The sequence below is a fragment of the Pseudomonas sp. Irchel 3H3 genome (genome assembly GCF_900187635.1).
Taxonomy (GTDB): Bacteria; Pseudomonadota; Gammaproteobacteria; order Pseudomonadales; family Pseudomonadaceae; genus Aquipseudomonas.
On the sequence record NZ_FYEC01000034.1, the window covers coordinates 1 to 52,593 of the forward strand.

Here is a 52,593-nt window from a genome sequence, read left to right on the forward strand (position 1 = left end):
CGTGAACGGCCAACCGGCCTGACGACAACCCTGGGCTCCCACACGGCTGAAAGGCCGTTTCACTAATCAGGATCGTTGGGCATCGATTCTCATCGAGGCGCGGGGTAGCAGCCCCACTCAGACGCCGGATAGATGAAAGCAAGCCAAACACGACATCAAAAACAGTATTGCAGAAAAGGGGGTAACCATAGATGTGGGAGCGGGCTTGCCCGCGATGGGGCCGGCCCATTCAACATCGATAGTGCCTGACATACCGCCATCGCGGGCAAGCCCGCTCCCACTGGTCTGGTGGGCGTATGCAAAATTTTCGAACACCCAGAGCCAATGTAGGAGCTAGCCTGCTAGCGATGGGGCCGGCTCATTCAACATCAGTGCCTGACCCACCGCCATCGCGGGCAAGCCCGCTCCCACAGGTCTGGTGGGTGTATGCAAAATTTGCGAACACCCAGAACCAATGTAGGAGCTAGCCTGCTAGCGATGGGGCCGGCCCATTCAACATCGATGGTGCCTGACTCACCGCCATCGCGGGCAAGCCCGCTCCCACAGGTTGAGTAGGTGTACCCAAAATCTGCGAACACCCAGAACCACTGTGGGAGCGGGCTTGCCCGCGATGGGGCCGGTCCATTCAACATTGATGGTGCCTGACATACCGCCATCGCGAGCAAGCCCGCACCTACAAGCTGGCAGTCGCAAACTCTTCCTGCAGCATCGCGACGAACGCTTCCCGGGCCGGGTGATGCCGGGAGTGTTCGTGCCAATAGAACAGGTTGTCGATGGCCGTCAGCTCCGGGAATTCGTAGCTGGCCCAGCCGGCGCCCGGTCCGTACTGTTCGAAAATCCCCCTGGGCACCAGCGCCACGCCGGCCCCCGCACTGACGCAACCGACAATGCTGCCGTAACTGGCAATGCTGATGATCGGCAAGGCCTCCCCCTGCCCTAGCAGCCAGCGCTCCAGCGTTGCCCGGTACGGGCACCCCGAGGGCCACATGAAGATCGACTTGCCGCGCAGGTCGGCGGCCTCGCGCAACGGTCCCAGAGACGGCGACGCGATCAGCACCAGGTCTTCGCGGTACATGAGCTTGCGCTTGAGCAGTGGTCGCTCGACGTCGACCGCCACAATCACCCCGTCGAGCTTGTGCAGGAGCGTGTCCTCGAGCAACTGCGCCCAAGGCCCGGTCGTCAGCTCCAGGGCGACCGCCGGATAACGCCTATGGAATCGGGCCAACAACCTGGGCAGGCGGCCGCTGGCCGATGATTCGATCGCGCCGATGCGCAGCGGCCCGGACGGCGGCGCTCCGGGATCCACGGCACGCTTGGCTTCCTCGGACAGGGCCAGGATCTGCGCAGCGTAGGTCAGGAAGATTTCACCGGCCGGGCTGATCTGCAACCCCCGCCCCGCCCGGTAAAACAGCTCGACGCCCAGTTCGCTTTCCAGCGACTTGAGGCGCGCGGTGATGTTCGAGGGCACGCAATGCAGCACCTGCGCAGCACGGGCAATGCTGCCGGTCTCGAAAACCGTCTTGAACATGCGAATCTGCGCCAGCTCCATACATCACCAGAGGTGAACATTCACCTCATGTTAAGTCAGTTGTAGTGAATAGGTAAGGCTCCAATACTCAAGGGGCAGAAGCCGTCACCTCGTCGCGGTCTTCGTTGCGCACCTGACCTGGCAGGCCGACCTGATGCCCACTCGTTCAACCCTGAAGATTCTCCTGGCCGTGCTGTTTGTGATCGTCTGCTGGGGTTACTCGCCGACCGGCATCCGCATCGGCCTGACCGCCTATGAACCCGGACACCTGGCGTTGTTGCGGTTCCTCGTGGCCTCGTTGTTGATGGCGTTGATCGCAGCCTGCAAGGGCATCGAGCTACCGCGCCTGCGCGACCTGCCACTGTTGCTCATGCTGGGATTGTTTGCCGTGAGCCTGCACCACATTGCGCTGAATTTCGGTCAACGCGGGGTCAGTGCCGGCGCCGCCAGCGTGCTGGCGCAGTCAACTCCGCTGTTCAGCGCGCTGCTGGCACATTTCATCTTCAACGACCGCGTCAGCGCCTGGCGTTGGGGATGTGTGGTGCTGGGGATGTGTGGCGCCGGCATCGTGGTCGCCGGTGATCGCGGCCTGGGCAGCATCGACCCCCACGGCCTGTTGATCCTGCTGGCCGCGCTGTCCTGGAGCCTGTACTTCGCCCTGCACAAACGCCATTGCCAGCGTTACAGCGGCCTGACCATGGTCTGCTACACGGTATGGTCCGGCACCCTGTTGTTGCTGGTGTTCCTTCCGGGCCTGGGCGCTGCGGTGGCCAGGGCACCGGTGCAGGTTCACCTGGCGGTGACGATTCTCGGGGTGTTCCCCAGTGCCCTGGCCTATCTGGCCTGGGCCTTTGTCTTGCGCCAGGTCGAGGCCAGCCGCGCCGCCATGGCGCTGTACCTGACACCTCCCACCGCCATGTTGATTGCCGCCGCCCTGCTGGGAGAACGGCCGGGATTGATGGTGATGGTGGGAGCGCTGGTGGTGTTGATCAGCGTGCTGGCGATGAACCTGGAGCAGCGGTGGGGGGTGGCCTGGTCAAGTCGATGACCTATGCAGGAGCACCCCCGCTCGAGTTTCAATCATCCAGCGGCTGTGGTGGTTTCGCCGGCTTGGCAGGCTTGGCGGCCTTGGTGCCTTTGGCTGGCGTTTCGGCGACCGCAGGTGCCGGTGGTGCCGCTTCTTTCTCGGCGGCAGGCAACTGGTCGACGGTCTCGAACAGCGCCTTGGCGTCTATCGGGCCCAGGTGTTCGAGTTTCTTCTCGCCGTCCTTGCCCACCAGGATGACCTTGGTCTCACCGCTGACCCCCAGTTTCAGTTCGCGAATCAACGCCATGGTGGTTTGCGCATCCAGGTCCTTGCCATCGCGCTGGCCCATCAACTGAACCACGGTGTAGAGCACCATGCTGCGGTCCTGGAAGGCTTTTTTGGTGGCCGGGTCGTCGAGGGATTTTTTCAGGTTGACCAGCGTCGGGTCGATGCTGCTGGGGGCGATGACAATCAGCGGCCGGCTCTTGCCGCGTTCCTGGGCCAGAGGCGTGTCGTTGTCGGCAGCGAACAAGGGGCCCGCGACAGCCAGCAAAGTAGCGAGGGTCAATGACCGAATGAGCATGCGCATCTCCTTTTGATTTTCACGCTTATGATTGCGCATCAAGGCGAAAGATCCAGTTTTGATGTGGGAAATTTCTATCGCCATGTTGCCAAGCTTAGGTCAGCGGGGTTAATCCGCCACTGCCCGCCAGCCTCAAAGGAACGGGCATAGCGTGCAAAGCGCCAGGCAAGACCAACGGCCAGGCGCATCTATACAACGCGTACTACACTGTTAGTGTTCCCAATAGGGGGACGTAGCCAAATCCGCGTCCGTCAGCAGCGTGCCTGCCCATTACCACGTTCATGACGCTGGAACCAATGGCCACTTCGTAAGCGTCCTGTGGGGCCCTGCCCCACAGCGACAACTCTGCAGGACGACGACTTCGCGTCCAACACGCCCGGACATGGTCTATGCCCGGGCATTCGCGTGGCAGGCAGTTCGCCCACGGTCGTCCCGATCATCCATCCGACCATCGCCTGACAGGCTGCTGTCGCTGCATGGTGTGCCTGGTTCAGCGGTGGCCTTTTTCAGGAGGCGCGGTTATGGACGAAGGCAAACTGCAGGACTTCATGGGCAAGCTGGTGACCGACATGGGCGGTGCCGCGATGCTCGCCAATGTGATCGTCGGCGAAGAGCTGGGCCTGTATCGCGCCATGGCGGACAGCCTGCCGGTGACCCCCGAGGCACTGGCCACCAAGACCGGCTGCAATGCCCGGCTGTTGCGTGAATGGCTCAGCGCCCATGCGGCCTCAGGCTACATGGAGCATGCCGACGGGCAATTCCGCCTGCCGGAAGAACAGGCCATGGCGCTCGCCCACGAGGACTCCCCGGTGTATGTCGCAGGTGGTGCCGGGGTAATAGCCGCCCTGTACCACGACAAGGACAAACTGCTGGCGGCCATGCGCGGCGACGGTGCATTGGCCTGGGGCGATCACCACCCATGCATGTTCAGTGGCACCGAACGCTTCTTCCGACCCGGCTACCGCGCCCACCTGGTGGATGAATGGCTGCCCGCCCTGGAAGGCGTGGTCGACAAGCTCAAAGCCGGCGCCAAGGTGGCGGATATCGGTTGCGGCCACGGGGCTTCCACCGTGGTCATGGCCAAGGCCTTCCCGGCCTCGACCTTTGTTGGCTTCGACTACCACGCACCCTCCATCGCCACCGCCAACCAACGCGCCGAAGAAGGCGGCGTGGCCGACCGCGCGCAGTTCATCCAGGGCACCGCCAAAAACTACCCGGGCCACGACTACGACCTGGTCTGCTATTTCGACTGCCTGCACGACATGGGCGACCCGGTGGGCGCGGCCAAGCACGCCTATCGATCGCTCAAGGCCGATGGCAGCGTGCTGTTGGTGGAACCTTACGCCAGCGATCAACTGGACCAGAACAGCACCCCGGTAGGTCGCTTGTTCTACGCCGCCTCGACCTTCATCTGCACGCCCAATTCGCTGTCCCAGGAAGTGGGTCTGGGGCTGGGGGCGCAAGCGGGTGAGGCACGGTTGCGGGACGTGTTCAGCGAAGCCGGGTTCAAACACTTCCGCCGGGCGGCGGAAACTCCGTTCAACCTGATACTTGAGGCGCGCAAGTAACTGAGCAATGGCCAGGCACTGCGGCAACAGTGCCCGGCCAGCGCCCTGAATCAGAACGCCAGCTTGTAGCCGATGAACACCAGCATGGCCGCCAGGCACGGACGCAACACGCCGTCGGAGACTTTGCCGGTCAGGTGACTGCCGATGTAGATCCCCGGCAGCGACCCCATCAGCAGGAACCCCAGCAGGTGCCAGTCCATGTTGCCCATGCTCGCGTGGCCAAGGCCGGCGACCAGGGTCAAGGGCACGGCGTGGGCGATTTCGGTACCCACCAAACGTTTGGTGGCCAGGAACGGGTACAGCAGGAACAGCGCCACCGTGCCCAGGGCACCGGCGCCAATGGACGTCAGCGCCACCATCACCCCGAGCAACGCCCCGGTGCCGATGGTCAGCAGATTGAGTTTGCGCTCGCTCAGGTGATAGTGATCGCCCGCGTGTTTATGGGCGAAGGCCAGTAACTGCTTCTTGAAGAAAATCGCCAGCGCGGTCAGCAACAGCACAAAACCCAGGGCCTGCTTGATGATCGCGTTGGTCGCCTGGGCGTCGTTGTTGAAGAAGGTGAGAAACAGCAGGGTCAGGGCCACGGCCGGCACACTGCCTGCGGTCAGCCAGCCGGTGATTTTCCAGTCGATGTTCTTGTTCTTCTGATGAACCAGCACCCCACCGGACTTGGTGATCGCCGCGTACAGCAGGTCGGTGCCGACGGCGGTGGCCGGGTTGATACCGAACCACAGCAGAATCGGGGTCATCAACGAGCCGCCACCGATACCGGTCATACCGACAATAAATCCGACAACCAAGCCTGCAACTACAAAACCCAAATTACCGAAATCCATTGCCATACCTTACAGAACCAGCGTGACGAGCAAAAACTGGCAGGCAGCATAGCGATTTTTCTTATAACCACTTATATCAATGTGATCTGACTTTATAACCACGCGTGCAGCCCCCCTGCCTCAATCCCGGCTGCTCCTACAGGGGGCTTGTGTTCACACGCCAGCCTGTTTCTCCAGTTGCACCTGCAATTGCGGATCGAGCTTCAACGCTGCGGCCAACTCGTCGAGGTAGGCGCGCTCGGCATCCTGCTGGTGATCGACCAGCATCACGCTGGCCAGGTACATTTCCGCGGCGATGGCCGGGTCGGTGGCCGATTGCGCGACGTCATTGGCGTCCAGCGGCTTGGCGACTTCGTCATCGAGCCACTGCTGCAGGTCGGGGTCGTCGGTGTGCCGGCCGATCTCGGTGCTGATCATCTGCTTCTCTTGGTCGTCAATACGCCCGTCAGCCTTGGCGGCGGCGATCAATGCCCGCAACACGGCATGGCTATGGGCTTCGATCTGCGGCCCGGCGAGCAACTGGTCAACGGTCTGCGGCGCCTGTTGCGGGGCTGAAGCCTGGCTGCGTTGCCAGGCTTGATAGGCCTGGAACGCCATCATCCCCAGGGACGCCAGCGCGGCATAATTGGTGCCACTGGAGCGACCCTGAGTCGTACCGCCGCCGCTCCCCGCGCCACCCAGCAATCCTCCGAGCCCGCCCAGCAGGCCACCCAAGCCACCGAGGCCGCCGGCACCAGCAGCGGCGCCACCACCACCGGCGCCCAACAGACCACCCAGCAGCCCGCCCAAGTCACCCAGGCCGCCTTGCCCACCCGCGGCACCACCGCCCTGTTGGCCCTGCGCGCCCTGGCCGGCGCGCAGTAATTGTTCAAGCAGATCGCTGGTATTCATGGCAGTGCCCTCTTCGATGGCAGGAGTTCAGTCAGGCAACTCTAGCCCCGCACAGCCATTGCGCCATGACCGTCTGGCTGACATAAAGCGCCAAACTGATATTTTTATTTTCATTGTATTGATTAATGAATTATTTCATGTCAATCATAGACCCATAAGAAGGGCATCCGCCCCCTACTCACGGAGTCAACACGATGAACACGACCGGACTTCTGGCTGCTCTGGCCTTCTGTGCCGCCAGCACCCTCGCCCACGCCGACGACAGCACCTTGCGCATTGGCATCGAAGCCGCCTACCCGCCGTTTTCCTTCAAGACCCCGGAAGGTGAGATCAGCGGATTCGACTATGACGTCGGCAATGCGCTGTGTGATGAGATGAAGATCAAGTGCCAGTGGGTGGTCCTGGCCTTCGACGGGATGATCCCGTCGCTCAAGGTGCGCAAGGTCGATGCGATTCTGTCATCGATGTCGATCACCCCCGATCGCCTGAAGTCCGTCGACTTCACCAAGAAGTACTACCACACCCCCGGCAAGCTCGCGATGAAGGACGACGTGGTAATCAACGACCCGTTGCTGGATCTCAAGGGCAAGAAGGTCGGCGTGCAGCGTGCCTCGACCTACGACCGTTACGCCACCGAGCAACTGGCCCCGGCCGGGGTCGAGGTGGTGCGCTACTCTTCGCAAAGCGAAGCCTCGCTGGACCTGGCCTCAGGTCGCCTGGACGCGACCCTGGCGGACATCGTCAACACCGACGAAGCCTTTATCAAGACCCCGGCCGGCAAGGGTTTTGCCCTGGTGGGCCCGGACATCAACGACCCCAAGTACTTCGGCCGGGGTGCCGGGATTGCCTTGCGCAAAGGTGACACGGCCAACGCCGAGCGCCTGAACGCCGCGATCGACACCCTGCGCACCAACGGCAAATACCAGCAGATCATGGGCAAGTACTTCGCCTATGACATCTACGGTTCGACTGCCGAGTAAAGGTGGGTAAAGCGACTGCAGAGTTGCTTGCATGGGCGCCATCGCGGGCATGGGTGGAATACAGATGTGAGTTCGCCCCCGATCCAATGTGGGAGCGGGCTCGCCCGCGATGGCGGTGGGCCTGCCGACATCGATGTTGAAGGTGCCAGCCTCATCGCGGGCAAGCCCGCTCCCACAGGTTTCACCCCTTGTCTGATCGTCATCAACCCCTGTCGTCCCGCACGCCCAACGCGTGTCGGGTGAGGATTTCATCATGTTGCACGGCTACGGATCGAGCATTCTCGATGGCGCCTGGCTGTCGATCAACCTGGCCCTGAGTGCCATGGCGCTGGCCATTACCCTGGGCCTGCTCGGCGCGGCGTTTCGCCTGTCGCCGGTCAAGTGGCTGGCGAATCTGGGCGAGGCCTATACCACGGTGATTCGTGGCATCCCCGACCTGGTACTGATCCTGCTGATTTTCTACGGCGGCCAGGACCTGGTGAACCGTATTGCCCAAGGCGTTGGCTACGAGCAATACATCGACATCAACCCTTTTGTCGCGGGGGTCTGCACCATGGGGTTCATCTTCGGTGCCTACCTGTCGGAAACCTTTCGCGGCGCCTTCATGGCTATTCCCGCAGGCCAGGGCGAAGCCGGCCGGGCCTATGGCCTGAGCGGCTGGCAGGTGTTCTGGCGGATCCTGGTGCCACAGATGATCCGCTTCGCCATTCCCGGTTTCACCAACAACTGGTTGGTGCTGACCAAGTCCACCGCGCTGATTTCGGTGATCGGCCTGCAGGACATGATGTTCAAGGCCAAGAACGCCGCCGATGCGACCCATGAACCCTTCACGTTTTACCTCGCGGTTGCGGCGCTGTACCTGGTGATCACCAGTGTCTCGCTGGTGCTGCTGCGCACCCTGGAAAAACGTTATTCGGTCGGCATCAAAGCCGCCGACCTGTGACCGGGAGACCCTGACCATGCTCGACTACACCTTGATCTGGGACAGCCTGCCGCTGTACTTCGGCGGCGCCCTGCTGACCCTCAAGCTGCTGCTGATTTCCCTGGCCCTGGGCCTGGTGCTAGCGGTGCCCCTGGCCCTGATGCGCGTGTCCCGGGCGCCCAGGCTCAACGCACCGGCCTGGCTCTACACCTACGTCATCCGGGGCACCCCGATGCTGGTGCAGTTGTTCCTGATCTACTACGGCCTGGCGCAATTCGAGGCGGTGCGTCACAGCGTGCTCTGGCCGTACCTGTCCAGCGCGACCTTCTGTGCCTGCCTGGCCTTCGCCCTCAACACCAGTGCCTACAGCGCCGAACTGCTGGCGGGGAGCCTGAGGTCGACCCCCGGCGGCGAGATCGAAGCCGCCAAGGCCATGGGCATGTCGCGCCTGACCCTGTACCGACGCATCCTGCTGCCCTCGGCGCTGCGCCGGGTGCTACCGCAGTACAGCAACGAAGTGTTGATGATGCTGCAAACCACCAGCCTGGCCTCCATCGTCACCCTGGTGGACATCACCGGCGCGGCGCGCACGGTCAGTTCGCGCTACTACATGCCGTTCGAAGCCTTCATCACCGCCGCCCTGATGTACCTGGCCCTGACGTTCATCCTCGTGCGCCTGTTCAAGCTCGCCGAGCGCCACTGGCTGGCGCACCTGGCCCCACGTAAACACTAAGGAATTGCCATGCAGCACATTCAACACGTCCTGCCCTGGAGCGCCAGCGGCACGCAACGCACCCTCTCGGTGTTCCGCTTCGGCAGCGGCCCGCGCAAGGCTTATATCCAGGCGTCCCTACACGCCGACGAACTGCCCGGCATGCGTGTGGCGGTCGAACTCAAGCGCCGGCTGCGCGAACTCGAAGCACAAGGCCGCCTGAATGGGGTCATCGAACTGGTGCCGATGGCCAATCCGATTGGCATCGGACAGATGTTCCAGGCCACCCACCAGGGGCGCTTCGAATTCAACAGCGGCAAGAATTTCAACCGCGACTTCCCGGCACTCGCCGATGCGGTGGCCGAACGGGTCGCCGGCCAACTGGGCAGCGATGCCGAGAGCAACGTGGGATTGATTCGCGAGGCCATGGTCCAAGCACTCAATCAACTGCCGGGCGCCGCGTCGGAACTCGACGGCCTGCGCGTGCTGCTGATGCAGCACGCTTGCACCGCCGATGTGGTGCTGGACCTGCACTGCGACTTCGAGTCGATCATGCTGCTCTACGCCCTGCCCCAGAACTGGCCACGGGTACGCTCGCTGGCCGCGCGCCTGGCGGCCGGCGCGGTGCTGCTGGCCGAGGACGCTGGCGGCAATGCCTTCGATGAAGCTTGCGCGGTGCCATGGCTGCACCTGGCCGAACGTTTCCCGCAGGCCAACATTCCCCTGGCCTGTGTGGCGACCACTGTGGAACTGCGAGGCATGCTCGACACCGAGGGCGATACCTGCGCGCTGGATGCCGAACAGATCCTCGGCTACCTGGCCGAAGTCGGCCTGATCAGCGGTGACTGGCCAACCGCGCCGGTCGAATGCTGTGAAGCGACGCCCTTTGCCGGAGCCCAGTACGCCTATGCGCCGCACCCGGGCGTGGTGAGTTTCCTGCAACCGGTGGGCGCCTGCGTCAAGATCGGCGACCCGTTGTTCGAGGTGCTCGACCCCCTGACCGACCGCCACAGCGTGGTCACCGCCAGCACCGATGGCATCCTCTACGCCCGAGAACGCCTGCGTTTTGCCCAGCCCGGGTTGTGGCTGGCCAAGGTCGCAGGCAGCACCCCCATTCGCCAGGGTCGCTTGCTCAGCGACTGACTCCCGAGACCAAGACCATGAACACACTGGAAATTCGCGGCCTGCACAAATCCTATGGCAGCGTCGAAGTACTCAAGGGCGTTTCACTCCAGGCCAGGGCCGGCGATGTGATCAGCATCATCGGCTCCAGCGGTTCGGGCAAAAGCACCTTCCTGCGCTGCATCAACCTGCTGGAGCAACCCAACGCCGGCGAGATCGTGCTCAACGGCGAACCGCTCAAGCTGCTGGCCAACAAGACCGGCGGGCTCAAGGCTGCCGACCCCAGGCAGTTGCAGCGCATGCGCTCGCGCCTGGCCATGGTGTTCCAGCACTTCAACCTGTGGTCGCACATGAGCGCCCTGGAAAACGTCATGGAGGCCCCGGTGCATGTGCTGGGGATGGACAAGAAGGCGGCGCGGGAAAAGGCCGAGCACTACCTGGATAAAGTCGGCGTCTCCCATCGCAGGGGCGCCTACCCGGCCCATATGTCCGGGGGCGAGCAGCAGCGTGTGGCGATCGCCCGGGCGCTGGCCATGGAGCCTGAGGTGATGCTGTTCGATGAGCCGACTTCGGCCCTCGACCCGGAACTGGTGGGCGAAGTGCTCAAGGTCATGCAGGACCTGGCCCTGGAGGGCCGGACCATGGTGGTGGTGACCCACGAAATGGGCTTTGCCCGGGAAGTGTCGAACCAGTTGGTGTTCCTGCACAAAGGCGTGGTCGAGGAACGGGGCGTGCCTCGTGACGTGCTCGCCAACCCCCAGTCCGAACGCCTGCAACAGTTCCTGGCCGGCAGTTTGAAGTAATGCGCTGATCGGTGCCGGCCGTCGCGAACGCAGTGCCGATGCGCTTCGGCTACACTGGCACCCACTTATGTCGAGGGGGCGCTGTCGACCCCTTGAACCCTTTGGTAGATGGCGAGCCGGTTATGTCTGATTCCCCGAAAAACACCACGGTCTATGCCTCCCCGGTGATGCGCAAGCTGGCGCAGATCCTCGCGGACCTGCCGCCTTCACTGCGCAAGGTCGCCGACTTCATCCTGCGCCACCCGCTCAAGGCCGCGACCCTGACCATCGAGGAAATGGCCGCCGAGACCGCCACCTCCCCCGCGGCGGTCAATCGCCTGGCCAAGGCCCTGGACGTCGGTGGCTACAGCGGCATGAAGGCCGAGCTGGTGACCACCTTGCAGCAGATGGTCTCGCCCGTGGACAAGCTGCGCAACGAACTGGCACAACGTCCCGGTGGCGCGTTCGGCCTGCACGAGCAGATCCAGAGCGCCACCAGCAACCTCGATACCGCCGGTAGCAACAATCACCCCGACACTTTCGAGGCCGTGGTCACGTGCCTGATCCAGGCGCGCAAGATCTACATCCTCGGTTTTGGCAACAGCGTCTACCTGGCTGGCCTGGCCGCCTCGACACTGATGCCGTTCTGCGCCGACGCCACGGCCATCAGCATGGAAGGCGGCAACGAAAACGCCGCCTACCGCCTGGCCGCCATCACCCGGGACGACGTGCTGCTGGCGATCTCCCTGCCCCGCTACTCCCTGGACACCCTGCAACTGTCGCGCTTTGCCCACGAGCGAGGCGCTACGGTGCTGGCGATCACCGACTCCCCGGCCTCACCCCTGACCCACGTCGCCCGGCACGTGCTGTTCGCCCCGGCCGATCATCCGGTGTTGACCAGCTCCTACATCGCCGTGCTGGCGCTGATCGAAGGGCTGGTCGCCGGGGTCATGGCACGCAACAAGGAAGCGGTGAAATTGGCCACTGAACTCACCGAAAGCGTGATGAGCTACCTGCACATCCCCGGCAGCAGCAAACCTGGCAAGCCTTAGAGCCACCAGCGCAGCAGGAAAAAGAACGCCATGCTCAACAGCATGCTGATCAGCGTGCTGCGGGTGTAGAGCACCAGGCCGATGGCGACGAGCGAGCTGAGCAGGTAGGGGTTGTCCCACTGCAGGTTCAGTTGCTGCTCGGGCATGAACACGATCGGCCCGCAGATCGCGGTCAGCATGCCGGGCACGGCAAAGCCGAGGAACTGGCGCGCGTTGCTGCTCAGGCGCACCGGCAGACGGGGTTCGAGGAACAGGTAGCGGTTGAGAAACACCAGCAGGCCCATGCCGAATATGACTGCCCAGACCATCATGTGCGTGCTCCCTGGAATTTGTTGCAGATAAAACCGGCGGTCATCCCCAGCAACCCGGCCAGCACCAGCGCCGAGCCCACTTGCCAGTAGGCGAACAGCACCGAGCAGAACAGCGAGACCGCCACGCAGACCACGGTGGGAATATTGCGCACCACCGGGGTGATCAAGGCGATGAAGGTGGCGGCGATGGAGAAGTCCAGCCCCAGGTGTTCAAGCCCCGGGATGCTGCTGCCCAGCACGATGCCGGCCAGGGTGAACAGGTTCCAGGCGATATAAAACGTCAGCCCCACCCCCAGCGCGTACCAGCGATTGAACTGCTGGCGGTCGAACTGACTGGTGAGGGCGAACAACTCATCGGTCAGCAGAAAACCCAGGCCAACCCGCCAGCGCGCCGGTAAAGGTGACACCACCGGGCGCAGGCTCATGCCGTACAGCAGGTGTTGCGAGGTCAGCAGCAAGGTGGTCAGCAGAATCGAGAAAATCCCCGCACCGCCCTTGAGCATGCCGATCGCCACCAGTTGCGCGGCGCCGGCAAAGACAATGCTCGACAGGCCCTGGCCCTGCAGGGGCGTGAGGTTGGCCTCGATGGCCATGGAGCCGGCCAGCAGCCCCCACGGCGCCGTCGCCAGGGACAACGGCATCACGGCCGCGGCACCGCGCAGGAAGGCACTGCGCGGCAGGAGAGTGTCAGACATAGTGCTCTACAACAAAAAGAGGGGATCTGAATGTGCCAGCCAAACGCCGGGCTGTCTTGAACAATCTTGCGCAATTCGCGGCAAGCCCCGCTGACGCCATCGCGGGCAAGCCTTGCTCCTACGGTCCTCGGGGCGCTGCAACCATGGGGACAGCCAGGACTTTGTGGGGTTAATGTCCCTGGGTTGTCTACAGGGTCACGCCCAGCGCGTTCAACAGCACCGGGTCGCGGCTGTAGATGTCCGGGGCGTACAACAGACGGCCGTGGCTGTCGGCCTGCACCGTCCAGTACGTCAGCAGGATCGGCACCGGTGTCGTCAGCCTGAACTCATGCGTCAGCCCAGTGGCCAGCAATTCGTTGGTGCGCAAGCGCTCCGCCGGGCTGAGTAGCATGTCGCGTAACTGCAAGGCATGCTCGACTCGCACGCAACCTGAACTGAACGCCCGCGGGCCCTTCTGGAACAACGCCTGGCTCGGGGTGTCATGCAGGTACACCGAGAACGGATTGGGGAAACGCACCGCCATCTGCCCCAGGGGGTTTCGCGGGCCGGCGCTCTGGCGCAGGAGGATATTGCCCGGGTTGTCCCAGTCGATCTCGTCCACCGCCAGGGGATTGCCGTTGCGGTCCAGCACCTGCAGGTTCTGACGGCTGAGGAACGACTGGTCGCGGCGGATCTGCGGCAACTTGTCCTCGCGCATGATGGTCGGCGGTACGGTCCAGGTCGGGTTCAGGGTCAGCCGCGTGACCCGGGATTTCAACAACGGGGTTTGCCGTTCGGCGCGGCCGACCTGGGTGCGTGTCTGCCATACCGGCACTCCGCCCTGGAACAGGGTCAACTGGGCCGCGGCAATGTTCACCAGCAGGCTGTCGGGTTCCATGTCCTGCGCCAGCCAGCGAAAACGTTCGAGGTTGATCCGCAGTTGCTCACGGCGCAGTGCCGGGCTGATGTTGAGCTCCGCCAGGGTGCCGGCGCCGATGACCCCATCGGCTTGCAGCGAGTGGTCGAGCTGGAAGTTTTTCACCGCGCTGGCCAACTGCGCGCTGTAGTCGCTGCCGACATGGGCCGGCACGCTGGGCAGGTAGCCCTCGCTGACCAGGCGCTGGGCCAACCCGGGGACTCTGGGATCCTGCATGCCCGGGCGCAACAAGGCGCCCGCGGGCAATTGCGGCCAGTGCGGTAACGGCTGTTGACGCTGCGCCGCGTACACCTGGCGCAAGCTGCGGTACTGCTCAAGTGACGGGCGTGCGGCCTCGAAGGCGGCACCCAGGTCATGCACACCGGGGCCAGCAATCGCCAGCAACTGGGCCGTGCGATCATCCGCGGGCGGCTGCGCATGCCACAGTGGCTCGAAGCGGCTTTGCTGCAGGCGCCCGTAATGCAACTCACGCAGGGCCTGCAGGTAACGCAGGCTGATGCCGATGTCGGTGCACAACAGGCCACCGACCGCATCCGCCGGCGGCAGGCTGTAGCGATTGGGGTCCAGGCCATCATCGACCAGCAACTGGAACTGCGCCAGCAAGGCCGCGACCCTGGCCTCGTCGGTCCACACCGGCAGATAGTCGTGCTGCTGGTAGAAGGCCTGCAGCAATGCCTGCGCCGAGGCGTCCGGGCGCAGCTTCAGGCCCGGGCAATCCACCGGCACCTGGGTCACGGCCAATTGCATCGGCCCGGAGTGGTCTGCCAACTCGTTCTGGGCAGTCGCGACCAATGGCACAGCGAGCAGGCAAAGGCTCAAGTAAGATGCGTGCTTTTTGAACAACTGCTTTACTCCAATCCATGGCCGTCACGATTTGACGGTCGACCTCTGCAGCAGGTGCGGCAAGCAATCAGGCGAGCCCAACATGGGCCGCCAGGGGCACGACAGGAAGTCGGGAGCCAACAATAGCATTGAGGACTCTCTTCGCATGTTTACCCTTTTGCGCCGGCTTGGCCTGGCACTGATCACCCTGGGCGCCATCTGTACTCCGGCGTTCGCCGCCAATACCTCACAACAGGCGTTATACAACAGCCTCGCCCACGCTGCCCCGGAACTCAATCCCCAAGCACTAAAAAGCGCCCTGAGCGCCATGCAATGTGCGGTCAGCAGCGGTGCCCAGCGCGCCGAGCACCTGGCAGTGATCGACTATTCCCAGCCTTCGACCGCGCGCCGCCTGTGGATATTCGACCTGCGCAAAAAATCCCTGGTGCTGCGCGACCTGGTGGCCCATGGGCAAATGTCCGGGGAAAACTTCGCCACCCAATTCTCCAATCGCATGGGCAGCTACCAGTCGAGCCTGGGCCTGTTCCGCACCCAGGAAAGCTATCAGGGCGCCCACGGTTATTCGTTGCGCATGGACGGCCTGGAGCCGGGCTTCAACGATCTGGCCCGCGATCGCGCGATCGTGATCCATGCCGCCGATTACGTGAACCCATTGTGGAGTGAGCGTCAGGGCCGGATCGGCCGCAGCCAGGGTTGCCCGGCGGTACGCCCGCAGGTGGCGCGCCAGGTGATCGATAAACTCAAGGATGGCCAGTTCATGTTTTCCTGGTACCCGGACCAGCGCTGGCTGAAGTCCTCGCCCTACCTCAACTGCCAGCCGCGCCAGGTGGCCAGTATCCTGAGTGCCAACAAGGGGTAACGGGTCACCGCCAGGACAAGCAAAAGCACGCGCATCTGGCTATGCTGCAAGCCATGACAGCCTCATTGCCGATTCGCCAACCCTGCCCACCCGGCGCCTGCGATTGCGGGCGTGAGGCCTTGCTCGACCTGCCCGGCGCCGACCCGCGCATCCTCCACCTGACCCGCCAGGAAGAAAAACGCTTGCTCGAGCGCCTGGAGAACCTCAAGAGCCTTGCCGACCTGGAGCATCTGCAGCAACGGATGTTCGAGCAGTTGGGCATCGGCGTGGAAATCAGCCCCAGCTTCCACGAGGTGCGCAGCATGCGCGGCATCGGCATTCGCCTGCGCGACCAACCGGGGCTGTGCCGCAAGACCCGACAAGCGATCCCGGCGGCGATTCGCCGGGGCCTGGAAAACCATCCGCAAATCGCCTACGAACTGCTCAACGCCAACGACCTGCTGCGTGATGCCTGAGGCTCAACTGCCCGTCTTGACCTTGCTCCAGACCCGGGTACGCACCCGTTCCATCTTCAGCGGCAAGGGTTCCAGCGGGTACAAGGTGGTCATGGTCTGCGGGCTCGGGTAGACACCCGGATTGTCGCGCACCTTCTGCTCCACCAGCGCCGTGGCGTCCTTGTTGGCATTCGGGTAGCCGAGGTAGTTGGAGGTCGCCGCGATCACGTCGGGGCGCAGCATGTAGTTGATGAAGCTCAGGCCCTGTTGCGGGTGCGGCGCGTCTTTGAGCAGCACCAGGTTCTCGACCCAGACCGGCGCGCCCTCGCGGGGGATGCGGTACACCAGGTTGCGCCCATTGCCGGCCTTGGCCGACGCCAGTTGCGCGTCATACACCCCACCCGACCAACCGAGCACCACGCAGACATTGCCATTGGCCAGGTCCGAGATAAACCGCGAAGAGTCGAAGTAACGAATGTACGGCCGGATCTTCAGCAACAGCGCCTCGGCCTTGCGGTAGTCCTCGGGGTTCTGGCTGTTGTAGGGCAGCCCGAGGTAATGCAGGGCGATCGGAATGATCTCGCCGGGCGAATCGAGCATGGCCACCCCGCACTGGCTGAGTTTGGCGATGTTCTCCTGCTTGAAGATCAGGTCCCAGGAATCCACCGGGGCGTCGGTGCCCAGCAGCGCCTTGACCTGGTCCGCATCGTAGCCGACCCCGGTGGTGCCCCACAGGTAGGGTGCCGCGTAGCGGTTGCCCGGATCATTGTGCTGGACCTTGGCGAGGATCTCCGGGTCCAGGTGGGGCAGGTTCGGCAACTGGCTGCGGTCCAGTTCCTGGAGCACCCCGGCCTTGATCAGGTTGGGCAGCAGTTCGCTGCTGGCCACCACCACGTCATAGCCGCTGCGCCCGGCCATGAGCTTGCTTTGCATCACATCGCCGTTGTCGAACACGTCGTAGATCGTGGCGACCCCGGTTTCCTGCTGAAAGTTTTTGGTCGCATCCGGAGCGATGTAGTCGTACCAGTTGTAGATCGAGACGCTGGGCTCGGCGGCGTTGACGCCGCTTATTGCCAGGCTGAGCACGGCGGCCGCGGCCAGTTGCAGACTGCACAGTAGTTTCATCGCAAGACTCCAGGACAACGGCATGCGCACGCTGCCGGCTACCGGTAAAGGTTAAGGAACGCGCCGTCTGCGGCGCTGATGCAAAAGACTCAGTCAATCAGCAGTTCGCGGCGCCCATCGCCGTGCTCGATCTGCCGGCAGGCCAGTGGCAGGCGCCGGTCCTTGAGGTAGTCGTAGTCCTTGCGTGAACGTTGCAGCTCGCTGAAATCCAGCTCCACCACCTGCCGACATTCCTCGCGCCCGGCCTCGAACAACAACCGTCCCGAGGGATCGACCACCGAGCTGGCACCCGCAAAGACCAGGCCGCCATCGCCTGCCCCACAACGATTGACCAGCACCGCAAACGCCTGGTTTTCCTGGGCGCGGGCGAGGATCGCGGTGCGGTGCACCGGGCCGAAGGGGTCCATGTTGGCGTTGCAGACCAGCATCAGGTCGACCCCCAGTTGCGCCAGCGCACGGGCCGGCTCCGGGAACTCGATGTCGTAGCAGATCAGCAGCCCGACCCGCACGCCCTTGTACAGGGTCGTGCCGAAACGATCGCCGGGTTGCACCGCACCACGCTCCGACGGCCACAGGTGGGTCTTGCGGTAGCGCAAGGCAATGCCCTGGGGGGTCAGCAGCAACGAGGTATTGTAGAAATCTTCGCCATCACGCTCGGCGATGCCCACGACCGCCGCCATATCCCGCTCGCGCAAGGCCTGAAGCACCGCCTGAACGCTGGGCCCATCGGCCGCCTCGGCCACTTCGCCGAGTTGCGCGGCGCTGGCAAAGCCCATCAATTGGGTCTCGGGGAACACCAGCAAGTCGGTGTCCGGGGCGCAGGTGGCAATGGCGTGCAGCGTGCGTTGCAGGTTGTACGCCGTGTCACCATCGCGACCGGCCAGTTGTACCAGTTCAATCTTCATGGGTTGTCCTTCGAGCTATCCGACCAGGCAGCCCGTTTTCAGGCTGTGGCCGAGTATGGGGCGCCAGCCAGGGCTCACGGAATCCCGTCGAAGGGGTACCCCTGAAGGGGTAGAGGCGGTTTCAGTGCGGCGCAGGCATGGCGGCAAACAGCACGTTGACCTCGGGAAACCGCGAGATGAAGTCCGCCGGCATCGGTGCCACCTTGCCGGCGCCGTAGTCGAAGAACACAAACCCCGACTTGGCCAGCGCCACCAGCGTGCCATCGACTGGCCGGGTGATGCGAAAGATGATGTCGCCCCCGTACTTGTTGAGGTCCATCAACCCCACTTCGAACAGCAAGCGATCACGGGCGTGGGCTTCGGCGCGATAGACCGTCGCCAGGTCCGTGACAATGATGCCCTCCTCACTCACGCCATACTCGAACAACATCCGCGCCCGGGCTTCGGAGATCATCGAGATCATCGAGTCGTTGGCCAGGTGGTTGGCGGCGTTGACGTCGGTCACCCGCACGGTCAGGGCGGTGGCGTAGAAAAACGGATTGTGGGGAAACTCCAGGTGCAGGCGGGCCATGGCGGGTCTCGTGGCAGGAAAAGAGGCAGCCACTGTTAGTCAGGCGCGGGAAATTTGGGACAGCGCTATCAGACAAATTGCGATCACATGCACCACTGCTCATGGATATTTGCATTCAACGGCGCTCGCCTAGAAGATGACGGCAGCACGATCGCTTCGGCGCTGACTATCCTGATGTAATTGAGCCCGTCGGGCTCGCGACCATCGTTCTCAGGGAATCCAGAATGACAGCAAGACAAGTAATCAATGCGTCGGTGAGCCCAAAAGGCAGCCTGGAAACACTGTCCCAACGCGAAGTACAACAACTGAGCGCCGCGGGTACAGGCAGCATCTACTCGCTCTTTCGCCAGTGCGCCCTGGCCATCCTCAATACCGGCGCCCATGTCGACAACGCCAAGACCATCCTCGAAGCCTACCGCGACTTCGAGATCCGCATTCACCAGCAGGACCGTGGCGTACGCCTCGAACTGCTGAACGCCCCGGCCGATGCCTTCGTCGACGGCGAGATGATCGCCAGCACCCGCGAGATGCTGTTCAGCGCCCTGCGCGACATCGTCTACACCGAGAATGAGCTGGACAGCCAGCGCATCGACCTCAGTACTTCGCAAGGCATCAGCGACTACGTCTTCCACCTGCTGCGCAACGCCCGCACCCTGCGCCCCGGCGTGGAGCCGAAGATCGTCGTGTGCTGGGGCGGTCACTCCATCAGCACCGAGGAATACCAGTACACCAAGAAAGTCGGCCACGAGCTGGGCCTGCGCAGCCTGGACGTCTGCACCGGTTGCGGACCGGGCGTGATGAAAGGCCCGATGAAGGGCGCAACCATTTCCCACGCCAAACAGCGAATCACCAACGGCCGCTACCTGGGCCTGACGGAGCCTGGGATCATCGCCGCCGAGGCACCGAACCCGATCGTCAACGAGCTGGTGATCCTGCCGGACATCGAGAAACGCCTGGAAGCCTTCGTCCGCGTCGGCCACGGCATCATCATTTTCCCCGGCGGCGCCGGCACGGCCGAGGAGTTCCTGTACCTGCTCGGGATCCTGATGCACCCGGACAACCGCGACCTGCCCTTCCCGGTGATCCTCACTGGCCCGCGCAGTGCCGCGCCGTACTTCCAGCAACTGCATGCCTTCGTCGGCGCCACCCTGGGCGAAGAAGCGCAAAGCCACTACGAGATCATCATCGATGACCCGGCCCAGGTGGCCCGGCAGATGGTCCAGGGGCTCAAGGCGGTCAAGCAGTTCCGCCGCGAGCGCAACGACGCCTTCCACTTCAACTGGCTGCTGAAGATCGACGAGGGTTTCCAGCGTCCGTTCGACCCGACCCACGAAAACATGGCCAGCCTGCAACTGCGCCTCGACCTGCCCGCCCATGAACGGGCGGCCAACCTGCGCCGGGCGTTCTCCGGGATTGTTGCCGGCAACGTCAAGGACATGGGTATTCGCTTGATCGAGGAACATGGCCCTTACGAGATCCATGGCGATGCGGCAATCATGCAACCGCTGGACAAACTGCTGCAGGCCTTTGTTGCCCAGCACCGGATGAAACTGCCCGGCGGCGCGGCGTACGTGCCGTGCTACCGGGTCATCAGCTAACAACCGCTGTAGCCGCTGGCGCAGGCAGCGCCAGCGGGTTACCCAGTCCCGGGCTGATTATTTCGCGCCGTAGACGTCGAAATCGAAGTACTTGTCGTTGATCCGCCCATAGGTACCGTTGGCCAGGATGGTCGCCAGTGCCTTGTTCAGGTCTTCGCGCAGCTCGACGTCGGCCTTGCGCACGCCGATACCGTCGCCCACACCGAAGAACTTTGGGTTGTCGAGGGTGGCACCGGAAAACTCATAGCCCTGGCCCTGCGGTTTATTGAGAAAGCCGTAACTGGCCTGGATCGAGCCTTGCAACGAGGCGTCGAGCCGGCCCACCACCAGATCGTTGTAGACCTGATCCTGATTCTGGTAGGACAACACATCGACGCCCTTCGAGCCCCAGACCGCCTTGGCGAACGCTTCCTGGGTCGAGCCCTGCTCGACGCCGACACGCTTGCCCTGGAGCGACTCGACGGTTGGCTGCAGATTCGCCCCGCGCTTGATCACCAGGCGTGCCGGGGCGTTGGAGACCTTGTCGGTAAAGGCGATCATTTCCTGGCGTTTGGCGGTGACCGTCATCGAGGAAGCAATGGCGTCGAATTTGCGCGCCAGCAAACCAGGAATCATCCCGTCCCAACTGCTTTCCACCCACACACACCGGGCCTTGAGCTCGTCACACAGTGCTTGGGCGATGTCGACGCCAAAGCCGGTCAGGCTGCCATCCTGGTTTTTGTATTCCAGTGGCGGATAGCTCGGATCAACTCCCAGGCGCAACACTTTGCCCGACCAGTCCGCCGCGCCTGCCAGGCCGGAGGCGCTGATCAGGGTCAGGGAAATCGCTGCGATCATCTTGTTCATTATTGTTGTGCTCCAGAGTTGGCTCAGCTGTGGCGTGAAATCGCCGCCTCGACAGGTAAAAAGGCCTCGACCAGCTTCACCCAGTAACTCGCCCCGATGGGCAGGCAGTCATCATTGAAGTCATAGCCGGGGTTGTGCAACACACAGCCGCCCTCACCCGGGCCGTTGCCGATCACCAGGTAACTGCCGGGGCATTGTTCGAGGATGAAGGCAAAGTCTTCACTGGCGGTAAAGGGCCGCAGGTCCTCGATCAAATGCTCCGCCCCCAGCCAGTCCTGCGCGACCTGACGGGCGAACGCGGTTTGCCCGGCATCGTTGATCAGCACCGGGTGACAGTGCTGATAGTCGATCTCCGCCCGTGCGCCAAAACTCGCGGCCTGGCCGTGCACCAGCTCGGTGATGCGCTGCTCCAGCAACTGCCGTACCTGGGGGGTCAGCGCGCGCACGCTCAGGCTCATTTCAGCAGATTCGGCGATCACATTCGACGCCGTGCCGGCATGGATCGAGCCCACCGAGACAATCGCCACGTCCTGCGGATTGACGTTGCGCGAGACAATGCTTTGCAAGGCCATCACGATTGATGCACAGACCAGCACCGGGTCCACCGCCTTGTGCGGTACCGCGCCATGACCGCCCACCCCGATCACCTTGATCGTCACCGTATCGGCCGAGGCCATGAACGCACCGCTGTAAAAACCCAGGTGCCCGGCAGGATGACCAGGCACGTTGTGCATGGCGAAGATCGCATCACAGGCAAAACGCTGGAGCAACCCGTCGTCGAGCATCGCCCGCGCCCCGCCCAGGCCTTCTTCGGCTGGCTGGAACACCAGGTGCACAGTGCCGCTGAAAGCGCGGGTTTGCGCCAGGTGCTTGGCCGCCGCAAGCAGCGTGGCGGTATGCCCGTCGTGGCCGCAGGCGTGCATCACGCCGTGGTTGCGACTGGCGTACGGCAACCCGGTGGTTTCCACAATGGGCAGCGCGTCCATGTCGGCACGCAGCCCGATGGCCCGACCCGGTCCCGTGCGCAGGGTACCGACCACGCCGGTCCTGCCGACGCCGGTGCTGACCTCATAGCCCCATTGGCGCAGGCACTGCGCAACCAGTGCGCTGGTGGTGAACTCCTCGAAGCCCAGCTCCGGGTGGGCGTGGATGCGCTGGCGCAGGGTGATCATTTCCTCCTGCAGTGCGGCGATTCCCGGCAGGACATGGCCCGTCAGCATGCTGCTACTCCTCAATGGCTAGGGTGGGTGGCTGGCATCGATCTTATGCAGCCTGGCGTAGGCTGGGGAGGCGCAGTTTGGTTATGATGACAACCCTTGGTTGTCACATCGGTGAGCGGATGAAACTGCATCAATTGCAAGCCCTGGTCAGCAGCGCCGAGACCGGCAGCATTCGCGCCGCCGCCCGTGCGCTGAACCTGTCCCAGGCAGCCGTGACCAAGGCCCTGCGCGAACTGGAAAGCGCGCAACAGTTACCGCTGTTCGTCAGGACGGCCAGCGGCCTGAACTTCACCGAATACGGCAAGGTGCTGGTGACCCACGCCCGGCTGGTACTCAAGCAACTGGAGCGTGCGCAAACCGAACTCGATGAGCTGCGCGGCCAGCACCGCGGACGACTGTGCGTCGGCGTCACGCCGTGGGTCGCCCTGACCTTCCTGCCGGAAGTGGTGCTGGCCTTTCGTGAGCGGATGCCGGACATCCAGCTGGAACTGTTCGAGAGCCTGATGGCGGTGGCGCAACCGCTGCTGCGCGATGGCAGCATGGACTTTGCCATCGGCCAGTTGCACCCGACCCAGGCAAGCCCCGAATTTGCCTGTCAGCCCCTGCTCGACTACCAGACCGCAGTGCTGGTCCGCCAAGGTCACCCGTGCCAGGACGCCCGTTCGATCCACGACCTGCTGGAGCAGAACTGGACCCTCAACTACGCCCCCGATGGCCATGATGCCCTGATGCACGAGCTGTTCTGGCGCCACCACGCGCAGGTTGCCGAACAACGCATCGTGCGGGCCCAGTCACTGGCGATCCTGCAGATGCTGGTGGAGCGCGCCGACATGTGCACCTGGGGCCCGGCGTTGCTGAGCAGCGCCCCGTCCTTCCTCGGCCGCCTGGTGGCGCTCGACCTCAAGGAGCCATTCGAGCCACGTCAACTGAGCATTGTCACCCGCCGCAATGGCTCGCTGAGCCAGGCTGCGCAGTGTTTTGCCGACTGCCTGCTGCAGGTGATCCGCCGTCACGCCCGCTCGGCGAAAAAACCCGACCGGGCACTGTTCGAGACCTTGCGCGTACTGGTGTGAGGCGCTGCTCAGCCGACCGAGAGCATCCACCTCGACACTTATTGCTCGGGCGCCACCACCCGAAAACGGATGCTGATTTCGTTAGAGACCACTCCGTAGTCCGCCCACTCGCCATCACCAATATTGAAGTCGCCACGCTTGAGAATGAAGGTGCCGTCAAAAACACCGATACCGCCATCCGGCTTCAGGGCGATCTGTGCGCCGACCTCACGGGTCAGGCCCTTGAGCGTCAGTTGGCCGTCAACCTGGTACAGGTTATCGCCCAGGGCGGTGACGCTTTGCGATTCGAACCGGGCCTGGGGATAGACCGCCGTGTCGAACCAACCGGGCTTTTGCAATTCGCTATTGGCGTCGGGGTTGCCGGCGTCAATGCTGGTCAGCTCGATGATGATCCCGGCATGCGCCGCCGAGGGGTTGGTCGAGTCGAAATCGATGGTCGCCTCGAACCGGCTGAAAGTGCCGTAGACCCGGGCGCCCATCTGGTTGTAGGTGAAGCTGACCTGGCTGGCGCTCGGGTTGACTTGCCGGTACTGCGCCGCACTCGACGAGCCGCACGCGAGCATGGCGAGCACCAGGGTGACGGTCGCTGTTCGATGGTTCATGACAGGCTCCAGCCGGCAGTCAGGGATCAGCTTTTTGGCGGAACGCCAGCATGCGGCGCAGCACGTCATCGCGGTCGATGAAGTGATGCTTGAGCGCCGCACCGGTATGCAGCAGGACCAGCGCCAGCAGGCCGTAATTCAGGCTTTGATGCAGCGTCAGCAAGCGCTCGCCCAGGGCTTCGTCCTTGGCCAGCAGGTCCGGCAGGGGCAAGATGCCGAACCAGGCAGTCTGGAAACCCTTGGCTGAACTCATCAGCCAGCCGCTCAAGGGGATGATCAGCATCAGCCCATACATCAGGCCGTGGGTCAGCCGCGAGACTCGACGCAACAACACCGGCACGCTGGCGGGTAGCGGTGGCGCAGCATGGCTCAGGCGCCAGCCGAGGCGGATCAGCACCAGCAGGAACAGGCTGACCCCGGCCCACTTGTGCCACGAATAAAGCTTGAGCTTGGTCGGCGACAGGGCCAGGTCCGGCATGTAGAGACCCAGGGCAAAGGTGCCGATCAGTCCCAGCGCTACCAACCAGTGCAGGTACACCGCCGTGCGGGTGTAGCTATCGTTCATGAGTGCTCCGTGCCGATCGCTACAGTGTTGATCCACCCTGGCACTTGTGCAAATGCGCGCATGACCCTTGGTCCTTTAGTGCTGGCATTCCTGGCGCTGGCGACCATAGTTAGACGTCCCGGGCTTGCTGGCCTGGGGGCTTATCAATGGCAATCAGAGGTCACGATGAACATCCTGATGGTACTGACTTCCCACGACCGGCTCGGCGACACCGGCGAGAAGACCGGGTTCTGGCTGGAAGAGTTCGCCGCACCCTACTACGTGTTCAAGGACGCCGGGGTCAACGTGACCCTGGCCTCGCCCAAGGGCGGGCAACCGCCGCTCGACCCGAAGAGCGACGCCCCCGACGCACAGACCGAGGCTACCCAGCGCTTTCGCGAGGACCCGGTGGCCTTCCAGGCGCTGGCCCATACCGAGCCGCTGGCCCAGATCAAGGCCAGCGACTTTGACGCGGTGTTCTACCCAGGCGGTCATGGTCCGCTGTGGGACCTGGCCGAAGACCGCGACTCCATCGCCCTGATCGAAGCGCTGTATGGCGCCGGCAAACCGGTGGCCGCGGTGTGCCATGCGCCAGGGGTGTTGCGCCACACCCAGGCCCAGGGGCAGCCGCTGGTCAAAGGCAAGTCGGTGACCGGCTTCACCAATTCCGAGGAAGCGGCCGTCGGCCTGACCGAGGTGGTGCCGTTCCTGGTGGAGGACATGCTCAAGGCCCACGGCGCGCACTACTCCAAGGGCGAGGACTGGCAGTCGTATGTGGTGGCCGACGGCAACCTGATCACCGGGCAGAACCCGGGGTCATCGGCAGCGACGGCCGAGGCGACCTTGCAACACCTGGGACTCTGAGCCCTGCCGCTGGCGGGATTTGTGGCCAATGCTGCAAGTCCCGGCGGCCCATTTATGTATAAAATGCCGCACCTTTGACTTGCCGGCCCCTGCTCGATGACCCCTGAAGCCCTCGCCACCCTGCACGACCATCTGTTGACGGCCCTGGCAGCCCCACCCGCAGAAACCCGCCGCCTGTTTCACGGACGCGGGCGTTGCTGGCCGGGCCTGGAGCAACTGACCGTGGACTGGCTACAGGGCATTGTGCTGGTCGCGCTGTTCAAGGAACCCGAACCGCAGCAGTTGCAGGCCTTGCAACAGATGCTGCGGCAGATCAGCCAGACGCCGCAGTGGCAGGCGAGCGCGGCCCACACGCTGCTGTTGCAACACCGCTATCTGCCACAAAGCACCACCGAGTGGCTGCTGGGGCCGGAAATCGACGAGTGGACGCTGACCGAAGGCGGCCTGCGCTATCGCATCGACCTGGGTAAAAAGCAGAACGCCGGCTTGTTCCTCGACATGCGCTACGGGCGCAACTGGGTCAAGGCCCAAGCCCAAGGCAAGCGGGTGTTGAACCTGTTCGCCTACACCTGCGGCTTCTCGGTGGCGGCCATCGAGGGCGGCGCCGAGCATGTGGTCAACCTCGACATGTCCCGTGCCGCCCTGAGTCGCGGGCGCGACAACCACCGCCTGAACGGCCACGACCTGAGCCAGGTGAGCTTCCTCGGCCACGACCTGTTCAAATCCTGGGGCAAGGTGATCAATAACGGACCTTACGACCTGGTGATCATCGATCCGCCGTCGTTCCAGAAAGGCAGCTTCCTACTGACCAAGGACTATCAACGGGTGTTGCGTCGCCTGCCGGAACTGCTCGCGCCGCAGGGCACGGTGCTGGCCTGTATGAACGACCCGGCCTTCGGCGCCGACTTCCTGATCGACGGCGTCACCCGCGAAGCCCCGAGCCTGCGTTTCGTCGAACGCCTGGACAACCCGCCGGAGTTTCCGGATATCGATGTGCAGAGCGGCTTGAAGGCGTTGGTCTTCACCCTGGCGGACTGAAAGGCGCAGCCCTGGGCTTACTCCAGCGCCGCCAACGGGCTCTCGTGGCTCATGGGCGGCACCATGCCCTGGCACGCCAGCAACCATTGCCTGAACGCCCCGGCCGGAAGCGGTACCGAGAAGAAGTAGCCCTGCCCGACCTCGTAGCCTTGCGCCTTGAGGATGTCGCGCTGGGCCGCGTGCTCGATGCCTTCGGCCACCACCAGCAAGGACAAGCCCCTGCCGATGCCAATCACCGATTCGCTGAGGGCGCGGCAGGAGGCATCGCACTCCAGGTCATCGACAAAACTCTTGTCCAGCTTCAGCTCACTGATCGGCAGGTGGCGCAAGTAACCCAGGCTGGAATAACCGGTGCCAAAGTCATCGATGGCCAGGCGCACCCCCAGGGCATGCAGCTCTTTCAAGGTTTGCTCGGTGCCGGGGCTGTTTGACAGCAACACCCCCTCCGTGACCTCCACGCACAAATCCGCCGCCTGCAATTCGTAGCGTTGCAACTGCTGGGTAATCTGCGCCGCCAGATTGAGATTGTGAAAGTTGATCGGCGACAGGTTGATCGACAGCGACGGCACCGTCAGGCCCTGCTCGCGCCACTGCGCCAGCTGACCGCAGGCGGTTTGCAGCACCCACTGGCTCAGCTCATTGATCAGCCCGCACTCCTCGGCCAGGGGGATGAAGCGCTCCGGCGAGATAATGCCCAGGGTTGGATGATCCCAACGCGCCAACGCCTCCACCCCCACCAAGGTCCCGCTGTGCAGATTGATCTGCGGTTGATACACCAGCTCCAGGCCCTCACCAGCAAGGGCCATGCGCAGCGCGGTCTCGAGAATCAGGCGACTCTGGGCGATCCGGTTCATCTCTTCGAGGAAAAAACTGAAGCTGCCGCGTTCGGCGCGCTTGGCCTGGTACATCGCAATGTCGGCGCACTGCAGCAAGCTTTCCATGTCCTGGCCGTCACCGGGAAACAGGCTGATGCCGATGCTGGCCGACAACACCACCGAGGTCCCGGCAATGGGCGCCGGAAAACTCAGTACGCGCTTGAGCCGTTCAAGAAACCGCGTGACCTGGGTCGCGTTGCGTCGCGGCAAAACCAGCACGAACTCATCCCCGGACAAGCGCCCGACGATGTCCGACTCACGCAGCACACTGCTCAGGCGCTGGGCCATGACTTGCAACAGTTCGTCGCCGGCCGCATGGCCAAGGGCATCATTGACCTGCTTGAAGCGATCCAGGTCGACAAACAGCACTGCCAGTTCGGCCTGCTCCCTGGCCACTTCGGCAATGGTTCGTTGCGCCTTGGCCAGCAGCAGGTTGCGGTTGGGCAAGCCGGTCAAGCCATCGTAATACGCCATCCGGCGAATGGCCTGGCGCGCTTCCTCACGCTCCAGCGCCAACATGCACAGGTGCGTACCGGCGGTCACCAGGTGCGCATGCAAGGTATCGGGCCCGCGGCACTCGCGAAAATACAGGGCGAAGGTGGCGGCCACGCGGCCGCAGCTGTTGCGCACCGGAATCGACCAGCACGCGCGCAACCCCGCCTTCTCGGCCAGCGCCTTGTAGTCCGCCCACAGCGGGTCGTGATTGATGTCGGTGACCAGCACCGGCTTGCCCCGGTAGGCCGCCGTGCCGCAGGAACCGGCAATCGGCCCGATCGACAGGCCTTCGATTGCCCGCGAGTACTCTACTGGCAAGCCGGGGCTGGCCAGCGGGTGCAGGATGCCGTTGGAGTCGACGCTGAGGATCGAGACGATGACTTCCGGGGCGATGCGTTCGATTTCCTGGCACATCAGGGCCAGTACGTTTTCCAGCGACTCTTCCTTGAGCAGCGCGCCGACCACCTTGTCCTGCAGCACCTCATGCAATTTGAAGCGGGTGATGTCGGTGAGCACGATCACCGTGTTGTCGACCTGCCCCCGGGCATCGAACACCGGGGCCGAGGACACATGCACCCACAGCCGTTGGCCGTTGCGCTTGCTGATCAAGGCGCTGACTTCATGGGGCGCGCCACCGAACATCCGCTCCAGTTCAGGTAGCACCGGCACATCGACCTCGGTGTCGAGCACAAAAAACATCAGCGGCGACAGCCCAAGAACTTCTTCGCGGCTGTAGCCGAGCAGTTGCACCAGGCCGTCATTGACGTAGAGCAGGCGCGCAGCGGCGTCGACAATGCAGGTGGCCGAGCGGGTGGCATTGACCGACAGCGACAGCAGGCGGTGTTCGATGTCCTGGAGGCGGGTCTGGGTGATGTCCTTGAGAAAGGCCGCATAGAGGGTGCGGCCCTGCAGGGTGATCCTGGAGACGGACAGCGCGCCCCAGCGTGCCTGCCCATCCTTGCCCAGGATACTCAAGTCGTGGCTGCAACCGGGATCATCGGCCGTGCGCAGGGTTTCGGGAAACAGGCTGTCGACGTGACTGCCCACTACGTCCTGTCGCAGACAACCCCAGAACCGTTCGGCAGCGGCATTAAAAAACATCACTCGGCTCTGGTCGTCGATGACCACTACCGCATCGCCCCATTGCTCCAGGGTCTGCACGAAGAAGTCTTGCGCATCAATGCGCCGGGCCCGCCTGACTCTCGTGTCCATTGCAGTCACTTGTCCACTGCCACCACCGCCCAGCATCCTGGCCGCGTGTGGGGCGCCATAAGAACCCTCGGAACCGGAAGGAACCCATCTTCGCAGAGACGCTACATATTCTTGATTGATAGTGAATGACGGCAGTTATTCACTTTAGTTCGCCAAGCACAGCGCGACGCTTGTCAGTTGAAATCACAGGATAGACGCGAAGTGACGAGCCCATGAAAAATACCTCGGTCGCGTCGCTCCAGCGGTCTGCCACAGGCGACTAATGGTACTTGAGTGCACCCTGCCACCTTCCTACGATGAAACTACGCCACTGCTTGTTTTCTGCGGCAGCGGCGTGAGTGGCGAGTGCTCTGAACCCCAATCAAGCTTGCCACTGGCTCTACGTACAACTTGAGCCTCGGGGCTCTACTTTCTCCCCATCAAAGAGCTTTGAGGCTCTTTTTTGAGCAAGCCAAACGGGGACCGGTGTAGGCGCTGGCTTGCTGGCACCTGCACAGGCGGTTTGCTAGCCAACGTCGTGACCCAACCGCCCCTGCACAAACACCCGCGCCTTGGCCGTCAGTTGATCCAGATGGCGGTCGCGCTGTTTTTCCGCGTCGAGCATCGCCCGCTTGCCATTCTTCTGCAGCAGGTAGGTGTGGATCTGCCGCACTTCGGTGGAGCGGTAGATAGGCGCGATATCCAGTACCGCAATCAGGCCGTCTGTCACGCGGTCGTGGGTGTTCATCAGCACCTGCGGTCCGCGCACGCCCAGGACCTGCAAGCCCATTGCCTCGAAGTACGGCACCTTGGCCACGGCACAGGTCAGTTCGGCATGCGGGTAGCGGCCGAGCATGTCCTGGACCATGGCGCGGGCGATGCCATGGCGACGATGGCTGGCGTGTACGGCCATATAGGCCACGCCGCAGGCATGCGGATCATCCTTGACCGGCAGGTACAGCAAAAAGCCGACGACCTTCGAGGGGTCCTCGGCGTCCAGCGCGACGATCAATTCGACGCTTAGGCCCTGGGTGCCATCGAGGGCCTGCAGGTAGAGGTGGACCTCGTAGCCCACTGCGTATTGATAGATCGCGAACAACGGGTTGCTCGGTGGCAAGGCGACGCTGCTGATGTCGGTCAGGTTGTCGACCACCAGTTGCAGGATCTGGTCGGTCACGTGCTCGGAGCACGGGGTATCGAAGTGGCTAAGGGTAAACATCAATCGGGGCTCCGAGGGGAAAGTCCTGGAAAAAGGCAGGCAATGATCAGGCCTGGGTTTTCAGCGCCGTCAGCCACTCGGGGTTTAGGCGGGTCTGTTCGGTCTCCAGCCCCAGCGCCTCCATGGCTGCTTTGTGCTGGTCCATTTCACGCACCAGTTGCGCATGGCTGCTGGAGTTGGCGTCCAGCTCGTGCATCTGCGCCAGCCCCAGGTGGTAAAAGCGCAGCAGCTTCATCGCGCTCGGGTTGCCGGCGGCGACCGCATCGGTGACCTGGTGCATGACGTTGGTGATGCGCATCAGGCTGCGCTTGAGCTGCCAGCCGTAGACGGCGGCGGCCATCCAGGGTTGCGACCAGAACTTGAGTTTCATCAGCGCCGCGCTGACCAGCACCGCCGCGATTACCCCGCCGAGGTTGTAGCGAAAGTTATCGCCACCCGGCTCGCCCAGCACCATCACCGCCAGCGTCGACAAAGCCATCGCCAGCACAATGAACAGCACGGCAATGATCAGGGTGCTGCGGCGCGTCTGCTGGCGAAAGGTTTCGGGGTTCCACGGCTTGATCTCAAACATCAGGGGGCAGCGCTCTTTGGCAAGGTGAACAGAGAATTGCCCGGCATTATCGCCCGTAGCGCCGGTAACAGACACGTTTAATCCACATCGCCATCTGGTCCTCGCTTGATCTGCGGAACTCCTGAGCCGCACCGCGCATCATATGGGTATGTGACACACCCTTTGGCTTCACGCTTTTGGAGGACTCACCATGCGCCGTCTACTGCTCGTGCCAACGCTTGCGCTCTGCCTGCCCTTCGGATCGGCCATGGCCGATGTCGATGCCAAGGATGTCGCCACTTCAGCGGGGGTCTCTGCGTCGCTGTACTCGACCTTCAAGGACGACAAGATCGTCGTCCCCGCCCGCGATGACCTCTCCAGTTTCGTCGCCAGCGGCGGCACCATCCGCGGCGCCTACCTGGAATCCGTGCTCAAGCAGATGCGCCAGGACCACCCTGGCCTCAATGCCACGGACGAAGAACTGGCCCAGGCGCTGCTGACGCAGACACCGCCTTCGCCCGGTCAGTAAGCTCGCCCTCTCGCTATTACCCACTTAACTTAAGTGGGAGCGAGCCTGCTCGCGATGGCGGTGTGTCAGGCACCATCGATGTTGGTTGTACTGGCCCCATCGCGAGCAGGCCGCAAGCGGGCGCTCGCTCCCACAGCGGTTTTGCCGGCTTGCAGATTTTGCGTACACCCACCAAACCCGTAGCAGCTGTCGAGCGTTCAGGCCAGCAGTTGGTTGATCCAACGCACCTGGCGGGTGATGTCCTGTACTTTTTCCGCGGGTACCGACGAGCCGGCCTGGGTGAAGTGGGCCAGGGTCTGCTGCTTGTGGCGCAGCAGGCGCTGCCACTTGAACAGGAATGCCGGGGTGCGTGCCTGCATCTGCAGGGGGCCGAAGTACAGTTGCTCGGGGCTGTAGCTCACCGGGCCGGTGCGCTCGGCAACGATGATTTCGTAGTCGAAGCGGTTTTCCCGCAGCACTTCCTCGCAGAGGATGGAATAACCATTGTCCATCAGCCATTGCCGCAGTGGCTGCTCGCCGCCGTTGGGTTGCAGGATCAGTCGCTCCTGGCCACTGAGGCGAGTCTTGCCACGCTCGAGAATGTCGCGGATGGTCTCACCGCCCATGCCGCAGATCGTCAGCGCGCTAATCTCGTCAGCTGCCTCGAGCGCCGCCAGGCCATTGGCCAAGCGCACGCTGATGCATGCCTGCAGGCCGTTGTCGCGCACCGTACGCTGGGCCGAGTGGAACGGTGTCGCGGCCAGTTCACCGGCCACCGCCGCCGTGATGGCGCCACGGCGCATCAATGCCACCGGCAAGTAGCCGTGGTCGGAGCCGATATCGGCCAGGCGCGCACCGGCTGGCACATGGGCCGCCACGCGCTCCAGGCGCATGGACAAGGTGTGTTGGTTCAATGTTCAGCGCCTTGCGATCAAAAGTTGGCGGGCGTGTTCGCACTGATGATTTCCGCCTCGTCCGCGCCGATGTTGCGAAACCGGTGCGGCAGCGTGGTCGGAAAGTAATAACCATCCCCGGCGTTCAACACGCTGACCTGGCCATCCACGGTGAGTTCCACGGTACCCCGCGTCACCAACCCGCACTCCTCGCCTTCGGCATGCACGATCGGTTCTTCGCCCGAGCTGGCGCCCGGTGCGTATTGCTCGCGCAGCAGGCGCATCTGGCGGCTGGGCACCGAGGCGCCGATCAGCAGCAGGCGCAGGCCGTGGCGACCGAGGTCGGGCTGTTCGTTGGCGCGGAAGATGTATTGGTGTTCGCGCGGTGGCTGGTCGAAGGTGAAGAAGTCCGCCAGGGACATGGGGATGCCCTCCAGCAGTTTTTTCAGTGAGCTGACGGAAGGACTGACCCGATTCTGTTCGATCAGGGAGATGGTGGCATTGGTGACGCCGCTACGCCGGGCCAGCTCGCGCTGGGACAGCTTGTAGCTTTCGCGTACTAATTTGAGTCGAGAGCCCGTGTCCATGACAGCCTTATGTGAGAAAAACTTAAGGGTAGTGTGGGGGGATGGCGGGCGACTTGTGTCGCGAAAATCGCCGTTCCTCTGTCCCGAAGACGTGAAAGGCGGCTATTAAATCACGTTTTCCGCCCACGGCTCAGCAGCTTGGAGAAAGGCCGGATAAAAAACCGACGACCTTCCTCAAGACGGCCGTCGGCGAGCGTCAGACTAGATACCGAAACGGTCACGCATCGCGTAGTACACCGCGCCCATGGCGGTCAGTGGGGCCTGGAAGGTGCGGCCACCGAACATCGGCATGTGTGGCAGGGAGGCGAAGGCGTCGAAACGCTCGGCGTCGCCACGGATCATTTCCGCGATCAGCTTGCCGGCCAGGTGCGAACAGGTCACCCCGTGGCCGCTGTAGCCCTGCATGTAATAGGCGTTTTTCTCGATGCGACCAAATTGTGGCATGCGTGACATGGTCAGCAGGAAGTTGCCGGTCCAGCGGTAGTCGATCTTCACGTCCTTGAGCTGGGGGAAGGTCTTGAGGATTTTCGGCCGGATCAGTTGCTCGATGTCGTCCGGTTCGCGCGCGCCGTAGACCACACCGCCACCATAGAGCAGGCGGTTGTCGGCAGTCAGGCGGTAGTAGTCGAGCAGGTAGTTACAGTCTTCGACGCAGTAGTTGTTGCTGATCAGGCTCCTGGCGACTTTTTCCGACAGGGGCTCGGTGACCACGATCTGCGAACCGCAGGGCATGCTCTTGCGGGTGACGCGGTTGTCGAGGTCTTGCGGCAGGTAGGCGTTGCCGGCGATCAACAGGTACTTGGCGCGCACCACGCCCTTGGCCGTGCGCACGACTATGGGTTCGCCGTAGGTGATTTCCACCGCTGCCGACTGCTCGAAGATTTTTCCGCCAAGACTGAGGATGGCAGCCGCTTCGCCCAGGGCCAGGTTCAGCGGATGGACGTGGCCACCCTGCATGTCCAGCAGGCCACCGACATAGTTGCGGGTCCCGACTTCCTTGGCGATCTCTTGCGCGTCGAGCATCCGCAGGTGGTGGTTGCCGTAGCGCTCCCAACCGTTCTTCTGTTCGGCCAGGCCCTTGAGTTGTTTCTTGTTCAGCGCGGCGAAAATGCCACCGGGCTTGTAGTCGCACTGGATGTCGTATTGCTTGATCCGCGAGCGGATGATGTCCGCGCCTTCGAAAATCATGCTGCCCAGCACTTCGGCGGTCTTTTCGCCGTAGCGCTGCTCGATCACATCGACGTCGCGGCTGTAGGAATTGACCAGTTGCCCGCCGTTGCGCCCGCTGGCGCCGTAGCCGACCTTGGCGGCTTCGAGCACCGTGACGCTGTAGCCCGCTTCGCTGAGGAACAACGCCGAGGACAGGCCGGTGTAGCCGGCGCCGATCACACAGACGTCGCATTCCACCAACTCTTCGAGCACCGGGAAGTCGATGATCTCGTTGCGGGTGGCGGCGTAGTAGCTGTTTACATGTTTTTGCATGATTGAGTTCCCGCGCGGTGACACGCCAAAGGCCTGTCACCGCGACTGTCTAATAGGTCAGAGCTTGATCCAGGTGGCTTTGAGCTCGGTGTACTTGTCGAAGGCGTGCAGGGACTTGTCGCGACCGTTGCCCGACTGCTTGAACCCACCGAAGGGCGCGGTCATGTCACCGCCGTCGTACTGGTTGACCCACACGCTGCCGGCGCGCAGGCCCCGGGCGAAGGTGTGGGCCTTGCTCAGGTCGCGGGTCCAGACCCCGGCGGCCAAACCGAAGATGCTGTCGTTGGCGATCTGCAACGCTTCTTCTGCGGTGTCGAAGGTGATCAGCGACAACACTGGGCCGAAGATTTCTTCGCGGGCGATGGTCATGGCGTTGCTCACACCGTCGAAAATCGTCGGCTCCACGTACTGGCCACCGCTGTCCTCGAGGGTGCGGTTGCCGCCGGCGATCAGCTCGGCACCTTGCTCGCGGCCGATGGCGATGTAGCGCAGGATGTTGTCCAACTGACGTTGATCGACCACCGCGCCGACCCGGCTTGTCGGGTCCAGCGCGTGCCCGGGTTGCCAGGCTTGCAGGGCCTCTACCAGCAGCGGGATGAACTGCTGGCGAATCGAGCGCTCCACCAGCAGGCGTGAGCCGGCGGTGCAGACTTCGCCCTGGTTGAAGGCGATGGCACTGGCCGCCGCCTGCGCCGCCGCGCGCAGATCCGGCGCATCGGCAAACACCACGTTCGGACTCTTGCCGCCAGCTTCTAGCCAGACGCGCTTGAGGTTGCTTTGCCCGGCGTAGATCAGCAACTGCTTGGCAACCGCGGTCGAGCCGGTGAAGGCCAGGACGTCGACGTCCATGTGCAGCGCCAGTGCCTTGCCGACGGTGTGGCCGTAACCCGGCAGGACGTTGAACACGCCCTTGGGGATGCCAGCCTCTAGCGCTAGTTGGGCGATGCGGATGGCCGTCAGCGGGGACTTTTCCGACGGCTTGAGGATGAACGAGTTGCCTGCCGCCAGGGCCGGGGCGAACTTCCAGCTGGCCATGATCAACGGGAAGTTCCACGGCACGATGGCCGCCACCACGCCGGACGCTTCGCGGGTCACCAGGCCCAGTTGATCGTGGGGCGTGGCGGCGACTTCGTCGTAGAGTTTGTCGATGGCTTCGGCACTCCAGCGGATCGCGTTGGCGGTCGCTGGAATGTCGATGGCCATGGAGTCGCTGATGGGCTTGCCCATGTCCAGGGTTTCCAGCAGCGCCAATTCTTCCTGGTGCGCCAGGATCAGGTCGGCGAAGCGGATCAGGACGCGCTTGCGCTCAGCGGGGGCCAGCTTGCGCCATATACCGGATTCGAACGCCTGGCGGGCGACGAGCACGGCGGCATTGGCATCGGCTTCATCGGTGCTGGCGACGTTGGCCAGGAAGCGCCCGTCAACCGGGCTGATGCATTCGAAGGTGGCGCCGCTGAGTGCCGGAAGGTATTGACCATCGATGAAGGCGCGGCCTTCGATGCTTAAGGACTGGAAGCGTTGCTCCCAGTCGCTGCGAGTGTTTGTCATGGTTGTGACTCGACGCAGGGGAATAGGCTGTGGTCGGACTGAATGCCAGTCCCTTGAGGATTTGCAATGCAATCGCTGTGGGAGCGGGCTTGCCCGCGATTGCGATATCGCGGGCGAGCCCGTTCCCACAGGCACACCAACCATCAGACCGTATGCAGGTACCAGTTGTACTCAAGGTCGGAGATGGAGTTCTCGAACTCGGCCAGCTCGCTTTCCTTGCACGCCACGAACACGTCGATGTACAGCGGGTCGATGTACTTGGCCATGACTTCGCTGTCGTCCAGCTCACGCAGGGCATCGCGCAGGTTGTTCGGCAGGCTCTGCTCGTTCTGCTCGTAGCTGTTGCCTTCGACCGGCGCACCCGGCTCGATCTGGTTGGTCAAGCCGTGGTGAATACCGGCCAGCACCGAAGCCATCAGCAGGTACGGGTTGGCGTCGGCACCGGCCACGCGGTGTTCGATGCGCACGGCGTCCGGCGAACCGGTCGGCACGCGCACGGCCACGGTGCGGTTGTCGATACCCCAGCTCGGCGAGTTCGGCACGTAGAACTGTGCGCCGAACCGGCGGTAGGAGTTGACGTTCGGGCAGAGGAAGGCCATCTGCGCGGGCAGGGTCTCCAGCACACCGCCGATGGCGTGACGCAATGCGGCGTTCTGCTCGGGATCCTCGCTGGCGAAGATGTTGTTGCCGGCCTTGTCGAGGATCGAGATGTGCACGTGCAGACCGTTGCCCGCCTGGCCCGGATACGGCTTGGCCATGAAGGTGGTGTCCATCTCATGGTCGTAGGCGATGTTCTTCACCAGGCGCTTGAGCAGGACCGCATAGTCGCAGGCCTTGATCGGGTCGCTGACGTGATGCAGGTTGACTTCGAATTGCGCCGGGGCACTTTCCTTGACGATGGCATCGGCCGGGATGCCCTGCTCTTTCGCGCCTTCGAGGATGTCCTGCAGGCAGTCAACGTATTCGTCGAGGTCGTCGATCAGGTAAACCTGGGTCGATACCGGGCGCTTGCCGGAAACCGGTGAGCGTGGCGACTGCGGACGGCCGTTCACGTTGTCCTGGTCGATCAGGTAGAACTCCAGTTCAAACGCCGCGCAAATGGTCAGGCCGAGGTCGTCGAACTTGCGCACCACGTTGGCCAGCACTTCACGCGGGTCAGCGAAGAACGGCTGGCCTTCGATCTCGTGCATGGTCATCAGCAGTTGCGCGGTTGGGCGCTTCTGCCACGGCTCGATGCTCAAGGTGCCGGGAATCGGGTAGCAGATGCGGTCGGCGTCGCCGATGTCCAGGCCCAGGCCGGTGCTTTCCACCGTGGAACCATTGATGTCGAGGGCGAACAGCGAGGCCGGCAGGTTGATGCCTTTCTCATAGACCTTATGAAGACTGGTGCGCTCGATGCGCTTGCCGCGCACCACACCGTTCATATCCGCAATCAGAAGGTCGACGTACAAAACCTCAGGATATTTCTTAAGGAATGCGTTTGCTTCGTTGAGTTGAACGGTACGCAGGGGGACCGACATGATGCACCTATTAGCTGTTAATTATTATGTTCACTGCACTTTCGGACCTCAGTCAATCCGAAAGGCAAAGTGAAGTCAATAGCGGAAAAATAGGCATTTTTGTTGATTTTATTGGTCACCGCAGCCAGCCATCGCTCAACAATCACCCGCAAACCCACAGCCAACCTGAGTTCCAGCGATCCAGCCGTTTAGAATTATTTACATGAGAGTTGTTAAAAAAAATCAACGAGGCTAAGCTCTGGAAAAGCTCGTTCAAGTGTGAAACTTCGAGGTGATAAAAATGGCATTCAAGCCATTGATCGGCGTTACTGCGTGCGTCAAACAGATTGGCCTGCACCCCTACCACGTCAGCGGTGACAAGTACTTGCGTGCTGTCAGCGTCGCGGCGCTGGGGCTGCCTGTGGTCATTCCTTCCCTGGGCAACCTGACTGAAATCGACGACCTGCTCGGTCAACTCGACGGCCTGTTGCTGACCGGCTCGCCATCGAACGTGGAGCCTTTGCACTATCAAGGCCCGGCCAGCGCTCCCGGCACGGATCACGATCCGGCACGGGACGCCACCACCCTTCCTCTATTACGTGCTGCCATCGCGGCGGGCGTTCCGGTGCTCGGGATCTGCCGGGGCTTCCAGGAAATGAACGTCGCGTTCGGCGGCAGCCTGCACCAGAAGGTGCATGAGTTGCCGGGCATGCTCGATCACCGCGAAGCAAATCACCCGGACCTGGCGGTGCAATACGCACCGGCCCACGCGGTCAGCGTGCAGCCGGGCGGTGTATTCGAGGCGCTGGAGCTGCCCGCGACATTCCAGGTCAACTCGATTCACAGCCAGGGTATCGACCGGTTGGCGCCAGGCCTGCGTGCCGAGGCCATCGCGCCGGACGGCTTGATCGAGGCGATCTCGGTGACGCACAGCAAGGCCTTCGCCCTCGGCGTGCAATGGCACCCGGAATGGCAAGTGCTGGACAATCCTGCGTACCTGACGATTTTCCAGGCGTTCGGCGCAGCTTGCCGGCAACGGGCGACGCTGCGACACGCACGCTGAGCTAAACCACAACCCGGTATTTCTACCCCCGCGAGTCTGGCGGGCGTGCCTTCGCGCGCCCGTTTCTCGCAATAGCCACACACCGCAATAACAACAAGCACGACCAGGCAGCCAGGACGGCGGTGCCGAACCAGTCGAATCGCCATGCGCACCTCCAGGTGGCACCTGGCGATTGGCAATCAACTATTAAGTCAGGCCGCGTTGGCCCGGCGACTGAAACCTGTTGGGAGTTTCACATGGCAAACGCCTCCAGCATTTACAGGAAGGCTCTTGAGGGTCATCAGCAACCGAAAAAGGTGCTGGTACGAGTCGATCGTGTCACCAAGAAGTTCGACGAAACCACGGCGGTGGACGATGTGTCCCTGGACATCCATCAAGGCGAAATCTTTGCCCTGCTCGGCGGCTCCGGTTCGGGCAAATCGACCCTGCTGCGCATGCTCGCTGGATTCGAGCGCCCCACCGAAGGACGGATCCTGCTCGACGGCGTCGACATCACCGACATGCCGCCCTACGAGCGGCCGATCAACATGATGTTCCAGTCCTACGCCCTGTTCCCGCACATGACGGTGGCGCAGAACATCGCCTTTGGCCTCAAGCAGGACCGTTTGCCCGCCAGCGAAATCGACGCCCGTGTCGAGGAGATGCTGCGCCTGGTGCACATGACCCAGTACGCCAAGCGCAAGCCACACCAACTGTCCGGTGGCCAGCGCCAGCGTGTCGCCCTCGCCCGCTCCCTGGCCAAGCGGCCCAAGCTGCTGCTGCTCGACGAGCCGATGGGGGCGCTGGATAAAAAACTGCGCTCGCAGATGCAGCTGGAACTGGTGGAAATCATCGAGCGGGTCGGCGTGACCTGCGTGATGGTGACCCACGATCAGGAAGAGGCCATGACCATGGCCGAACGTATCGCCATCATGCACCTGGGCTGGATCGCGCAAATCGGCAGCCCGGTGGACATCTATGAGGCCCCGGTGAGCCGCATGGTCTGCGAGTTCATCGGCAACGTGAACGCCTTCGACGGGACGGTGGTGGAAGACCTGGAAGGCCACGCGATCATTCACTGCCCGGACCTGGAGCAGCAGATCTACGTCGGCCATGGCGTCAGCACCTCGGTGCAGGACAAGTCGATCACCTACGCCATCCGCCCGGAAAAAATGCTGGTCAGCAGCACAAAACCCGAGAGTCGCTACAACTGGTCCCGGGGTAAGGTGCAGGACATTGCCTACCTCGGCGGGCACTCGGTGTTCTATGTCGAGCTGCCTGGCGGCAAGGTCGTCCAGTCGTTCATGGCCAACGCCGAGCGCCGCGGCGCCCGACCGACCTGGGACGATCAGGTCTACGTCTGGTGGGAAGACGACAGCGGCGTGGTACTGCGCGCATGAACACTCTCACTCAGCAGTTCCAGCGGTTTCTGCCCAGTGGGCGCAAAGTCGTGATCGGCCTGCCGTTCCTGTGGCTGTTCCTGTTCTTCATGCTGCCGTTCTTCCTGGTGATGAAGATCAGTTTTTCCGAAGCTGCACTGGCTATTCCGCCCTACTCCGAGATCTACAGCTTCGCCGAGCAGAAGTTCGAACTGATGCTCAACCTGGGCAACTACACGATGCTCGCCGCCGATGAGTTGTATATCTCGGCGTACCTGGGCTCGTTGAAAGTCGCCTTGCTCAGCACCGTGATGTGCCTGGTGCTTGGCTTCCCGATGGCCTACGCGATTTCCAAGGCCAGCAAGGAAGCGCAGAACGTGCTGTTGCTGCTGATCATGATGCCGACCTGGACGGCGATCCTGATTCGCGTCTATGCGTGGATGGGCATCTTGAGCAACAACGGCCTGCTCAATGGCTTCCTGATGTGGACCGGCTTGACCTCGCACCCGATCGAAATCCTCAACACCAACACTGCGGTGTACATCGGCGTGGTCTACGCCTACTTGCCGTTCATGGTGCTGCCGCTGTACGCCAACCTGGTCAAGCATGACCAGAGCCTGCTGGAAGCCGCGTCCGACCTGGGTTCGAGCACCTTCAACAGCTTCTGGAAGATCACCGTGCCGCTGGCCAGGAACGGCATCATCGCAGGCTGCATGCTGGTGTTCATCCCGGTGGTGGGCGAGTTTGTGATTCCGGAACTGCTGGGCGGCCCGGAAACCCTGATGATCGGTCGCGTGCTGTGGCAAGAGTTCTTCAACAACCGTGACTGGCCGGTGGCATCCGCCCTGGCGGTGGTGATGCTGGCGATCCTGATCGTGCCGATCATTCTGTTCAACCGCAGCCAGGCCAAAGAGATGGAGGGACGGGCATGAAGCGTTTCGGATTTTCCCGATTGATGCTGGTATTGGGCCTGGCGTTCATCTACCTGCCCATGCTGATTCTGGTGATTTACTCGTTCAACGCCTCGAAACTGGTAACGGTCTGGGGCGGCTGGTCGGTGAAGTGGTACGTCGGCCTGCTGGACAACAGCCAACTGATGGGCTCGGTACTGCGCTCGCTGGAAATCGCCTGCTACACCGCGATTGCCGCGGTGGCGCTGGGGACGTTGGCCGCGTTCGTGCTGACCCGGGTCACCCGCTTCAAGGGTCGCACCCTGTTTGGCGGCCTGGTCACCGCGCCGTTGGTGATGCCAGAAGTGATCACCGGCCTGTCGTTGTTGCTGCTGTTCGTGGCCATGGCACAGATGATCGGCTGGCCGATGGAACGTGGCATCGTCACCATCTGGATCGCCCACACCACATTTTGTGCCGCCTATGTGGCAGTGGTAGTCTCCGCGCGTTTGCGCGAACTGGACCTGTCGATCGAAGAAGCGGCGATGGACCTGGGGGCACGGCCGTTGAAGGTGTTCTTCCTGATCACCATCCCGATGATCGCGCCCTCGCTGGCAGCGGGCGGCATGATGTCGTTCGCCTTGTCGCTGGATGACCTGGTGCTGGCCAGCTTCGTCTCGGGTCCGGGGTCCACGACCTTGCCGATGGAAGTGTTCTCGGCGGTGCGTCTTGGGGTCAAACCCGAGATCAACGCGGTGGCCAGCCTGATTTTGCTGGCAGTATCGCTGGTGACCTTCCTGGTCTGGTACTTCAGCCGCAAGGCCGAAGCCAATCGCAAACGGGCGATCCAGGACGCCATGGACCAGACCGCCAGTGAATCCTGGCAGCCCGCCGCCAAGCCCATGACTGGCGCAACGGCCTGATGCCCGCTGGCGAGAGAGCACGCTTGCTCGCCAGCGGTTTTACCCACGCTTTACGTTATTCGTATAAGAAGAAAATGGAGCTGTACCGATGAAAATGCTTGGCAGGACTCTGCTGACACTGTCCTTATTGGGCGCGATTGCCACGGGCGCCCAGGCCAATGACAAGGTTCTGCGCGTCTACAACTGGTCCGACTATATCGCCCCGGACACCGTCAAGAAGTTCGAAGACGAGACGGGCATCAGCGTGACCTACGATGTCTTCGACAGCAACGAAACCCTTGAGGCACGCCTGCTCGCCGGTAAATCCGGGTACGACATCGTGGTGCCGTCCAACAGCTTCCTGGCCAAGCAGATCAAGGCCGGGGTCTACCAGACGCTGGACAAGTCAAAACTGTCGAACTGGAAGAACCTCAACCCGGTGCTGCTGAAAAACGCAGCGGCCAGCGACCCGGACAACGGCCACGCTTTCCCCTACATGTGGGGCTCGATCGGCATCGGCTTCAACCCGGACAAGGTTCGCGAAGTATTGGGCGCCGACGCCCCGGTGAATTCCTGGGACCTGCTGTTCAAGCCCGAGAACGCAGCCAAGCTCAAGGCCTGCGGCATCAGCTTCCTCGATTCGCCCACCGAAATGCTCCCGGCCGCCCTGCACTACCTGGGCTACCCGGTGAACACCCAGGACAAGCAGCAGATCAGCGAAGCCGAAGCGCTGTTCATGAAGATTCGCCCGTCGGTGGCGTACTTCCATTCGTCCAAGTACATCTCCGACCTGGCCAACGGCAATATCTGCGTGGCGGTCGGTTATTCCGGCGACGTGCTGCAAGCCAAGGCCCGCGCCGAGGAAGCCGGGGGCAAGGTCAAGGTCGACTACAGCATTCCCAAGGAAGGCGCCGGCAGCTTCTATGACATGGTCGCCATCCCGCGGGATGCGGCCAACGTCGACAATGCCTACCAGTTCATGAACTTCCTGATGCGCCCGGACATCATGGCCGAGATCACCAACAGCGTCGGCTACAGTAACGCCAACGCGGCCGCGACCCCGCTGGTGGACGAAGCGATTCGCAACGACCCGGGTTCGTATCCGTCGCAAGCGGTAATGGCGACCCTGTATGCCGTGCCGGACATGCCCATCGCCACGCAACGGATCATGACCCGCGGCTGGACCCGGGTAAAACTCGGCAAGTAAACCTGCCGCGCCCGTCGGGGGCGCGGCGTGCAACACCGTTCATGCAGCAGCGCTGTTGCCACACGAACGGACTCACCGGGCTCCCTCGGTCACGGTGATTCAGGCGCCCTTCGGGTAATGCCGATCAGTTAAGGAAAAACGACCACCTATGTGGGAGCGAGCTTGCTCGCGATGGACGTGAACGATAACGCGTAAATGGATAAACACGCGGCGCTTTCAAGTTCATCGCGAGCAAGCTCGCTCCCACAATGGTCGGCGTCGCTTAACTGATCGGCATTACGCCCTTCGGGGCGCTTTTTTACGTCTGCAGCCTTGCCTAGAACAAGCCCATCTGCCCGCCAACCAGGGTGCTGAAGTCGTCGTCGACAAACGGCAGGATCGCATCCGCCACCGGCTGCAGTTGGCGGCTGACGTAATGCTCATAGTCGATCGGCGCGCTGCGGGTTTCCAGGGGTTCGGGACCGGCGACAGTGATCAGGTAGCTGATCCAGCCACCCCGCTGGTACTGGCGCGGTCGCCCCTGCTGGGCGTTGTACTCGTCGGCGATGCGTGCCGCCCGCACATGGGGCGGTACGTTGCGTTCATAGTCGTCCAGGGGCCGACGCAGACGCTTGCGGTAGATCAGCAATGGGTCCTGCTTGCCGGCTACGGTGGCGCGGACGAACTCACGCACATAGTCCTGATAGGGCTGGCGGTGGAAGATGCGCGAGTAGAGTTCCTGCTGGAACTGCCGGGCCAACGGCGACCAGTCGGTGCGCACCGTCTCCAGGCCTTTGTAGACCATTTGCTCGCTGCCGTCGGCATGCATCACCAAGCCGGCGTAGCGCTTCTTGCTGCCCTCCTCTGCCCCCCGGATGGTCGGCATCAGGAAGCGCCGGAAATGGGTTTCGTATTGCAGCTCCAGCACACTGTGCAAGCCGAACTCGGCCAGCAGGTGTTCGCGCCACCACTGGTTGACGTGGGCCACCAGGGCTTGACCGATCTGCGCCGCTTCTTCCTGGCCGTGGGCCCGGCGCAACCAGACGAACGTGGAGTCGGTGTCGCCGTAGATCACCGCATGCCCCTGGGCCTCGATCAGTTGCCGGGTGCGCTGCATGATCTCGTGCCCACGCAAGGTGATCGAGGATGCCAGGCGGGTGTCGAAGAAACGGCAGCCGCTGGAGCCCAGCACGCCGTAGAAGGCGTTCATGATGATCTTCAGCGCCTGGGACAGCGGCGCGTTCTGTTCACGCTTGGCCACTTCCCGGCCTTCGGAAACGCGCGCGACGATGGCCGGCAGGCAATGCCGGGTCCGCGAGAAACGCGCCCCGCGAAAACCTGGCACCGACTCACTGTCGTCCGGGTGACGCAGGCCTTCGATCAGGCCTACGGGATCAATCAGGAAGGTGCGGATGATCGAGGGGTACAGGCTCTTGTAGTCGAGTACCAGCACCGACTCGTACAGGCCCGGCTGCGAATCCATGACAAACCCGCCGGGGCTGGCCTGGGGTGGGCGCTCGCCCTGGTTCGGCGCAACAAACCCCTGGCGATGCATCAGCGGCATGTACAGGTGGGTGAAGGCCGCCACCGAGCCGCCACTGCGGTCGGCGGGCAGTCCGGTGACACTGGCCCGCTCCAGCAGGAAGGTCAGCAGTTCGGTCTTGGCGAAGATCCGCGTTACCAGCTCACAGTCCTTGAGGTTGTAGCGCGCCAGGGCCGGCTTGTCCTCGGCGAACATGCGGTTGATTTCGTCCATGCGCTGGTAGGGGTTGTCGATGGACTTGCCTTCACCGAGCAGGGTCTGTGCGACGTTCTCCAGGCTGAACGAGGGGAAACTCCAGGTCGCCGAACGCAGGGACTCGATGCCGTCAATGATCAGCCGGCCCGCCGCCGCGGCAAAATAGTGATTGTTGCCCGAACCGTGTTCACGCCACTGCATCTCCTCGCCACCACGTCCCAGGCGCAACGGCACCGCCAGGCGCCGGGCATGCTCGTGCAGCACCCGCAGGTCAAACTGCACCAGGTTCCAGCCGATGATCGCGTCAGGGTCGTGTTGGGCGAACCATTGGTTGAGTTTCTTCAACAGCGTGGCCCGCGAGTCGCAGTACTCCAGGTCGAAGTCGACGGCGCCGGCCTCGCCGTTGGGTGCGCCGAGCATGTAGACCTGGCGCTGCCCGCAACCTTCAAGGGCAATCGAGTACAACTCGGCTTGCTCGGTGGTCTCGATGTCCAACGACACCAGCTTCAGGCGTGGACGGTAATCCGGCGCTGGCTTGAGATGGGTTTCGAGCAACAGGTCACCGTCGCCGGCCGTACCGCTGAACGACACGGGGGCGGTGATGAAGCGCTCCATCAGGTAGCGCTCCGGCGGGCGGATGTCAGCCTCGAAAACTTCGACGCCCGCCCGACGCAGCACCGACTCCAGGTGCATCAACTGGCGGTGTTGCGGGCAGTACAGACCGAACACCGGGCGGTGCTGGAAGTCCTGCAACCCCAGAGGCCGCAGTTCCACACCCGGCTCGCCGCGCACCAGTTCCTGGGTGCGTTCACGGTACAGTTCCGGGATAAACGCCACCGAGGTCTGCACGGGCAGGCGCACCTGGCGCGGCCCGGCATCGGTCGCCAGCCAGAACTCCACGTAGGTGCCGGTCGGGGTGTCGCGCCAATGCCGGGTCAGGACGAAGCCCTGCTGTAAATCCACCGCAACAACCTCGAAGATGATTGGCCTTCGATTCTACGCGTCATTGCTGCTTCACGTGACCTTTGCATGAGTGACGCAAGGGATTGTAGGACAAGGTTAAATCCCTCCTCGCAGGCCTCGATATTATTTTTGTAGTGAATGAAATATTTCACTACAAAACCGTTGACGAGGAGTTTTTCCCCTTGCATGATGCAGACACCTCCCCGATCGGGAGCACAGGCAAAAGTGTTGTGAAAAGGCTCGACTGACCGCCGAGCTGTTCCCGGATGTGTACTGCCCACAAGGCAGATTGATGAAGCTGACCTGGCATGTGCGTCCACTACACGGACGAGAAACGCCGGCGATCAATCCTCAAGATGCTTGTGGCCGAGTAAGTGGTATCGGTAGCAACTTCCAGGCAATCGTCGTTTCTCCCCCGCTGTGCCGCAAGTGCGTAGCAGTTTCTCGGCAAGACTACATGCATCCTGCTCAAGGCCCTGCCGATATTCGGCAGACAACCACTGTCGCCCTGGTTTCGGTACCAGATATCAACTTACCGAAGTAGAGAAGTGAATTAGCGAATCAACTAGACAGATCAAACATTGGTCAAGGGGCTTTAACATGAATCTGAACAATCAACCGACTATTGATGAACTGGCTCGTATGTTCGCAGCGCATAAAGACAGCCACGACAGCCATATCCTGTGGATTGCCAAATCTGGCCAGGTGCATATCGACTGCCTGTCGCCCCACGCCCATGAAGACGAGTTCGCCAAGAACAACCATGACTTGCGTGCCCGACTGAAGATGTACCGTCGCGGCCAGGGTTATGTCGGCAAAAAAGCCGCCGCCGACAAAGACTATGTCGGTCGCGTTCTGGCCACTCTGACCCAGGAGTGGCAGCACCTGCAGGCCAAACCTGAAGTGTGTGTCATCGACCGCTACTGCTGAGTTGTTCTGCACAGCCGCTGATGACCTTAACAAGTTGTCAGCGGCTTTTTTGTCGCTGTTTTCCGCCAGCCAGCGCTGATACCGCACCTCGATGACGCAGACAGAGCAGGTAAATGCCGCTTTGCCTACTTGTCCCGCAGGCTGGCGTCTATGATTCTGTATGGGTGTCCGGGCGTAAGGCGCCTGCCAACCATTACCACCTCGCAGAGGCTCCTCCATGAAGACAGTCGCGCAACTGCTCAAGCTCAAGGCCCAGCAGAACCAGCAGGTCCACACCATCAATTCCCATCAGATGGTGCTGGAAGCGCTGATGGTGATGGCGGCAAAAAACGTCGGCGCCCTACCGGTGCTCGAAGACGGCAATATTGTCGGGGTGATCAGCGAACGGGACTACGCGCGCAAGCTGGTACTCAAGGGCCGCTCCTCGGTCGGCACGCCGGTCAGTGAAATCATGAACTCGCCGGTGATCACCGTAGACTCCCATCAAAGCGTGCAGACCTGCATGAACATCATGACCGACAAGCACCTGCGCCACTTGCCGGTGGTCGAGGACGGCCAGTTGCTGGGCTTGCTGTCGATCGGCGACCTGGTCAAGGAAGCCATTGCCGAACAGGCCGAACTGATCCAGCAGTTGGAGCAGTACATTCGCGGCGAGTAACTAGCCCTTTCTCTTATGGGCTGCGCGCCCTCATGGCGAGGACGCGCAGTTTTTCGTTTCAGCCAGGTGCTGGCCTCGGCAAACTTTATATTTGCTCTATGGCGAGGCACTTCTATATTCATTTAACGCCCCTGAAGCTTCTGCCTCCCCTTGAGTGCTAACCATGGCCAGGACTGACACACTGATCATCTGTGAGCACTGCGATGGCGTGTATGAAAAAGCCACGCTTGCCAAACACCAGACTGCCCTGTGCCAGCGCTGTGGCGGTGTGCTGCAGCGCTACAACGGCCTGTCGGTACAACAACGCCTGGCGCTGACCCTGACAGCCGCGGTGCTGTGGGTGTTCGCCAACTTCTATCCGGTGATGAGCATCAGCCTGAAGGGCCTGAAGAACAGTGCCACGCTCTGGGACTCGGTGGTGGCCCTGAGTGATGGGCCGATTACCTTCATCGCCCTGGTGGCGGCCATCTCCATCATCATTGCGCCAGTTTTCCAGTTGTTGCTGTTGATCTGGGTCTTGAGTTTCGCCCTGGCGTCCCGGCGCTCGCCGGCCTTCAAACTGTGTATGCGCTGGCTGGAAACGCTGCGGCCATGGAGCATGCTCGAGGTCTGCTTGCTGGGGGCCATGGTGGCAGTGTTCAAACTCGCCGGCCTGCTGGATGTGGTGCCAGGCTTGGGTCTGTTTGCCCTGGCAATCCTGAGCCTGTTGCTGATCCGCATTGCCGGACGCGATGTACGCGAACTGTGGGACATCCTATGAACACCCTGCCCGAGGCACGCGACCTCAACCTGTGCCTATGTCACAGCTGTGGCCTGGCTTGCGACATGCGCGACGAACCCCACACATGTGAGCGCTGCGATGCGCCGTTGCACCGACGCAAAACCAACTCCCTGGCCCGCACCTGGGCCTTTCTGCTGGCGGCCCTGGTGTTCTACATCCCGGCCAACCTGTTGCCGGTGATGAACACCAGCATGCTCGGCAGCGGTGCCGACAGCACCATCATTGGCGGGGTGCTGGAGTTCTGGGAACACGGCGCCTGGGACATCGCGCTGATTATTTTCATTGCCAGTATCGCCGTCCCGGGGGTCAAGTTTGTTGCCCTCAGCCTGCTCCTGGTGACGGCGCAACGTGGCAGTCTCTGGGCGCGTAAAGAGCGCTCGCAGTTGTACCGTTTCGTCGAACTGATCGGGTACTGGTCCATGCTCGACGTGATCGTCGTGGCACTGGTGGCCGCACTGGTGAAATTCCAGGCGCTGGGAGATATCGAGCCTCGGGCCGGTATTCTGTTCTTTGGCATGGTGGTGGTGTTCACCATGCTGTCAGCCATGAGTTTTGACCCACGCCTGATCTGGGACAACCGACAATCCGAGGAGGTCATGGATGCAATCGCGAGCCACTGACGGGCAGCAAGCACCCGGCACAGCCAACATCAAGACCCGGCGCTGGAGCGTTTCGCTGGTGTGGATCGTGCCGATCGTGGCCGTGCTGGTGGGGATTTCCCTGGTGATCCACAACGTGATGCAACAAGGCCCCGTGATCATCCTCAACTTCAAGACCGGGCAAGGCCTGACCGCCAACAAGACCGAGGTCAAATACCGTAACGTGGTGATTGGCCATGTCTCGGAGGTCGAACTCAGTGACGACCAGAAAAGCGTCAATGCCACGGTGAAACTGGCCAAGCAGGCCGAGTCCTTCACCCGCAAGGACTCGAAGTTCTGGGTGGTGCGCCCGCGCATTGGCGCCGGCGGGGTATCGGGTATCGACACCCTGCTGTCCGGCGACTTTATCGGCGCCGACGCCGGCCAGTCGAATGATCGCGCCAAGACCTTTATCGGCCTCGAAGCACCGCCGCCCATTACCTATGGCGAGCCCGGCAAGCGCTTCATGCTGCGCACCCGGGACCTTGGCTCGCTGGATATCGGCTCGCCGGTCTATTACCGCAAGATTCCCGTGGGCCAGGTGGTGGCCTATGCCCTGGACGCTGATGGCAAAGGGGTGAACATCGAGGTGTTCGTCACCTCGCCAAACGATGTCTATGTCACCAATAACACCCGCTTCTGGAACGCCAGTGGCATCGATGTCGAAGTGGGCGCCAATGGCTTCGCGGTCAAGACCGAGTCACTCTCTGCCCTGTTGCTGGGGGGCATCACCTTCCGCGCTCCCGACTACAGCCCCGACGACAAACCGGCCGTCGAAGACACCAGCTACGAGCTGTTCGAGGACCAGAAAAGCGCACTCGCCCCGCCCAATGGCAAGCCGCAATTCCTCGCCTTGCGCTTCGATCAGGCCTTGCGTGGGCTGAAGGTCGACGCGCCTGTTGAGTTCCAGGGACTGGAAATTGGCAAGGTGGTGGCGATCAACCTGGATTTCGATGAGAAGACCCGCAGCTTTCCGATCAATGTCGGCATCGTCATCTATCCGCAACGCCTGGGCCGTGCGCACCTGAAAATGCTCGCGGCACTCAAGCATGATCCCGATGACGAACAGGCCGGGATCCGGCTCATGGGTACCTTCGTCGAGAACGGCCTGCGCGCCCAGGCCCGTAGCGGCAACCTGTTGACCGGGCAGTTGTATATCGCCCTGGAATTCTTCCCGAAAGCGCCAAAAGTCGTCTTCGATGCCACTGCGCGCCCAGTGATGATCCCGACCGTGCCAGCCAGTCTTGAGCAGTTGCAGGAGCAATTGCAGTCCATGGTGGAGAAGATCAACAGACTGCCGATCGAGCGGATCGCCAACAACCTGGACGCCAACCTGACGGAAATGCGCAAAGGCATCAAGCAATTCAGCGGGAAAACCCTCCCTGGGGTACAGGACACCTTGCAAGAGGTGAGCAAAACCCTGCAGTCGGCCAACTCGACCCTCGCCGAAGACTCACCACAACGTGAGCAACTGACCCAGACCCTGGATGAACTGGGGCGTATGTCACGCTCGCTGCGTGAATTGTCCGACTACTTGAGCAGAAATCCGGAATCCTTGCTACGCGGCCGTCCGAAAGATGCCCCGGCGCAAAATCTGCAACCGTCTTCGAGCCGCTGACCACAGGAGCAGGTCCATGTCTTTGTCGTTGAGAGTGTCGTTGCTCAGTGCACTGTTGCTACTTGCGGCGTGCCGCAGTGACCCGATTCATTACCACACGTTGCTCCCGGCGCAACCAGCCCCGGGCGCCCATGGGTCGGCGAACATCCAGTTCGAGCAGATCAGCGTGCCGCCCCAGGTCGACCGTCCACAAATGGTCATTCGCCAAGGCAGCAGCGGCTTGGCGATTCTGGAGACACAATGGTGGGGGGCGAGTCTGGTGGATGAGTTACGCAATGCCCTGGTCGACCAACTGTCCAGCCCCGTCGCTGGGCCCAAGCTGTCTTTACGCCTGGATGTGCAGCGCTTCGATTCAGTCCCAGGGCAGTACGCGCTTATCGATGCGCAATGGCGCCTGCGTATGGAAGAGGGAAAAAACGGCGAGAGCTTCCTCAATTGCCGCACCACCGTGCAGACGCCCTCGGGCCCGAGTATCGACGACCTGGTGGTGGCTCAACAGAACAACGTGAAACGCCTGGCCGCAGCCATCAGCCAGGCGGCCACTACTACTCGCTGCCCTACCTCCCCATGAACAGCCGGCTCACTGGACTGCGCTACCAGGGGTGTCGGGGCTGAACACTTCACCCTGCTTGGGCGCTACCAACGGGCCAGCTCTCAGGCCACCTTCGATTTGCCGGGAGATGTAGTTGACCCCGGCCATCACCCCGTTGGTCTCATTCTCCATCAGGCCCAGCCATGCCTTGTCGAAGGCGGCATTCAAGCTTCTGCGCATTTGCGCTTGCGCTTCGGGTCGGTCGCTTTCATTGGACATGGCACCGATGCCCAGCGAGACCACCGATATCACCGCACCCGCTACCCGACCGACGGCCGCTGCCACCGCGCTGGCGACGCTGCGCGAGGCAATCTGCGCCTCGAGCCGTTCACTGGCGCGCTTGGCCACTGACGAGATCCCAGCGTCCGACAACCCGGCCCCTGCCCCACTATTGGAGCCGCGCACTTGCTCGATCAGGGCCAGATAAGCCGGCAATCGGTTGACTGGTTCGGCGTGAACGATCTGATACAGCGAAGCATTGCGCGCAGGTGGCGGTGCCAGGGTGATGGCGGGTATCCGGTTGAGACGCTGGTCGAATTGATCCTGGGGCACGGCGTAATGCTCCTGGATCTCCCCCAGATGGGCACTGAGCATCTGCAGGTACAGGGTGACGGCGTCGCCCATGATCACGTTAGGGTCTGTGACCTTGGCCACCGGATCCAGCACGCGCTCGTGGTACTGCTCCTGCAGGTACAGGGTCAGGCGGTTGACCACTGTATCCTTCTCGTCCTTGGCGCTGAGCTTGTACCAGCCCACTTTCATGCCCAGCCATTGCTGGGTCCAATAGCTGGTAAACCAGGGAATGAAGTCGCTCTCGGTGCGCTGGAACACCTGCTCGCGCCACCGTTCCATGGCTTTGCGCGTGTACTGGCGGACCGTTTCCCTGGAGGACAACGAGACAGTTTCGATGTCTTTATCAATCTGCTGCCAGGTCGCGTCCGTGATCACTACTTGCACCGTCGGTTCGACGCGACGCGCAGTCGAGCATCCAGCCAGTAATATGACCAGTAAAGTAAAAAACAGGACACGCCGATTCAAGATCGCAGTCCTCCCCGCAAATGACACGACAGCCGTAGCCACGCATCAATGCGAATCGAACGCCTGGCATTTTGGGTCACGGTACGGTGAGTATAGGTGGTGAAGAACCTGCTCAATTACCGACGGGAGGCACCATGCTCTATCGACTGACGGCTGACGGCCTGCTGCTCGTGCATTTGCTGTTCATTCTGTTCGTCCTGTTCGGCGCCCTGCTCGCGTTCAAATGGCGCCCGGTGATCTGGTGGCACCTGCCAGCGGTAGTGTGGGGCACCCTGGTTGAAGTCTGCCACTGGAGCTGCCCCCTGACCCGCTGGGAAAACCTCATGCGCCGCAGTGCCGGCCAGGCCGGGTATGAGGAGAGTTTCATCGAACATTACCTGTGGCCCCTGATTTACCCCGCTGGGCTGACGCCTAGTATCCAGCTAGGCCTCGGTGGCCTGGTGGTGCTGGTCAATGGACTGATCTACCTGCGCCTGGCCAGGCGCTGAGCTTTCTCGCGGACAAAAACAAAACCCCTACCTGCATACGCAGATAGGGGTTTCGGAATTTAATCTTGACGATGACCTACTCTCACATGGGGAAACCCCACACTACCATCGGCGATGCATCGTTTCACTGCTGAGTTCGGGATGGGATCAGGTGGTTCCAATGCTCTATGGTCGTCAAGAAATTCGGGTACTGAGTCGTGGCCAGATGGCCTCGCTTCAGCAAATTGGGGATGTGATAGCTTTTGGTGTTGTGCGTTGCTTTGAGCAGATTCGAACTTTCGGTTCGTTTCGTCTTCACACACCGCAATCTGATGCTTCTTTCGAAGTAGTCAAATTGCTTGGGTGTTATATGGTCAAGCCTCACGGGCAATTAGTATTGGTTAGCTCAACGCCTCACAGCGCTTACACACCCAACCTATCAACGTCGTAGTCTTCGACGGCCCTTCAGGGGACTCA

Annotated in this window: 51 protein-coding genes and 2 rRNA genes; 27 read left to right on the forward strand and 26 right to left on the reverse strand. The window is 62.3% G+C overall.

Going from position 1 to position 52,593, the window contains the following annotated elements:
* Positions 1-673: 673 nt before the first annotated feature.
* Positions 674-1,549 carry a LysR family transcriptional regulator gene (locus tag CKW24_RS24390; RefSeq protein ID WP_095170981.1) on the reverse strand — a complete coding sequence of 292 codons (876 nt, stop codon included), beginning with the start codon at positions 1,547-1,549 and terminating at the stop codon, positions 674-676.
* A gap of 133 nt (positions 1,550-1,682) precedes the next feature.
* Here CKW24_RS24390 and CKW24_RS24395 point away from each other — a divergent pair, with 133 nt between their 5' ends.
* The gene (locus CKW24_RS24395; protein WP_095170983.1) at positions 1,683-2,576 is read left to right on the forward strand and encodes a DMT family transporter; all 894 of its coding nucleotides are present in this window, start codon (positions 1,683-1,685) and stop codon (positions 2,574-2,576) included.
* Positions 2,577-2,604: 28 nt separating this feature from the next.
* On the opposite strand, the gene CKW24_RS24400 is transcribed toward CKW24_RS24395, so the two are convergent.
* The gene (locus CKW24_RS24400; protein WP_095171069.1) at positions 2,605-3,138 is read right to left on the reverse strand and encodes a DUF4174 domain-containing protein; all 534 of its coding nucleotides are present in this window, start codon (positions 3,136-3,138) and stop codon (positions 2,605-2,607) included.
* Between the two features lie 521 nt (positions 3,139-3,659).
* Here CKW24_RS24400 and CKW24_RS24405 point away from each other — a divergent pair.
* The gene (locus CKW24_RS24405; protein WP_095170985.1) at positions 3,660-4,706 is read left to right on the forward strand and encodes a class I SAM-dependent methyltransferase; all 1,047 of its coding nucleotides are present in this window, start codon (positions 3,660-3,662) and stop codon (positions 4,704-4,706) included.
* A 50-nt stretch (positions 4,707-4,756) separates the two neighbouring features.
* Here the strand turns inward: CKW24_RS24405 and CKW24_RS24410 are convergent, their stop codons facing one another.
* Both CKW24_RS24410 and CKW24_RS24415 read right to left on the reverse strand, forming a co-directional pair.
* Positions 4,757-5,542, reverse strand: a complete 786-nt coding sequence (locus CKW24_RS24410) for a sulfite exporter TauE/SafE family protein (RefSeq protein ID WP_095170987.1) — start codon at positions 5,540-5,542, stop codon at positions 4,757-4,759.
* Positions 5,543-5,695: 153 nt separating this feature from the next.
* Positions 5,696-6,433 (reverse strand): tellurite resistance TerB family protein, encoded by a 738-nt coding sequence (locus CKW24_RS24415; RefSeq protein WP_095170988.1) that lies wholly within the window; start codon positions 6,431-6,433, stop codon positions 5,696-5,698.
* Between the two features lie 194 nt (positions 6,434-6,627).
* On the opposite strand from CKW24_RS24415, the gene CKW24_RS24420 reads away from it, so the two are divergent.
* From CKW24_RS24420 to CKW24_RS24445, 6 genes are all read left to right on the forward strand, one after another.
* Entirely contained in the window at positions 6,628-7,413 is a 786-nt protein-coding gene (locus CKW24_RS24420; RefSeq protein ID WP_095170990.1) for an ABC transporter substrate-binding protein, read from the forward strand.
* A 253-nt stretch (positions 7,414-7,666) separates the two neighbouring features.
* Positions 7,667-8,356, forward strand: coding sequence for an ABC transporter permease (locus tag CKW24_RS24425; protein WP_095170992.1), 690 nt, complete (start codon positions 7,667-7,669; stop codon positions 8,354-8,356).
* Positions 8,357-8,372: 16 nt separating this feature from the next.
* Positions 8,373-9,068: an ABC transporter permease gene (locus CKW24_RS24430; protein WP_095170994.1), complete on the forward strand. Its 696-nt coding sequence runs from the start codon at positions 8,373-8,375 to the stop codon at positions 9,066-9,068.
* Positions 9,069-9,077: 9 nt separating this feature from the next.
* The gene (locus CKW24_RS24435; RefSeq protein WP_095170995.1) at positions 9,078-10,190 is read left to right on the forward strand and encodes a succinylglutamate desuccinylase/aspartoacylase family protein; all 1,113 of its coding nucleotides are present in this window, start codon (positions 9,078-9,080) and stop codon (positions 10,188-10,190) included.
* Positions 10,191-10,207: 17 nt separating this feature from the next.
* Positions 10,208-10,972: an ABC transporter ATP-binding protein gene (locus CKW24_RS24440; RefSeq protein ID WP_095170997.1), complete on the forward strand. Its 765-nt coding sequence runs from the start codon at positions 10,208-10,210 to the stop codon at positions 10,970-10,972.
* A 122-nt stretch (positions 10,973-11,094) separates the two neighbouring features.
* Positions 11,095-12,003, forward strand: coding sequence for a MurR/RpiR family transcriptional regulator (locus CKW24_RS24445; RefSeq protein ID WP_095170999.1), 909 nt, complete (start codon positions 11,095-11,097; stop codon positions 12,001-12,003).
* Here CKW24_RS24445 and CKW24_RS24450 read toward each other — a convergent pair.
* The 3 genes from CKW24_RS24450 to CKW24_RS24460 form a co-directional block, all read right to left on the reverse strand.
* The gene (locus CKW24_RS24450; protein ID WP_095171071.1) at positions 12,000-12,311 is read right to left on the reverse strand and encodes an AzlD domain-containing protein; all 312 of its coding nucleotides are present in this window, start codon (positions 12,309-12,311) and stop codon (positions 12,000-12,002) included. The two genes, CKW24_RS24445 and CKW24_RS24450, sit on opposite strands and share 4 nt — an antisense overlap.
* The gene (locus CKW24_RS24455) at positions 12,311-13,009 is read right to left on the reverse strand and encodes an AzlC family ABC transporter permease (RefSeq protein WP_095171001.1); all 699 of its coding nucleotides are present in this window, start codon (positions 13,007-13,009) and stop codon (positions 12,311-12,313) included. Before CKW24_RS24455 ends, CKW24_RS24450 begins: the two co-directional genes overlap by 1 nt.
* A gap of 187 nt (positions 13,010-13,196) precedes the next feature.
* Positions 13,197-14,768, reverse strand: coding sequence for a murein L,D-transpeptidase (locus tag CKW24_RS24460; RefSeq protein WP_095171004.1), 1,572 nt, complete (start codon positions 14,766-14,768; stop codon positions 13,197-13,199).
* A 145-nt stretch (positions 14,769-14,913) separates the two neighbouring features.
* Between CKW24_RS24460 and CKW24_RS24465 the strand changes: the two genes are divergently transcribed.
* Together CKW24_RS24465 and CKW24_RS24470 are read left to right on the forward strand one after the other, a co-directional pair.
* On the forward strand, positions 14,914-15,627 hold the full coding sequence (locus CKW24_RS24465) for a murein L,D-transpeptidase catalytic domain family protein (protein WP_095171006.1): 714 nt from the start codon (positions 14,914-14,916) through the stop codon (positions 15,625-15,627).
* 53 nt (positions 15,628-15,680) lie between these two features.
* The gene (locus CKW24_RS24470; protein WP_095171073.1) at positions 15,681-16,082 is read left to right on the forward strand and encodes a hypothetical protein; all 402 of its coding nucleotides are present in this window, start codon (positions 15,681-15,683) and stop codon (positions 16,080-16,082) included.
* A 3-nt stretch (positions 16,083-16,085) separates the two neighbouring features.
* On the opposite strand, the gene CKW24_RS24475 is transcribed toward CKW24_RS24470, so the two are convergent.
* The 3 genes from CKW24_RS24475 to CKW24_RS24485 all read right to left on the reverse strand — a co-directional run bounded on the left by CKW24_RS24475 (position 16,086) and on the right by CKW24_RS24485 (position 18,662).
* Positions 16,086-17,186, reverse strand: coding sequence for a polyamine ABC transporter substrate-binding protein (locus tag CKW24_RS24475; RefSeq protein WP_095171007.1), 1,101 nt, complete (start codon positions 17,184-17,186; stop codon positions 16,086-16,088).
* Positions 17,187-17,275: 89 nt separating this feature from the next.
* Positions 17,276-18,091 carry a carbon-nitrogen hydrolase family protein gene (locus CKW24_RS24480; protein WP_095171011.1) on the reverse strand — a complete coding sequence of 272 codons (816 nt, stop codon included), beginning with the start codon at positions 18,089-18,091 and terminating at the stop codon, positions 17,276-17,278.
* 121 nt (positions 18,092-18,212) lie between these two features.
* Positions 18,213-18,662, reverse strand: coding sequence for a thioesterase family protein (locus tag CKW24_RS24485; RefSeq protein WP_095171012.1), 450 nt, complete (start codon positions 18,660-18,662; stop codon positions 18,213-18,215).
* Between the two features lie 224 nt (positions 18,663-18,886).
* Here CKW24_RS24485 and ppnN point away from each other — a divergent pair, with 224 nt between their 5' ends.
* Positions 18,887-20,260 carry a nucleotide 5'-monophosphate nucleosidase PpnN gene (gene ppnN, locus CKW24_RS24490; RefSeq protein WP_095171014.1) on the forward strand — a complete coding sequence of 458 codons (1,374 nt, stop codon included), beginning with the start codon at positions 18,887-18,889 and terminating at the stop codon, positions 20,258-20,260.
* A 57-nt stretch (positions 20,261-20,317) separates the two neighbouring features.
* Here ppnN and CKW24_RS24495 read toward each other — a convergent pair whose 3' ends face one another.
* Together CKW24_RS24495 and CKW24_RS24500 are read right to left on the reverse strand one after the other, a co-directional pair.
* The gene (locus tag CKW24_RS24495; RefSeq protein WP_095171016.1) at positions 20,318-21,106 is read right to left on the reverse strand and encodes an ABC transporter substrate-binding protein; all 789 of its coding nucleotides are present in this window, start codon (positions 21,104-21,106) and stop codon (positions 20,318-20,320) included.
* A gap of 23 nt (positions 21,107-21,129) precedes the next feature.
* On the reverse strand, positions 21,130-22,326 hold the full coding sequence (locus tag CKW24_RS24500; protein WP_095171019.1) for a M20 aminoacylase family protein: 1,197 nt from the start codon (positions 22,324-22,326) through the stop codon (positions 21,130-21,132).
* Between the two features lie 119 nt (positions 22,327-22,445).
* On the opposite strand from CKW24_RS24500, the gene CKW24_RS24505 reads away from it, so the two are divergent.
* Positions 22,446-23,399, forward strand: a complete 954-nt coding sequence (locus CKW24_RS24505; RefSeq protein WP_095171021.1) for a LysR family transcriptional regulator — start codon at positions 22,446-22,448, stop codon at positions 23,397-23,399.
* Between the two features lie 38 nt (positions 23,400-23,437).
* Here CKW24_RS24505 and CKW24_RS24510 read toward each other — a convergent pair whose 3' ends face one another.
* Positions 23,438-24,001, reverse strand: coding sequence for a YceI family protein (locus tag CKW24_RS24510; protein ID WP_095171023.1), 564 nt, complete (start codon positions 23,999-24,001; stop codon positions 23,438-23,440).
* Between the two features lie 19 nt (positions 24,002-24,020).
* A complete protein-coding gene (locus CKW24_RS24515) occupies positions 24,021-24,566 on the reverse strand; it encodes a cytochrome b (RefSeq protein WP_095171025.1) in 546 nt (181 codons plus the stop codon).
* Positions 24,567-24,731: 165 nt separating this feature from the next.
* Between CKW24_RS24515 and CKW24_RS24520 the strand changes: the two genes are divergently transcribed.
* Together CKW24_RS24520 and CKW24_RS24525 are read left to right on the forward strand one after the other, a co-directional pair.
* Positions 24,732-25,409, forward strand: coding sequence for a type 1 glutamine amidotransferase domain-containing protein (locus CKW24_RS24520; protein ID WP_095171027.1), 678 nt, complete (start codon positions 24,732-24,734; stop codon positions 25,407-25,409).
* 96 nt (positions 25,410-25,505) lie between these two features.
* Positions 25,506-26,447 (forward strand): class I SAM-dependent methyltransferase, encoded by a 942-nt coding sequence (locus tag CKW24_RS24525; protein WP_095171029.1) that lies wholly within the window; start codon positions 25,506-25,508, stop codon positions 26,445-26,447.
* A 17-nt stretch (positions 26,448-26,464) separates the two neighbouring features.
* Here CKW24_RS24525 and CKW24_RS24530 read toward each other — a convergent pair whose 3' ends face one another.
* The 3 genes from CKW24_RS24530 to CKW24_RS24540 all read right to left on the reverse strand — a co-directional run bounded on the left by CKW24_RS24530 (position 26,465) and on the right by CKW24_RS24540 (position 30,798).
* On the reverse strand, positions 26,465-29,029 hold the full coding sequence (locus CKW24_RS24530; RefSeq protein WP_256585538.1) for an EAL domain-containing protein: 2,565 nt from the start codon (positions 29,027-29,029) through the stop codon (positions 26,465-26,467).
* Positions 29,030-29,534: 505 nt separating this feature from the next.
* A complete protein-coding gene (locus CKW24_RS24535) occupies positions 29,535-30,227 on the reverse strand; it encodes a GNAT family N-acetyltransferase (RefSeq protein WP_095171033.1) in 693 nt (230 codons plus the stop codon).
* Positions 30,228-30,273: 46 nt separating this feature from the next.
* Positions 30,274-30,798 carry a DUF3087 domain-containing protein gene (locus CKW24_RS24540; protein WP_095171035.1) on the reverse strand — a complete coding sequence of 175 codons (525 nt, stop codon included), beginning with the start codon at positions 30,796-30,798 and terminating at the stop codon, positions 30,274-30,276.
* A 190-nt stretch (positions 30,799-30,988) separates the two neighbouring features.
* Between CKW24_RS24540 and CKW24_RS24545 the strand changes: the two genes are divergently transcribed.
* Positions 30,989-31,306, forward strand: coding sequence for a DUF2388 domain-containing protein (locus CKW24_RS24545; protein WP_095171038.1), 318 nt, complete (start codon positions 30,989-30,991; stop codon positions 31,304-31,306).
* A 197-nt stretch (positions 31,307-31,503) separates the two neighbouring features.
* On the opposite strand, the gene CKW24_RS24550 is transcribed toward CKW24_RS24545, so the two are convergent.
* The 5 genes from CKW24_RS24550 to CKW24_RS24570 all read right to left on the reverse strand — a co-directional run bounded on the left by CKW24_RS24550 (position 31,504) and on the right by CKW24_RS24570 (position 37,315).
* Complete coding sequence (locus CKW24_RS24550) at positions 31,504-32,199, reverse strand: tRNA (adenine(22)-N(1))-methyltransferase TrmK (RefSeq protein ID WP_305886488.1); 696 nt, start codon at positions 32,197-32,199, stop codon at positions 31,504-31,506.
* Positions 32,200-32,216: 17 nt separating this feature from the next.
* The gene (locus CKW24_RS24555) at positions 32,217-32,765 is read right to left on the reverse strand and encodes a cupin domain-containing protein (RefSeq protein ID WP_027618083.1); all 549 of its coding nucleotides are present in this window, start codon (positions 32,763-32,765) and stop codon (positions 32,217-32,219) included.
* A 201-nt stretch (positions 32,766-32,966) separates the two neighbouring features.
* Positions 32,967-34,247, reverse strand: a complete 1,281-nt coding sequence (locus CKW24_RS24560; RefSeq protein WP_177440708.1) for an FAD-binding oxidoreductase — start codon at positions 34,245-34,247, stop codon at positions 32,967-32,969.
* Positions 34,248-34,304: 57 nt separating this feature from the next.
* On the reverse strand, positions 34,305-35,795 hold the full coding sequence (locus tag CKW24_RS24565) for an aldehyde dehydrogenase (RefSeq protein WP_095171040.1): 1,491 nt from the start codon (positions 35,793-35,795) through the stop codon (positions 34,305-34,307).
* 143 nt (positions 35,796-35,938) lie between these two features.
* Positions 35,939-37,315, reverse strand: coding sequence for a glutamine synthetase family protein (locus tag CKW24_RS24570; protein WP_095171042.1), 1,377 nt, complete (start codon positions 37,313-37,315; stop codon positions 35,939-35,941).
* A gap of 280 nt (positions 37,316-37,595) precedes the next feature.
* On the opposite strand from CKW24_RS24570, the gene CKW24_RS24575 reads away from it, so the two are divergent.
* The 5 genes from CKW24_RS24575 to CKW24_RS24595 all read left to right on the forward strand — a co-directional run bounded on the left by CKW24_RS24575 (position 37,596) and on the right by CKW24_RS24595 (position 42,714).
* Entirely contained in the window at positions 37,596-38,357 is a 762-nt protein-coding gene (locus CKW24_RS24575) for a gamma-glutamyl-gamma-aminobutyrate hydrolase family protein (RefSeq protein ID WP_095171044.1), read from the forward strand.
* A 236-nt stretch (positions 38,358-38,593) separates the two neighbouring features.
* Entirely contained in the window at positions 38,594-39,736 is a 1,143-nt protein-coding gene (locus tag CKW24_RS24580) for an ABC transporter ATP-binding protein (protein ID WP_095171046.1), read from the forward strand.
* Between the two features lie 29 nt (positions 39,737-39,765).
* Complete coding sequence (locus tag CKW24_RS24585) at positions 39,766-40,647, forward strand: ABC transporter permease subunit (RefSeq protein WP_174244614.1); 882 nt, start codon at positions 39,766-39,768, stop codon at positions 40,645-40,647.
* Positions 40,644-41,528 (forward strand): ABC transporter permease subunit, encoded by an 885-nt coding sequence (locus CKW24_RS24590; protein ID WP_095171050.1) that lies wholly within the window; start codon positions 40,644-40,646, stop codon positions 41,526-41,528. The genes CKW24_RS24585 and CKW24_RS24590 overlap by 4 nt, the downstream gene beginning before the upstream one ends.
* Before the next feature lie 88 nt (positions 41,529-41,616).
* Complete coding sequence (locus tag CKW24_RS24595; protein WP_095171052.1) at positions 41,617-42,714, forward strand: polyamine ABC transporter substrate-binding protein; 1,098 nt, start codon at positions 41,617-41,619, stop codon at positions 42,712-42,714.
* Between the two features lie 316 nt (positions 42,715-43,030).
* On the opposite strand, the gene CKW24_RS24600 is transcribed toward CKW24_RS24595, so the two are convergent.
* A complete protein-coding gene (locus tag CKW24_RS24600) occupies positions 43,031-45,394 on the reverse strand; it encodes a DNA polymerase II (protein ID WP_095171054.1) in 2,364 nt (787 codons plus the stop codon).
* 600 nt (positions 45,395-45,994) lie between these two features.
* On the opposite strand from CKW24_RS24600, the gene CKW24_RS24605 reads away from it, so the two are divergent.
* The 6 genes from CKW24_RS24605 to CKW24_RS24630 all read left to right on the forward strand — a co-directional run bounded on the left by CKW24_RS24605 (position 45,995) and on the right by CKW24_RS24630 (position 50,590).
* Positions 45,995-46,324 (forward strand): hypothetical protein, encoded by a 330-nt coding sequence (locus CKW24_RS24605; protein WP_095171056.1) that lies wholly within the window; start codon positions 45,995-45,997, stop codon positions 46,322-46,324.
* 217 nt (positions 46,325-46,541) lie between these two features.
* Positions 46,542-46,982 (forward strand): CBS domain-containing protein, encoded by a 441-nt coding sequence (locus CKW24_RS24610; RefSeq protein WP_095171058.1) that lies wholly within the window; start codon positions 46,542-46,544, stop codon positions 46,980-46,982.
* A 163-nt stretch (positions 46,983-47,145) separates the two neighbouring features.
* Positions 47,146-47,742: a paraquat-inducible protein A gene (locus CKW24_RS24615; RefSeq protein WP_095171060.1), complete on the forward strand. Its 597-nt coding sequence runs from the start codon at positions 47,146-47,148 to the stop codon at positions 47,740-47,742.
* Positions 47,739-48,383, forward strand: coding sequence for a paraquat-inducible protein A (locus CKW24_RS24620; RefSeq protein WP_095171062.1), 645 nt, complete (start codon positions 47,739-47,741; stop codon positions 48,381-48,383). The genes CKW24_RS24615 and CKW24_RS24620 overlap by 4 nt, the downstream gene beginning before the upstream one ends.
* Positions 48,364-50,019 carry an intermembrane transport protein PqiB gene (locus CKW24_RS24625; RefSeq protein ID WP_095171064.1) on the forward strand — a complete coding sequence of 552 codons (1,656 nt, stop codon included), beginning with the start codon at positions 48,364-48,366 and terminating at the stop codon, positions 50,017-50,019. The genes CKW24_RS24620 and CKW24_RS24625 overlap by 20 nt, the downstream gene beginning before the upstream one ends.
* A 16-nt stretch (positions 50,020-50,035) precedes the next feature.
* On the forward strand, positions 50,036-50,590 hold the full coding sequence (locus tag CKW24_RS24630; protein ID WP_095171066.1) for a membrane integrity-associated transporter subunit PqiC: 555 nt from the start codon (positions 50,036-50,038) through the stop codon (positions 50,588-50,590).
* A 9-nt stretch (positions 50,591-50,599) separates the two neighbouring features.
* On the opposite strand, the gene CKW24_RS24635 is transcribed toward CKW24_RS24630, so the two are convergent.
* Positions 50,600-51,568, reverse strand: a complete 969-nt coding sequence (locus tag CKW24_RS24635; protein ID WP_177440710.1) for a hypothetical protein — start codon at positions 51,566-51,568, stop codon at positions 50,600-50,602.
* A gap of 215 nt (positions 51,569-51,783) precedes the next feature.
* On the opposite strand from CKW24_RS24635, the gene CKW24_RS24640 reads away from it, so the two are divergent.
* Positions 51,784-52,137 carry a DUF2784 domain-containing protein gene (locus tag CKW24_RS24640; protein WP_095171068.1) on the forward strand — a complete coding sequence of 118 codons (354 nt, stop codon included), beginning with the start codon at positions 51,784-51,786 and terminating at the stop codon, positions 52,135-52,137.
* Positions 52,138-52,200: 63 nt separating this feature from the next.
* On the opposite strand, the gene rrf is transcribed toward CKW24_RS24640, so the two are convergent.
* Together rrf and CKW24_RS24650 are read right to left on the reverse strand one after the other, a co-directional pair.
* Positions 52,201-52,316, reverse strand: a 5S ribosomal RNA gene (gene rrf / locus CKW24_RS24645).
* 170 nt (positions 52,317-52,486) lie between these two features.
* Positions 52,487-52,593, reverse strand: a 23S ribosomal RNA gene (locus tag CKW24_RS24650); the annotation flags it as partial.

Coding starts and splice junctions, on each gene's coding strand:
- CKW24_RS24495 (WP_095171016.1), bottom strand. CDS start 21,106: ATGAACAAGATGATCGCAGCGATTTCCCTGACCCTGATCAGCGCCTCC.
- CKW24_RS24605 (WP_095171056.1), top strand. CDS start 45,995: ATGAATCTGAACAATCAACCGACTATTGATGAACTGGCTCGTATGTTC.
- CKW24_RS24425 (WP_095170992.1), top strand. CDS start 7,667: ATGTTGCACGGCTACGGATCGAGCATTCTCGATGGCGCCTGGCTGTCG.
- CKW24_RS24515 (WP_095171025.1), bottom strand. CDS start 24,566: ATGAACGATAGCTACACCCGCACGGCGGTGTACCTGCACTGGTTGGTA.
- CKW24_RS24500 (WP_095171019.1), bottom strand. CDS start 22,326: ATGCTGACGGGCCATGTCCTGCCGGGAATCGCCGCACTGCAGGAGGAA.
- CKW24_RS24545 (WP_095171038.1), top strand. CDS start 30,989: ATGCGCCGTCTACTGCTCGTGCCAACGCTTGCGCTCTGCCTGCCCTTC.
- CKW24_RS24430 (WP_095170994.1), top strand. CDS start 8,373: ATGCTCGACTACACCTTGATCTGGGACAGCCTGCCGCTGTACTTCGGC.
- CKW24_RS24475 (WP_095171007.1), bottom strand. CDS start 17,186: ATGAAACTACTGTGCAGTCTGCAACTGGCCGCGGCCGCCGTGCTCAGC.
- CKW24_RS24580 (WP_095171046.1), top strand. CDS start 38,594: ATGGCAAACGCCTCCAGCATTTACAGGAAGGCTCTTGAGGGTCATCAG.
- CKW24_RS24560 (WP_177440708.1), bottom strand. CDS start 34,247: ATGCAAAAACATGTAAACAGCTACTACGCCGCCACCCGCAACGAGATC.
- CKW24_RS24555 (WP_027618083.1), bottom strand. CDS start 32,765: ATGGACACGGGCTCTCGACTCAAATTAGTACGCGAAAGCTACAAGCTG.
- CKW24_RS24620 (WP_095171062.1), top strand. CDS start 47,739: ATGAACACCCTGCCCGAGGCACGCGACCTCAACCTGTGCCTATGTCAC.
- CKW24_RS24480 (WP_095171011.1), bottom strand. CDS start 18,091: ATGAAGATTGAACTGGTACAACTGGCCGGTCGCGATGGTGACACGGCG.
- CKW24_RS24450 (WP_095171071.1), bottom strand. CDS start 12,311: ATGGTCTGGGCAGTCATATTCGGCATGGGCCTGCTGGTGTTTCTCAAC.
- CKW24_RS24420 (WP_095170990.1), top strand. CDS start 6,628: ATGAACACGACCGGACTTCTGGCTGCTCTGGCCTTCTGTGCCGCCAGC.
- CKW24_RS24595 (WP_095171052.1), top strand. CDS start 41,617: ATGAAAATGCTTGGCAGGACTCTGCTGACACTGTCCTTATTGGGCGCG.
- CKW24_RS24470 (WP_095171073.1), top strand. CDS start 15,681: ATGACAGCCTCATTGCCGATTCGCCAACCCTGCCCACCCGGCGCCTGC.
- CKW24_RS24610 (WP_095171058.1), top strand. CDS start 46,542: ATGAAGACAGTCGCGCAACTGCTCAAGCTCAAGGCCCAGCAGAACCAG.
- CKW24_RS24630 (WP_095171066.1), top strand. CDS start 50,036: ATGTCTTTGTCGTTGAGAGTGTCGTTGCTCAGTGCACTGTTGCTACTT.
- CKW24_RS24625 (WP_095171064.1), top strand. CDS start 48,364: ATGCAATCGCGAGCCACTGACGGGCAGCAAGCACCCGGCACAGCCAAC.
- CKW24_RS24400 (WP_095171069.1), bottom strand. CDS start 3,138: ATGCTCATTCGGTCATTGACCCTCGCTACTTTGCTGGCTGTCGCGGGC.
- CKW24_RS24570 (WP_095171042.1), bottom strand. CDS start 37,315: ATGTCGGTCCCCCTGCGTACCGTTCAACTCAACGAAGCAAACGCATTC.
- CKW24_RS24395 (WP_095170983.1), top strand. CDS start 1,683: ATGCCCACTCGTTCAACCCTGAAGATTCTCCTGGCCGTGCTGTTTGTG.
- CKW24_RS24530 (WP_256585538.1), bottom strand. CDS start 29,029: ATGGACACGAGAGTCAGGCGGGCCCGGCGCATTGATGCGCAAGACTTC.
- CKW24_RS24535 (WP_095171033.1), bottom strand. CDS start 30,227: ATGTTTACCCTTAGCCACTTCGATACCCCGTGCTCCGAGCACGTGACC.
- CKW24_RS24465 (WP_095171006.1), top strand. CDS start 14,914: ATGTTTACCCTTTTGCGCCGGCTTGGCCTGGCACTGATCACCCTGGGC.
- CKW24_RS24455 (WP_095171001.1), bottom strand. CDS start 13,009: ATGTCTGACACTCTCCTGCCGCGCAGTGCCTTCCTGCGCGGTGCCGCG.
- ppnN (WP_095171014.1), top strand. CDS start 18,887: ATGACAGCAAGACAAGTAATCAATGCGTCGGTGAGCCCAAAAGGCAGC.
- CKW24_RS24445 (WP_095170999.1), top strand. CDS start 11,095: ATGTCTGATTCCCCGAAAAACACCACGGTCTATGCCTCCCCGGTGATG.
- CKW24_RS24410 (WP_095170987.1), bottom strand. CDS start 5,542: ATGGATTTCGGTAATTTGGGTTTTGTAGTTGCAGGCTTGGTTGTCGGA.
- CKW24_RS24415 (WP_095170988.1), bottom strand. CDS start 6,433: ATGAATACCAGCGATCTGCTTGAACAATTACTGCGCGCCGGCCAGGGC.
- CKW24_RS24390 (WP_095170981.1), bottom strand. CDS start 1,549: ATGGAGCTGGCGCAGATTCGCATGTTCAAGACGGTTTTCGAGACCGGC.
- CKW24_RS24405 (WP_095170985.1), top strand. CDS start 3,660: ATGGACGAAGGCAAACTGCAGGACTTCATGGGCAAGCTGGTGACCGAC.
- CKW24_RS24615 (WP_095171060.1), top strand. CDS start 47,146: ATGGCCAGGACTGACACACTGATCATCTGTGAGCACTGCGATGGCGTG.
- CKW24_RS24505 (WP_095171021.1), top strand. CDS start 22,446: ATGAAACTGCATCAATTGCAAGCCCTGGTCAGCAGCGCCGAGACCGGC.
- CKW24_RS24640 (WP_095171068.1), top strand. CDS start 51,784: ATGCTCTATCGACTGACGGCTGACGGCCTGCTGCTCGTGCATTTGCTG.
- CKW24_RS24575 (WP_095171044.1), top strand. CDS start 37,596: ATGGCATTCAAGCCATTGATCGGCGTTACTGCGTGCGTCAAACAGATT.
- CKW24_RS24435 (WP_095170995.1), top strand. CDS start 9,078: ATGCAGCACATTCAACACGTCCTGCCCTGGAGCGCCAGCGGCACGCAA.
- CKW24_RS24510 (WP_095171023.1), bottom strand. CDS start 24,001: ATGAACCATCGAACAGCGACCGTCACCCTGGTGCTCGCCATGCTCGCG.
- CKW24_RS24440 (WP_095170997.1), top strand. CDS start 10,208: ATGAACACACTGGAAATTCGCGGCCTGCACAAATCCTATGGCAGCGTC.
- CKW24_RS24565 (WP_095171040.1), bottom strand. CDS start 35,795: ATGACAAACACTCGCAGCGACTGGGAGCAACGCTTCCAGTCCTTAAGC.
- CKW24_RS24525 (WP_095171029.1), top strand. CDS start 25,506: ATGACCCCTGAAGCCCTCGCCACCCTGCACGACCATCTGTTGACGGCC.
- CKW24_RS24540 (WP_095171035.1), bottom strand. CDS start 30,798: ATGTTTGAGATCAAGCCGTGGAACCCCGAAACCTTTCGCCAGCAGACG.
- CKW24_RS24485 (WP_095171012.1), bottom strand. CDS start 18,662: ATGGCCCGCCTGCACCTGGAGTTTCCCCACAATCCGTTTTTCTACGCC.
- CKW24_RS24520 (WP_095171027.1), top strand. CDS start 24,732: ATGAACATCCTGATGGTACTGACTTCCCACGACCGGCTCGGCGACACC.
- CKW24_RS24590 (WP_095171050.1), top strand. CDS start 40,644: ATGAAGCGTTTCGGATTTTCCCGATTGATGCTGGTATTGGGCCTGGCG.